This window comes from Comamonas sp. SY3 (genome assembly GCF_041730275.1).
Taxonomy (GTDB): domain Bacteria; phylum Pseudomonadota; class Gammaproteobacteria; order Burkholderiales; family Burkholderiaceae_C; genus Comamonas; species Comamonas sediminis.
In genome coordinates, this window is the sequence record NZ_JBGTYN010000004.1 from 225973 (window position 1) to 280764 (window position 54792).

Sequence of the window (54792 nt, forward strand, 5' to 3'; positions counted from 1 at the left end):
AGAAATATTGCGTCGCAGCATGCGATAAACCCGGATTAAATAGCCAATAAGTTAGTTTTCGTATACAAAAAAGAAAATCCTCTGAAGGAATTCGAGGTGATGGCTTTGGAGGGACAAGGTTCACAGCGCTGGGGGAATGCTGTTTTTGCCTGTATTTGCAAGCCGTATCAAAGGCTTGGATAGCGCATGGTTATGAACCCAGATCAAGGACATGGATTTGTACACTGGATACACTAGGGTAATTACTAGGTCATCCAGGAGCTATCCGATGAAGAACACTGCTTCCCAAGCCATTGCTGCCCAGCAAGCCGATCTGCTGAACCTGCGCGAGCCCCGCCAGGCCTTGTTGCCCGCGTCACTGGGCTGGCTCTCGGCCATCGAAAATGCCTTTGTGTGCTGGCAGGCCAAGCGCCTCGCTGAGCTGGAGCCAGGCCGTCTCTGGGCGCAGGCGATGCAGGACACGCGCTCGCTGGCGGAGATCCGCCGCGCGCAGCGCTGAACGCCGATTTCTGTATACAAGGCACGGCGAAGGCGCTGCAAACCCTTGCCGGGCATGTAAACTGGGTGCGACCCTGGGGGAGCATGGCAGCCGATGCCGCAACCCGGGGCTTGCAACGTACCGAACGGACCGACTTTCATGCCCATTGCCAACGGAGACAAAAAACCTGCACTGAACCACTCGCCGCTGACCCAGCAGCTGGTGGAGGCCTTGCGCGAGAAGATCATGTCTGGCGAACTCGCCTCGGGGGAGCGGCTGGTGGAGGAGCGTCTGTCCGAGGAGTTTTCGGTCTCGCGCATGCCTGTGCGCGAGGCACTGCGCCAGCTGGCTGCCAGTGGCCTGGTGATCATCGAGCCCCGGCGTGGTGCCTCGGTGGCCAAGTTCCATGGCGACCTGCTGCGCGAGCTGGTCGAGGTGCGCGCCACCTTGGAGGCGCTCAATGCGCGCCTGGCCGCCAAGCGCCATGACCCCGAGCAGATTGCCGCGCTGGAGGCCTTGCTGGCCGAGGGCACCAAGAACGCCCATTCGGGCGATGCCGATGTGCTGGCCGTGCTGAACCAGAAGTTCCACCTGGCGCTGGGCAAGATCGCCGCCAACTCGGTGCTGCAAGAGGTGATGCTGTCCCTGCGTGACCGCACCGAAGTGCTGTTTGCGCCCCGCAGCCAGGCGCGTGCGCCCCAGAACTGGGAAGAGCATGCGGCCATTCTGCGCGCGGTGATCAAAGGCGATCCGGAGCTGGCCGGCCTGCTGGCCGCGCGCCATATCTACAACGCGGCCGGCATCGAGCCCTGAGTTCCGCGTTTACGATTGGCTGGCCAGGTAGTTCTGGTAAGCCACACCCGCCAGCGCAATATCTTCCAAACCCACGCCCACGGCCTTGTACAGCCGGATGCCCGGCTGCGCGCTGACGGCATAGCGGCCGCTGACGATATCGCCCAGCTCCACCAGCTTGCCCGCCAGCGACAAGCCCGGGTCCGCCAGCACCAGGTCGCCCGCTTCGCTGGTCGCCTGTTTTTTCCATTCCACGGCAATCAGCTGCGCACGCGCCAGCAAGGCATCGTCGAGCTCGCGGGTGTGGGGCAGGCTGGAGCCAATCGCAGCGACCAGTGCATGGGGGGCGACATGTTCCCCGTTGAACAGCGGCTCCTTGGCGCGCGAGGCGGTGACGATGATGTCGGCCTCGCCGACGCCCTGGGTGTGCGCCACGCGGCGGATCTGCGTCTCGGGCAGACCGGTCAGCTGCGCCAAACGTGCCTCCAGGCCGCTGGGCGCATAGGGGTCGAACACATCGATGCGCTGCAGCCCGAAGTGCTGCACCATCTGCTGCGCATGGGCCAGGCCTTGCACGCCGGCGCCGCACAGGAACAGATGGCGCGCATTGGCAGGCGCCAGATGCTGGGCCACCAGCACCGTGGTGGCGGCGGTGCGCAGCCGCGTGATGGCATTGGCATCGAGGGTGGCCAGCGGCGCGCCGGTCTCGGTCGAGAACAGCAGGATGACAAAGTTGAACTGGCCGGCAATGGTGGTGTAGACCTTGGCGCCAGTCACCCCTTGTGCGGGGATGACGGCCCCCAGCGTGGAGAGCTTGACGCCCCCGGCATCGGTGCGCTCGCGCGCCTGCATCGCTGCCTCGCCCGCGCCAAAGGCGGCAAAGGCGCGGTGCATGGCCTGCAGGGCTTGGTCGGTGGACACCAGGGTGTCCACCATGGCATCGGTGATGTGCAGCATGGTGTGTGGGGTGGGTGAGGGTGGAAATCAGAGCCAGACGCGCAGCAGGATGATGCAGGCGCTGACGGCGGCGGTGCCCAGCAGCCAGCGGCGGATGGTGGCCTTGGAGACATGGCGGGCCAGGCGGTTGGAGGCCAGAAAGCCGCCCAGCATCCAGGGCAGCAGCACCAGGCTGAGCAGCCATTGGCCGCTGCCCATGCGGCCCACCCAGGCAAGCGCTGTGAGCGAGACGATGGTGCCGGCAAAAAAGACCACGCCCAGGGTAGAGCGCATTGTTGCCGGCGCCAGGTGCTGCATCGCAATCGCAAACGGCGGTCCGCCCGCGGCGGTGATGGTGCCCATGATGCCGCTGGCCACACCGGCAATCGACAGGTTGGTGGTGCTGGGCTGCACGCGCCAGCCCAGGGTGCTGAGGCTGACGGCGGCCAGAATCAGCACCGCAAACAGAACCGACAGCGCATGGGCACTGAACAGCACCAGCAGCCCGGCGGCCGCAAAGGTGCCGATGACCCGGCCCACCAAGGTGGCGGCAGCGACCTGGCGGTTGAGGGCATCGCGCTCACGCAGGTAAGCCAGCAAGGCCAGCGGCGCGCCCACGGCCAGCAGCGGGCCGGGCACCAGCTCGGGGAAGAAGATCGCCGCCAGCGGCGCGCAGAACATCGCATAGCCCAGGCCGCCGACGCCCTGCATGGCGGCACCGGCGAGCACCATCAGCCCCATGGCCAGGTAGCGGCCCCAGGAGAGCTGCTCGGCCATCGCCGTCCATGCGCTCATGGGCGGGGCCCCCAGCTGACCTTGATGTCGCCGTTGACAAAGGTCTGGCAGGCCAGGCGGTGCCCCTGCGCAAACTCTTCATCGCTGAAATGCTTGCGTTCCTTGGCCTTGATCGCATCGGTGTGGGCCAGGCCTTCGTCAATGCGGCATTTGCAGGTGCCGCACAGGCCACCGCCGCATTTGAAGGGGATGCCGCCTTTCTCGCGCAGCGACACGCGCAGCAGGTTGCTGTTTTCCGGGGCTTCGACGGTCTTGTTGTCGTTGCTGACAAAGGTGATGGTGGGCATACGGGGCAATCAGGCGGCGGGCGCAGAGGTGAGGGGGGCTGCGGTCAGCGTGGCATCGAGCGCGCCGAACTGGCACAGGTGCTGCAGCTCCTGGCGGGCTTGCTCCAGCGAGTCAAAGCGCTCCAGAAACTTGGAAGGAACCAGGTTGGTGGTGCCGCCGGGGCCATCCTCGATCACCTGCACCTTGGTTTCGCGCAGCAACTCGCCCACCGCAAAGCGGGCCAGCAGGCGGCCGCAGAAGTGGTAATCCCAGGCTTCGCACAGCGCAATGTCGGCATTGGCTTGTGTGCGGTACTGGCCGGGCTTGCTGGTCAAGATCACAAACATGGGCATTCCTCAGGCAGCAGGGGTGGCGGGCGCTGTGCCTGCGGGATGGGTGTTGCTGGCAGGGGCGGCCGGCAGCGGTACTTGCGCCAGCTCCAAGTCGTGCTCCGGCCAGAGCTGGCAGACCAGGCGAAAGCCTTCGTCCAGGTGGGCGCCCAGCTGCTTCTTTTCCTTCCAGTTCGGTGCCGGCAGGTGCTCGGCCCCGGCCAGCACCTTGCAGGCGCAGGTGGCGCACTTGCCCATGCCGCATTGGTAGGCCAGGTGGGGGAAGGGGAACTGCTTGATCCCCGCGCGTACGACCAGGTTGGCGCCGCTCTTGACCTCGCCGTGGAAGGTCTGGCCGTTCTTGTGAAAGGTGATCTGGGGCATGGCATCCTCCGCATTGCAATTACGTATACTGTATACAAACGAATGTTGTGGATGTATTAGGGATAACGTGATGCAGGGGGAATTTTGGCTTGGCTCTGGCACTTGCGGATGAATGAATATCAATGGCTTGTGACTGTTAGGTGGCGATCAAAGACTTTGAAATTCACCAGCGATAGGGGTAAGCACTAGGGGCGAGTTGGGTGCGAAAACATTGACCATGTTTTCTGTATACAGTATTCTAACTCCGTCGCTTGGATCGGTTTGACTTGGCGACACCCCAACATTTCAGAGGAACCCGCCATGACCCAAACACTGATGAACCGCGACGAATTCCGCGCTGCGCTTGAGAATGCGATCAAGGGCAAAAGCGCCAACAAGGCCCCTTTCAGCGTGGCCTGGGCAACCGGCCGCCTGAGCCGTGAGCACCTGGCGCGCTGGGCCGAGAACCACTACCACTATGTGGGCCCGTTTGCCGACTACCTGGCCTATCTGTATGCCCGCACGCCGGACCATATGACGGAGGCCAAGGACTTCCTGCTGGCCAATATGTATGAGGAAGAGATTGGTGGCGACCGCCATACCGATCTGCTGATCCGCTTTGCCGAGGCCTGCGGCACGACGCGTGAGCGCGTGGTGGACCCCAACAACATGTCGCCCACCACGCGTGGCCTGCAGGCCTGGTGCTATTCGATTGCGATGCGCGAAGACCCGGTGGTCGCGGTGGCCGGTCTGGTCGTGGGCCTGGAGTCGCAGGTGCCATCGATCTACCGCAAGCAGACGCCCACCCTGCGTGACAAGTACGGCTTTACCGATGAAGAGGTCGAGTTCTTTGACCTGCACATCGTCTCTGACGAAATCCATGGCGAGCGCGGCTACCAGATTGTGCTGGAGCATGCCAACACGCCCGAGCTGCAAGCCAAGTGCCTGCGCATCTGCGAGATCGGTGCCCAGATGCGCCTGCTCTACACGACGGCGCTCTACCACGACTACGTCGCCAAGGACCTGCAGATCTCGCAGGAAGAGCTGCTGGCTGCCTGAGCGTTGCCGACCCCCACTTGCCCCGCGCAGCGGCGGGCCGCTGGCGGCCGCCGCTGTGACTGACCTCCACCTCTCCAAGACCCTCTCCACCATGGCTGACACCGTGCAAACGTTTCTGAACTATATCGACGGCGCCTGGGTGCCTTGTCTGCTCGGCAGCACCTTTGACAACCTCAACCCCGCCGATACCCGTGATGTGGTGGGGCGTTTTCAGGCGTCAGGCCCGGCCGATGCCGAGGCGGCCGTGCAGGCGGCGCAAAAAGCCTTTGATGGCTGGCGCAAGCTGCCCATTGGCAAGCGCGCCAAGATCCTCAACGACGCGGCCAGTTATCTGGAGCAGAACGTGGAGCAGTTTGCGCAGGAGCTGACCCGCGAGGAGGGCAAGCAGCTGAGCCAGGCGCGCGACGAGTTTCTGCGCAGCGCGCAGACCTTTCGTTTCTATGCCACCGAAGGCCAGACCCTGGGCGGCGAGACCTACCCGCAGGACGATGCCAATATGCATGTGTTCAGCCACCGCGAGCCGCTGGGCGTGGTGACGGTGATCTCGCCCTGGAACTTTCCCGCCTCCATCCCGGCGCGCAAGCTGGCGCCTGCGCTGATCACCGGCAACACGGTGGTGTTCAAGCCCTCGTCGGATGCGCCGCTGTCGGGGCTGCGCCTGGTCGAGGCGCTGGAGAAGGCGGGCGTGCCCGCAGGCGTGGTCAACTGCGTCACCGGCCGCGCGGGCGAGGTGGGGCCGGTGATCACCAATTCGCAGGCCATCCGCGCGATTTCGTTCACCGGCTCGACGACGGCCGGCACCCAGATCCACCGCACCGTGCACCTCTCGACCCGGCTGCAGATGGAGCTGGGCGGCAAGAACCCGCTGATCGTGATGGAGGACGCCGACCTCAACCTGGCGGTGGACCTGGCGATCAAGGGCGGTTTCTCGCTGACCGGCCAGGCCTGCACCGGCACCAGCCGCATCCTGGTGGTGCCCAGCGTGAAGGCGGCCTTTACCGACAAGCTGCTGACGCGCGTGGCCCAGCTCAAGATCGGCAACGGCATGGCTCCGGGCATGGACCTGGGCCCGCTGGCCACCGAAAAGCAGCTGCAGACCGTGCAGCGCTACATCGACATCGGCAAGAGCGAGGCGCGCTGGCTGTGCGGCGGCGAGCGGCTGACCGGTGGCGAGTTCGACCATGGCTACTACCTGTCGCCAGCGGTGTTCACCGATGTGAAAAACAGCATGCGCATTGCGCAGGAAGAGATCTTCGGACCGGTGCTGGCGATCATCGAAGTGGCCGATTTTGACGACGCGCTGCGCCAGGCCAACGACTCCCAATACGGGCTGTCGGCCAGCATCGTCACGATGAACCCGCGCTACATGCATGTGTTCACCAACGAGATCCAGGCGGGCACCGTCAAGATCAACCGCACGACCACTGGCAACCTGGTCAACGCCCCCTTTGGCGGGCTGAAGAACTCCAGCACCTCCACCTTCCGCGAATCGGGCCGCGCCGGCCTGGAATTCTTTACCCAGATCAAGACCGTCTACCGCGGTATCTGATACCTGACAGCAAGAGGAAACACGATGAAAAGCGCACTGAAACTGGAACTGGCGGAAGCCCGTGTGATGTCCCTGGCCGCGCTGGCCAAAGCCAAGGAAATCGGCGTGACCGAGACGGTCTGCATCACCGACGAGGGCGGCTTTCCGCTGGTGCTCGAACGCATGGATGGTGCCCGTGTCACCGGCCCGCAGATCGCCTGGAACAAGGCCTTCACCGCAGCGGGGCACAAGCGCTCCACGCACCTGTTCAATACCTTGCCCAATGGGCCGGCGCTGCCGGGCAACGAGGCCTTTGGCATCCAGTGGAGCTTCGAAGGCAAGTTTGCCGTCTTCGTCGGCGGCTACCCCATCGTCGTCAATGGCGAGGTGATTGGCGGCGTGGGCCTGTCGGGCGGCAATGGCGAGCAGGACACCGCCTGTGGCGTGGCCGCCTTGCAAGCCTTGAAAGACCACCTGGGCGCCGCAGCCGATGTGCTGGTACAGGCCGACATCAAGAAATAAGCGCCAGGGACAACCGAGCTGAGGTCTGCGATGAACTACCGCGTACAGTGGCTGCAGATGCAGCAATCGTTTGACGTGGGTGCCGATGAATCGGTGCTCGATGCCGCCACGCGCCAGGGCGTGGCGCTGCCCCATGAATGTACCTTTGGCGGCTGCGGCACCTGCCGCATGAAGGTGGAAGCGGGCGCGTTTGCCTATGCCGATGGCGAGCTGCCGCTGGCCATGAGCGAGGAGGAACATGCCCAGGGCTATGCGCTGGCCTGCCAGGCGCGGGCGCAGTCCGATCTGGTGATCAGCATCGCGGCGGGGCCGGACAGCTCCGCACCCACCCGGGTGCAGGCTACCGTGGCCGAGCTGCGCATGCACACGCCCGATATCTACCACCTGGCGCTGGACCTGCCCGAGGACCACGGCCTGCGCTATGTGCCGGGCCAGTACCTGAACATCTGCCTGCCCGGCGGCGAGCACCGCAGCTTCTCGATGGCCACGCCGCCGCAGGGCCGGCGCATCAGCCTGCAGATCCGCAAGATTGCCGGCGGGCGCTTTACCGATGGCCTGCTGGCGACGATGGCGGTCGGCGATACGCTGGAGGTGGAACTGCCGCACGGCAGCTTTTACTACCGCGCGCAGGACTACCAGCCGATGGTGTTTGCCGCCACCGGCACCGGCTTTGCGCCGATCAAGGCGATCCTGGAATCGCTGCTGGGCGATGCGGATTGCCCGCCGATCCATTTCTACTGGGGCATGCGCAGCGAGGCGGATCTGTACCTGCTCGATGAGATTGCGGCCTGGGCCGGGCAGTTGTATGAATTCACGTTTGTGCCGGTGCTCTCGCGCCCGTCCGATCGCTGGACCGGCCGGCGCGGCTATGTGCAGCACGCCATTGCCGAGGACTTCGAGGACCTGTCCGAGCATGCGATCTATCTGTGTGGCTCGCCCCATATGATTGCCGATGCCAAGGCGCTGATGGCCCTGTCGGGTGCGGCGCTGGACAAGATCTACAGCGACAGCTTCATCTTCCAGAACGAGGCGGCCGCCGTGGCCGAACTCATTGAGCAACACTAAGCGGAGCTAAGGAACAACACCATGGATCTGGGATTGACGGGCAAGGCCGCGCTGGTCTGGGGCGGCAGCAAGGGCATGGGCTATGCAGCGGCGCGCCAGCTGGCGCTCGAAGGGGTAGAGGTGGTGATTGCCGCGCGCACCGAAAGCAGCTTGCAGGCAGCGGCGCAGGCCTTGTCGGCCGAATGTGGCCGCCCGGTGCGCTATGTGGTGGCCGACATCACGAGGAAGGCCGGACGCGAAGCTGCGCTGGCCGCCTGCCCGCAGCCGGACATTCTGGTCAACAACTCCGACGGCTACCCGCCGGGCGACTTCCGCGACTGGAGCGACGAGACCTGGCACGAGGCGCTGGACATGATGATGGTCGGCCCCATCGACATGATGCGCCGCGTGGTCGATGGCATGCAGCAGCGCGGCTACGGGCGCATCATCAATATCGTCTCGCGCAGCGTCAAGGCCGCGCATGCCGAGCTGGGGCTGTCCAACGGCGCGCGCTCGGGCCTGGTCGGCTTTGTGGCGGGGCTTGCGCGCCAGACGGTGCGCCACAACGTCACCATCAACAATGTGCTGCCCGGCGCGTTCGACACCGATGCACAGGCCCGCCACATCGACAAGCTCGCCCAGCAAAGCGGCCGCTCGCCGGCCCAGGTGCGCCAGAGCCGCGAGGCCGCCAATCCGGCAGGCCGCTTTGGCCGGCCCGAGGAGGTGGGCGCGCTGATCGCCTACCTGGCATCGCGGCACACCGGCTATGTGACCGGGCAGAGCTGGTTGATCGACGGCGGCGAGTACCCGGGGACCTATTGACGATGGGCAGTGCCAGCGGCGATGCCGTTACCGCAGGCCTTGGCGTGGCCGCGCCACGCCGCCCTGCACCCTGGCCGCTCCCGCCGTTAAAGCCCTGCTGCGGTGTGCAGCTGCTTACTTGGTGATGGGCTTGATTCGTTATACTTGCAGCCTTGCCTTGGGTAATCCAGGGCGTTTTGCTTTTTACCGGTGCAGCTGCTCTTGGCGGGTCTGCACTTTTTTCTGTGCCAGCCTCTGTTTATGACCGAACCGACCCTCCCCACCTCTTCTGATGCTTCCGCACCGGCACCAGCTGCGGCAGCGCCCGCAGCGGGCGGTGATACGCGTCGCCAGCCCAAGCAGGAGCGCCGCGAGCGCCCTGCAGGCGCAGCGCCGGTGCTGAACTCGGCGATGGCCGATGCGCTGCGTGCGGCCACCAAGGGCCATGCGCTGGAAGTGGCAGCTGCGCCTGCACCGGTCGAGGCAGATGCCGCACCCGTGCAGCGCCAGGCGCGCAGCGAGCGCCCCGCTCGCAGCGGCCAGGCCCCCCGCCGCAGCAACAAGCCCGGCAATGGCGCACGCCGCGAAGGCCAGGGTGCTGGTGGCCGTGGCCCGCGCCGTGACGGTGGCCAGGCAGCCCCCGCTGCGCCCAAGGCGCCTCCCCGCCCTCGCCACCCGGTGGTGGAAAAGCTCGCAGGTCTGTACCCGGCGCTGTTTGGTGACCAGCCGCTGCCGCTCAAGCGCGGTGTGTTCCAGGACCTGATGGCCGCCCACCCCGACGCGTTCGAGAAGAGCGAGCTGAAGGTGGCCCTGGGCCTGCATACCCGTTCGACCCGCTACCTGAACGCCGTGGCAATGGGCCAGCCCCGCCATGACCTGCAGGGCCAGGTGGTCGAGGCGATGGCGCCTGAGCACGTGTTCCATGCGCTGGTGGAGTCCTTCCGCCGCCGCAAGCCGCGCGACGGCGAAGACCTGCAGCTCAAGCTGCGCCGCCGCATTGGCATGGCCTATATTGCATCGGACCTGAGCCGCGACGACTTCCTGGCCAAGGTCCAGGTCAAGGATGAAGCAACCCAGGCGATGCTCGCTGCTGCCATGCAGGAAGTGGCCGAGTTCGACGCCAAGGCCGAGGCGCTGGCAACCGCCCATGCTGCCAGCGGCAAGAGCGTGGCCGAGTTTGCCGACATGTACGGCATGCACCCGGCTGCGGTCGAGCGCCACCTGCACCGCGCCGCCCAGACCAAGGCGATTGCTGCACGCCCTGCCGCTGCCCCTGCGGCCCCCGAAGCGGCGGACGAGGACGAGGTGGCCGAGCCGGCCGCCGCCAAGGCCGACGACAGCGCTGCTGCTGAATAAACCCGGCCTTCGCCCAGTAAAAAGCTGCCCGCGCTCTAGAAGCGTGGACAGCTTTTTTTATGCCCTGGCTTGATCGCCGATCAGCCGCTGCTTACACTGACCGTCTGAGACCTGGCAAGGAGAACGCCATGAAGCCCGATAGCACCACAAGCACCACCAAGCGCCGCTGGCTGCGCAAGTTCTGGGGTGCGGTCTGTGTGATTGCCGGCCTGGCCAGCATTGCCGCCGGGCTGGAGACGGCGCTGATGGACTGAGCGCCGGCCGGCGTCTAACTAGCAGCCAAGGCCTTAGCGATGGCGGCCTCCAGCTTGGCTGGCTGGGTCATCGGTGCAAAGCGCTGCACCGTGCGGCCATCGCGGCCCACCAGAAACTTGGTGAAGTTCCACAGAATCCGCCCACCCAGGATGCCCGGCGCCTGCGCCTTGAGCCAGGCAAATAAGGGGTCGGTGTGCGGGCCGTTCACTTCCACCTTGGCCAGGCTGGGATAGCTGGTCTGGTAGTTCAGCTCGCAAAACTGCGCAATCTCGGCATTGCTGCCCGATGCCTGCGCACCAAACTGGTTGCACGGCACCCCCAGCACCTGCAGGCCCTGGGCGCCGTACTGCTGCTGCAAGGCCTCCAGCCCCTTGAGCTGCGGCGTGAAACCGCAGGCCGTGGCCGTGTTGACCACCAGCACCACCTGGCCGGCATAGCGCGACAGCGGCAGCGGCTGGGCGCTGGCATCGTGGAGAACAAAGTCCTGGATCGTGTGCGGGGTTGCGGGCATGGTGGCTATCTTAGTCGCTAACCTGCCTTCAGTGAGCCGCCTTCCGTTAGCCGCCTTCAGCGCCACTCAGGGCAGGCGCGACTCCAGCGCCGCGATCAGCGACGCCGACAGCACCAGCGCGCCGCCCAGCAGCAGGCGGCCCGAGAGCACCGTGCCCTCGATCAGCACATTGGACGCGCTGGCAAACACCACCTCGGACAGCATCACCACCGCAGCGGTGGTGGCGGCCAGGCGCGAGGCTCCGTATTGCAAGGTCCAGTTGCTCAGCATGATCAGCACGGCGACGACCAGCACCATCAGCGGCCAGCTCCAGGCGATATCGGGAACAGGCGGCATGCGGCCCAGGGAGATGCCCAGTACCGACATGGCGCCGGCGGCGACCAGGCCGCCAAAGAACATGGCCAGCATGCGCGCCTCCCCCGGCACGCGGTACTGGCTGCGCAACACCACATTGGTGCCGGCAAAGGTGAAGCCGCCGACAATCGCCAGCGCATCGGGCAGCGAGAGGTTGGCCGTCAGGCTCTGCCATGTGGCGCCGGCCGGAATCATCACGATCAGCACGCCGCTGAAGGCCAGCACCAGGCGCAGTATCGAATACTTGTTGGGCTTTTCACCCAGAAAGTACCAGGCCAGCAGCACCGACCAGGCGGGCATCAGATAGAACAGCAGCACCACGCGCACCACATCGCCGGTGGTGGCAGCCCAGTTGAACAGCACATTGGTGCTGCCCGAGGTGAAGGCCAGCAGCAGCAGCAGCGGGTGGCGCCGGGCAATGGCCGCCGCCGCCGGCTTGACTAGCAGCAGCCCGCAAAACAGGATCAGGTAGACCAGGGCGGTGCCCAGCACCGGGTGCACCCCCAGGGCCTGCAGCTGACGGAACGGCCACCAGATCGTGCCCCAGATCAGGGCGTTGGTCATCAGGGCTAAAAAGGGCAGCGCGGTGAGCATGGGGCGAGGGGAAACCGCGCCTGGGGTGCCCAGGCGCTGTCAGCTTTCTAATTTTTGGGTGGTGCAGAAGGGCCGGGTGGCCTGGCGCTGGGCCCACCGCCTTGTGCCGTCAGTGGTGGTGGTCGTGGCGGGCAATGTCCAGCAGCCGTTGGACTTCCTGCGGATGCTGTTTGCAATTATGCCGGTGCCACAGCAGGATGCACCACATGATGCCGGCCACCAGCAGGCCAAAGCAGGTGATGGCGCCGTAGGCCGACATGCCAAAGCGGGTGAACATGCTGTAGACGACACCCAGGCCCAGGATGCAGGCCTGCTCGTTGAAGTTCTGCACGGCAATCGAGCGGCCCGAGCCCATCAGGTTATGGCCCCGGTGCTGCAGCAAGGCATTCATCGGCACCACCAGGAAGCCGCCCAGGCCCCCCAGCACGACCAGGAAAGGCACCGCCAGCCAGATGCTGTGGATAAAGTTCATGCACACCACCAAGAGGCCCATCGCAATGCCCAGCGGGATCACGCGCGTGGCGCCGTCGAGCTTCATGCGCATCGAGGCCAGAATGGCGCCGACTGCCGTGCCAATCGCCACCACGCCGACGAGGGCCGAGGCCTTGGTTGTGCTGTAGCCCAGCGCCACCGCGCTCCAGGCCAGCACGATATAGCGCAGGTTGCCCGATACGCCCCAGAACAAGGTGGTGGTCGACAGCGAGATCTGGCCGAGCTTGTCGCGCCAGAGGCGGCTGTTGCAGCGCCAGAAGTCGGGCAGCAGGTCCATGACGTTGGAGAACATGCTGCGGCTCATGTCCTGGCGCAGCGGCACCAGCTGGGTATTCGTGCGCGGGATGCGCGTGTTGAACCAGGCAGCGCCGGCATACAGCAGCCCGATCACGCAGATCGCCGCCTCGGACGGGGTGTCGATGGGGGTGTCGATCAGCGGCAGATCAAAAGACAGCAGCCAGCCCGAGACCTGGGGGCCCACCAGCTGGCCACCCAGCAGCACACCCAGGATGATCGAGGTAATGGTCAGCCCCTCGATCCAGCCATTGGCCCGCACCAGCTGGCTGGCGGGCAGCAGCTCGGTGAGGATGCCGTATTTGGCCGGGGAGTAGGCTGCTGCGCCCAGGCCGACGACCGCATAGGCGAGCAGCGGGTGGTGGCCAAACAGCATCAGCAGGCAGCCGACGACCTTGATGGCATTGCTGATGAACATCACCTGCCCCTTGGGGTAGGCATCGGCAAAAGCGCCTACAAACGGTGCCAGGATCACGTAGAACAGCGCGAACATGGGCACCAGGGCGGCACGCTGCCACTCGGCGGCCCCTGCGTTGATCAGCAGATCGACGGCAACGACAAACAGGGCGTTGTCGGCCAGCGAGCTGAAAAACTGCGCCGACATGATGGTGTAGAAACCGCGCTTCATTCGTTGGGGATGCTAATAAGGGATGCTAATGGCGCGAGAAATTTGTAAGCTGCGTGTAGGGAGTCGAGGTTATAGCACGCAGGGGCGAAAGCACGGTGCCAGAATACTAGGGGTTTTTCATCATCTTGTTGTGAGTATTCGCCATGCCGCGCCCCATTCTAGCCACCATTCATACCGCTGCCTTGCAACATAACCTGGCACGCGCGCGTCAAGCGGCGCAAGACGCCAAGCTGTGGTGTGTCGTGAAAGCAAACGCTTACGGGCATGGTATCGAGCAGGTGTTTGATGGCATGCGCGCCGCCGATGGCTTTGCGCTGCTGGAGCCGTCCGAGGCGCAGCGCATCCGTGATCTGGGCTGGCGCGGCCCCATCCTGCTGCTCGAAGGCGTCTTTGATGCGCGTGACCTGGAGCTGTGCTCGCGCCTGAACCTCTGGCACACGGTGCACTGCGACCAGCAGATCGACTGGCTGGCGGCGCACAAGACCCAGCAGCCCCACCGCGTGTTCCTGAAGATGAACTCCGGCATGAACCGCCTGGGCTTCACCGCCGAGCGCTACCGCTCGGCCTGGGCGCGCCTCAATGCGCTGCCCCAGGTGGATGAGATCTCCTTCATCACCCATTTCAGCGATGCCGATACCGCCAAGGGCATCGGCGCGGCACTGGCGCTGTTCACCCAGACCACTGTGGACCTGCCCGGCGAGCGCAGCATCTGCAACAGCGCCGCGCTGCTGCGCCATCCCGATATGTCGGCGAGCGAGCGTGGCGACTGGGTGCGCGGCGGCATCCTGCTCTATGGCAGCGCGCCCGATTACCCGCTGCAAACCGCTGACGACTGGGGCCTGCAGCCCACGATGACCTTGTCGGCCAAGGTCATCGGCGTGCAGGAACTGCAGCCCGGCGACACCGTCGGCTATGGCTCGGCCTTTACCGCCGACAAACCCATGCGCATCGGTGTCGTTGCCTGCGGCTATGCCGACGGCTACCCCCGCCACTGCGGCAACGGCACCCCCGTGCTGGTCGACGGCCAGCGCTCGCGCCTGATCGGCCGGGTCAGCATGGACATGGTCACCGTTGATCTCACGGACATCCCCCAAGCCGGCTGGGGCAGCGAGGTCACCCTCTGGGGCCGCGCCGCCAATGGCAGCGTGCTCGCCATCGACGAAGTGGCACACGCCGCCGGCACCGTGGGCTATGAGCTGATGTGCGCGGTGGCGCCCCGGGTTCCGGTGGTGGTGGATGGGCACTGAGCTGCCTTAAATATAGGCAGATCTTCCAAGGGCTGGGCTGGGAGGGCGCTGCGCCATCGCTTCTGAAGGTTTCAGCCAGCCCCGCAGGCTTTATAGAAATGCCTGCCTTTGCAGCCGGAGCGCGTCGCGGTCGATGCTGGCTTCGAGCTGCTCCATGTCCACAGCGCTGACACCCTGCGTCTGGAAATGCGCAGACCATTGGTCAACGGCTGCAGCCACCTGTTGTACCAGCGCAATCGCGCGCGGCCTTTTAAGGCCGTACTCGTTGATCTGGGTGAGGGCATTCTCCAAGGTGGATTCGGCGCCCATGGTTCCCACGCTGAGGGCTTGGTAGCCCAGGTTCTGCAGGCTCGGCACTACGTCGTAGGCGGGGCTGAGGTCGTAATATCCATCCGCCAGATTGAGGCTGAGGCTGTGGTTGCGCTCATGGTCGTCGGTGTTGTCCATGAGGATGTTGAAAACCATGCGCTTGAACAACTCCTCGCGCATGGCGGCTTGTCGCTCGGGATGGCCCAGGCGCAGCAGGATGCTTGCCAAGGCGCTGTAGCCCATCTCCAGCCCCGCAGCGCGCAGGGCGGTATGGGCAGACTGGCAGTGCACCCGGAAGGGGCCGATGCGGTCAAAACGTTCGACGGTGAGTGCGTGCCGTGCTTTGCCATAGCGTGGTGGCAGAGGCAGCACCGCCGTGTTGGCGGTGTACATGCCGGCTTGTGCGGCCAGCCTCATCGTCGCGTGTTCAATCAGCGGGGTATCCACGGCATCATCCAACTCGCTGAACTTGATGATGCAAGGGCCATTGTCGGTCTGCAGCAAGGCCTTGGGCCGGGCGCCACCCAAGATGACGCCGGGCTGGATCAGCCGCTGTATTTCAGGGGTGATCGGGGCCTGGGTCTGCACGTCTTCTACGGCGGCAGCGAGTTGCGCCAAGTCGTTCAACCGCGGATAGGGCCCGATGTAGCGCGGCAGGTAACGCTCGGCCGAGGTGGAGATGCCCAGCGCGCCAAAGCGGTCATCACCGGCAAAGAGCAGCATCTCCAGAATTGACAGGCGTGCAGGCCGGTCGATATGGCGGATGATGCGCTCGCCCCAGCGGTCAGGCCGGGCATCGTCAATGGCGCCGGGCGCTGTGTGCTTTTCATCATTGCTGAAGAGCTGGCCTTGTACCAAGGGCAGGTCCTGGCTGAGTGCAAAGTTCCACCAATCTGGCGCATAGCTGAACGTGGCGCAATCCGCCACCAACTGCGAAAGGCTGACCGTGCCCGCCAAGGTGGGCGCTGCTGGGTTGACCATGGCCCAGACATAGAGCTGGTCTTGCGGCACATAGGTGCGTGCAGAGACGGCGGGAATGGCGGCGGTGGTCATGGCTTTTGGGGAGGCTTCTTGGCCATGAGCGCGGCAAGCCCTGGGGCTGCACTTGTCCATTCCTGGCGTGCTTCGTTCAACAGGCCAGGAATGATGGAGGCAAGGTCGGATTCCTGGCTGGGGTACACGGCACTATCCGCGTTGGCCGTTGGCGGCGTAGCACTGTTTGGCTGGGGCGCTTTGGGTTTGCGCTGAGCTTTTGCCTTTGCGACCTCCCGCTCCAGCGCCGCATGGTCGTTTTGGGGCGCAATCAGCGCGGCCAAATCGCCCCTTGGATTGATCAGCCACATGCACATCACATAGGAGGCCATTGCCACCGACGGATCACCCCGCTCGATCCGCGCCATCGTGGGCTGCGAAATGCCCAGGCGCTTGGCCCATTGCGCCTGCGACTCTCCCCGCCGCTTACGGGCGATCGCAATGTTCTGCGCCAGCTTTTCGATCTGCTGCAGAACGGCTTGCGGGTAGTGAGAGGGCGGTGTGTTTTGACGAGGCATTCATAGATATTAGTCTTTTGCGAGAGAAAAGCAAATCTATGAATTATTTCGACTTCCACGTCGCTGAAATCCGACCAACCTCTGCTTGCTAAAGGTGTTATGCACCATAGATGTCGTGATTCACGCATATTTCATTCATCTATAAATAATTTGAGAAGAATGTGTCATGCCTCACGCTTTTTCTCAAGTGGGCCGCGTGACCTCTGGTGGCTCATCTCGCAGGCTGTTCTCTCGAAAGTCACTAGTAAGTTGCCCAAAAAATAGGCAGCCAATAACCCACGGGTTTACCCTAGCGTCACCAGGGTTTGTGCAGGCCGCGCGCAATTAGCGTACAGTTTTGTACGTTTAATGCTTTTGCCCCACACCATGACCTCCAAAGAACGCCAACCCCGCAGCGATGCGCTGGCCCATCGCAGCCAGTTGCTCGATGCGGCTCTGCATGTGTTTACCGAGCAGGGGGTGACGGTGGCCTTGGATGTGGTGGCCGAGCGGGCGGGGGTGAGCCGCACGACGCTGTACCGCAATTTTGCGGACCGGTCCGAGCTGCTGCGGGCCTTGCTGATCCATATTCTGGATCGGCTGGCCGCCAAGGCCCAGGCCTTGAGCGAGACGGGCGATGCGGATGCGCTGTTCGAGTTTCTGCGCCTTTGGGCGCATGACTCCGTGCTGACCGTGCCGCTGACCGATTACTGGCGTTCGCTGCCGCTCGATGATCCCTTGGTCGTCGATCTGCGTGCGCGCCTGTTGGCGCTGGTGACACCGTTGTTGCTGCAGGCCAAGGCGGCAGGGCGCTGCCGGGAGGATCTGCAAGGCGCCGATTTGCTGCTGATCGTCGGCATGTTCAGTGCGGCGCGGCGGGGCCGCACACCGGCTGAGCGCCTGCAACTGAGCGACCGCGCCTGGCAGCTGATCACCGAGGGCCTGCGCGTGGATGCCAGGGAGGCGGTATGAACGCACCCGCCTTTCGCTATGTCGAGCAACCCCCGGATTGGGAGACGCATGAGCGCCCCGTGCTGCCGGGCTCGCCCGCGCGGCTGCAGCACACGTTGCCCCGGCGCATTGCCTACATCATGGTGGGCCTGTTTGTCGGCCTGGTCGGCGGTCTGGGCAATGGCCTGGTCACCGCCAATCTGACCTCGATCCAGGGCCAGCTGGGCCTGACCGCCGTGGAGGCCGCCTGGCTGCCTGCGGCCTATGTGATGGTCAATGTGACGGCCAACCTGCTGGTCTTCAAAAGCCGCCAGCAGCTGGGCCTGCGGGTGTTTGCCGAATGGGGCCTGGGCATCTATGCGCTGCTGGCGCTGCTGCATGTGTTTGTCGAGGGCTACACCATGTCCATCGTCGTGCGGGCGGTGGCCGGTTTTGCCGGTGCCACCACCACGTCGCTGGCCGTCATGTATGTGATGCAGGGTTTTCCGGCGTCCAAGGTGCCCTCGGCCTTCATCCTGGGCATGAACATGTCCTCGATCGCCGTGCCGCTGGCCTGGGTGCTGTCGCCCTCGCTGGTCAACGTCAATCCCTGGCCCCATCTGTACGCGTTCGAGGCGGGCCTGGCGCTGATGGCCTTTGCCGCCGTGGTGGTGCTCAAGCTGCCACGGGGCTTGCAGATCCATGTGTTCGAGCCGCTGGACTTTGTGACCTTTCTGCTGGTCGCGCCTGCGGTGGGCCTGCTGTGTGCGGTGCTGGCCCAGGGCGTCAATGCCTGGTGGTTCAATGCCCCCTGGCTGGCCTATGCGCTGATCGCCTCGGTGGTGCTGTTTGCGCTCGCCGCGCTGCTGGAATACAGCCGGCGCACGCCGCTGATCCAGCTGCGCTGGCTGATGCACCCCACGACGCTGACCTTCATGGCCGGGGCCATCATGATGCGTTTCATGATCTCCGAGCAGAACTATGGCGTGGTGGGTCTGCTGCGCGCGATGGGCGTGGTGCCCGAGCAGCTGCAGGCGCTGTATGGCGTGATCTTTGTCGGCATGCTGCTGGGCGTGATCGTCGGGGCGGCCACCTTCAGCGCGCAGGCCATCCTGCCGCAGATCCTGACCTCGATCCTGCTGATCGGCGTGGGCGGATGGCTGGACCTGCACTCCACCAGCCTGAGCCGCCCGCATGACTTCTTCTTCAGCCAGTTCCTGATCGCGTTCTCGGCGGCGCTGTTCATGGGGCCGGTGATGATGATCGGCATCCAGCGCGCGCTGGGCAAGGGGCTGGACCACATGGTCACCTTTGTCGTGCTGTTCTCGGTGACCCAAAGCCTGGGCGGCCTGCTCGGCCCGGCGCTGCTGGGCAGTATCCAGCAGCAGCGTGCCCAGCTCTATACCCAGGCGATTGCGGCCGAGATGCCGGTGACCAACCCGCTGGTCGCGCAGCGCCTGGCCCAGCAATCGCAGTCCCTGGGCCGCACGATCACCGACCCGGTGCAGCGCGGCGCCCAAAGCCAGGCCCAGCTGGTGCAGGTGATCCGGCGCGAAGCGGCGGTGCGTGCCTTCAACGATGTGTTCCGCGTGATTGGCGCGATGGCGCTGGCCTTCCTGGCCTGGGCGTTCTACCGCGTGCTTCGCCAGCGCACCCTGGCCTGGCTGGCGCGGCGCCGAGGCGAGCTGCCGGCCCCCGTCTGATCCCACCCCTTTTCGATCCTTATCTACAAAGCAACAACAATGTCTGATACTGAAAAACCCACCCCCAACGCTGCCCCCGCTGCCACAGCGGAGCCGGCAGCCCCCCAAGCCACGCCAGCGCCTGCGGCGCCCGTGCCCGCCGCTGCGCCTGCGGCATCGCCAACGGCCAAGCTGATCCGGCCCAGCCGCCGCGCGGTGCTGACGATGGCCGTCGTCGCCTTGGCCGGCGTGCTGCTGGTGCTCTGGGCCTGGAAGCTGCCGCCCTTTGCCTCCGACATGATGCGCACCGACAACGCCTATGTGCGCGGCCAGATCACCGTGCTGGCGCCCCAGGTCAGCGGTTATGTGACCGAGGTGAATGTGCAGGACTATGCGCACGTCAAGCGCGGCGATGTGCTGCTGCGCATCGACGACCGCATCTATGCCGAAAAAGTGGCCCAGGCCCAGGCGCAGCTCGACAATGCCCGCGCGCAGCTGGCCAACTCGGACCAGACCCAGGCGCAAAACCGCGCCAACCTGGGCGCACGCCAGGCCAGCCTGTCGGCGGTGGATGCCGAAGCCCGCCGTGCGGCGGCCGATCTGCAGCGGGTCGAGGACCTGGCCGCGCGCGGCTCGGTGTCGCTGCGCGAGCGTGACCAGTCGCGCGCCACCAGCCAGCTGGCCAAGGCCAATGTGCAAAAGGCGCAGGCCGATATCCGCATTGGCGAGCAAAGCATCAAATCCACCCAGGTGGCACGGGCCAGCCTGGAAGCCCAGGTGAAGGCCGCCGAAGCCCAGCTGGGCCTGGCCAGGATCGACCTGGACAACACGGTGGTGCGTGCGCCGCGCGATGGCCAGATCAGCGAGGCCTCAGTGCGCCTGGGCCAGTACGTGGCCGCTGGCACGCAGCTGCTGTTCCTGGTGCCCGAGCAGCTCTGGGTGGTAGCCAACTTCAAGGAAACCCAGATTGCCCACATGCAGCAGGGCCAGGCCGCCAGCTTTTACGTCGATGCGCTGGAAGGCGCACGGCTGAGTGGCCATATCGAGCAGATGGCACCGGCGACCGGCTCGGAATTCAGCGTCATCAAGGCTGACAATGCCTCGGGCAACTTCATCAAGATCGTGCAGCGCCTGCCGATCCGCATTGCGATTGACCCGGACCAGCCGCTCGCTGCCCGCCTGCGCCCCGGCATGTCGGTCGAAGTGCAGGTGGACACGCGCGTCGCCAAGGCCGCTGCGCAGGGAGACCGGCCATGACCCGCACTCCGCCAGTGCGCGGTTCGGCCTGGACCACGCTGACCACCCTGGGCCTGGCCCTGCTGCTGGCCGGTTGCGCACCGGCGCTGCGCCAGGCGCCCGCCGATGCCGCCGTGACCGTGCCCGGCGCCTGGGCGCAGACCGAGGCCGCTGCCACCAGCGGGCCTGAGGCAGCCGTGCCCGCCGCCTGGTGGCAGGCCTTTGGCGATGAGCAGCTCAACCACTATGTGCAGGCCGCGCTGGCGCGCAATGCCAACCTGCAGGTGGCAGGCACCCGGGTGGCGGCTGCGCGCGCCCAGCTCGCGGCGGCCGATGCCGCACTGCAACCCAACCTGTCGCTGGGCGCGAATGTGGGTGCCACCCACACATTGACGGCCTCGGGCATCACCACCAGCCGCTCTGTGCAGCCCCAGCTGCAGGCCAGCTGGGAGCCCGATCTGTGGGGCCGCCTGGGCGACCGCAGTGCCGCAGCCGATCTGCAGTACCGCGCCAGCCAGGCCGACCGGGATGCGGTGGCGCTGACGGTGGCGGCCACCACGGCCCAGGCCTATGTCGATCTGCTGGGCCGCGAGGCACAACTGGCCCAGACGCGCCAGACCTTGCAGACCCGCAGCACCGCGCTGCAGCTGGCCCGGGACCAGGAATCGGTGGGCTATATCTCGCGCCTGCAGGTGACGCAGGCCCAGGCCGAGTACGAGGCGGTGCAGGGCCAGATCCCGCCGCTGGAGCTGGCCATTGCGCGCCAGTACAACGCACTGCAGCTGCTGGCCGGCGATGTGCCTGCGGTGCGCGATCCCAAGGCGGCCGACGGCCAGGGCTTTGCCCGCCTGCAGATGCCGGTGGTGCCAGCGGCGCTGCCATCGGCCTTGTTGCGCCGCCGGCCTGACCTGGTGCAGGCCGAGCTGAACCTGGCCGCGAGTGATGCGAGCCTGCGCGCCAGCCGGGCCGCCTACCTGCCCCAGCTCAACCTCAGCGCCAGTGCGGGGCGGCTGTTTGTCAATGCGCTGCAGTACAACCCCATCAATGTCTGGAGCCTGGGCGCCAGCGTGCTGGCCCCGCTGTTGGATGGCGGCCGGCTCGATGCGCAGTACGGCACCGCCACGGCCCAGCGTGACCAGGCCGCCTATGCGTACCGGGCTGCGGTACTGTCGGCGTTGGGCGACGTGGAAAACGCGCTGGTCGGCGTGCAGCGCCTGGCCGAGCAAGAGCAGGCAGCCGAGCGCCGCCGCGCCGTGCTGGCCCAGACCCTGGGCTATGCCAAGGACCGCTACGAAGCGGGCTATGCCTCCTACCTCGAGCAGATCGACGCCCAGCGCAACCTGTTCCAGGCCGAGACCGAACTGGTCAACCTGCGCCAGAGCCGGCTGGACAACCAGATTGCGCTGTACCGCGCGCTGGGCGGGGGCTGGTCGGCCGATGCCGTGTTGCCTGCAGCCGCTGCGCAGCCGGCCGCAGATTAGACGGGCCTTAATCCCGGCACAAAGCGTTGCGCACAGCCGTCAGACCGGGGGTGGCAGGGGGATCCAGCCGCAGCGGGCGCTGGCGCCGCCGCATAATGCGCGAATGCCCCGTTCTGGGGCGTTTTGTGCAGCAAGGCGGTGCATGTACGCCTTCTGCAGCTGCCGGGTATTGCTGCCATGTCTGAGACTGTTGTATTGCGGGGGCCCGAGCGCCCTGATCTGTTGCGCCATGAGGTGCTGGCTGATGTATTTGAGGCCACTGCCTATGCCCACCCGGAGCAGGTCGCACTGATTGCCGGTGCGCGGCAGCTGACCTATGCCCAGCTCGATGCCGATGCCAGCCGCGCGGCGCACCGGCTGATCGAGGCCGGCATTGGCCCGGGTGACATGGTGGGCCTGTGGCTGCCACGTGGCATTGCGCTGCTCAGCCTGCAACTGGCGATTGCCAAAACAGGCGCTGCCTGGCTGCCCTTTGACAGCGAAACACCCCCCGAGCGCATAGCGACCTGCCTGGAAGACGCAGGCGCCAAGGCACTGCTGCTGGCAGCGGCCACGCCCCAGCAGGGCCTGCGCGATGCCCAGGTGCTGTGCCCGCTATGGACCGATGTGGACCTGCTGGCCGATCTGCCCGCTGGCACCACGGCGCGGCGGCGCAGCCATGCCCAGCCCAGCGACCCCGCCTATGTGATCTACACCAGCGGTTCGACCGGCAAGCCCAAGGGCATCGCCATCAACCAGGGCAGCATCTGCCACTTTTTGCGCAGCGAGAATGCACGCCTGGGCGTGCGCCTGGGCGACAAGGTCTACCAGGGCTTCTCGGTAGCCTTTGACATGTCGTTCGAGGAGATCTGGATCAGCTACCTGGTGGGCGCCACCTTGTGGATTGCGCCGCGCGAGATTGCCGGCGACCCCGAGGCGCTGCCCCAGGCCTTGCTGGACCAGCAGGTCACCGTGCTGCATGCCGTGCCCACGTTGCTGGCGCTGTTTGCGCAGGATGTGCCCAGCCTGCGCATCATCAACCTGGGTGGCGAGATGTGCCCGGAGGCGCTGGTCGACCGCTGGGCCCGCTCCAGCACCGGTGCGCCCCGGCAGCTGTTCAACACCTATGGGCCGACCGAGGCCACCGTATCGGCCAGCCTGGCCGAGCTGAAGGCGGGTGAGCCCGTGACCATCGGCACGCCGCTGCCCAACTACAGCATGGTGGTGGTGCAGGTGATCGACGCGGACAGCTTTCCTGCAGGCACGGCGCCCCAGTTGGTGGGCTTGCCGGCCGGAGAGGTGGGCGAGCTGTGCATTACCGGCCCCGGCGTGGCTGCGGGCTACCTGGGCCGGCCGGAGCTGACGGCCGAGAAGTTTTTGGACAATCCCTGGCCGGCGGGGCCGCATGACACGCGCCTCTACCGCACCGGCGACCTGGCGCGCATCGATGAAAAAGGCCAGATGCAGTGCCTGGGCCGGGCCGATGACCAGGTGAAGATCCGTGGCTTCCGCGTGGAGCTGGGCGAGATCGAGGCGGTGCTGGCCCAGCAGCCCGGTGTGGGTACCACAGCGGTGCTGTTGCGCAAGGACGATGGCATCGACCAGCTGGTGGCCTTTTATGTGCCGCTGGACGCGCCTCCCAGCCATGCAGCGCTGCGCAGCGCGCTGGCCGAGCGCCTGCCGCCCTATATGGTGCCGGCCCGTTTTGAAGCGCTGGCGCTGATGCCGCGTCTGACCTCGGGCAAGATCGACCGCAAGGCACTGCGCGCGGCTGCGCTGAGTGCCGCCGTGGACAGCGGCGACTCTGATACCGCCGAGACCCCGGCAGAGGAAGTGCTGTTTGCCGCGCTGGCGAAGCTCTTCCCGGGCCAACCCATTCGCCGCTCGCTGGATTTCTTCAGCGACCTGGGCGGCCACTCGCTGTTTGCCGCGCGACTGACGTCGATGCTGCGCGCCGATGCGCGCTTTGCACAGGCCACCGTCAGCACCATCTACCAGCAGCGCCGCGTGGGCGCGATTGCCGAGGCGCTGCAGGCCGGCATGGTGGCGGACGATGCACCGGCGGCAGCGCCCCGTGCCTTTCGCGAGCATTCGGCGCTGCGCCGTTGGCGCTGTGGCGCTGCGCAGGCGCTGGCCATCCCGTTTCTGGTGCTGGTCAAGATGGCGCAGTGGCTGGCGCCGTTCTTCACCTACCACTTCTTCACCGGGGACGAAAACGACTCGGTGGCTGTGGCCATTGCGGTATCGGTACTGGCCTTTGCGCTGGCCACGGTGCTGGAGTTTGCCGTGGCCTGGGCCGGCAAGTGGCTGATTGCCGGCCGGCTCAAGCCGGGGCGCTACCCGCTGTGGGGGCTGACCTACTTCCGCTGGTGGCTGGCGGACCGCTTGGTCGAGGCCGTGCCGGTGGGCATGATCTCGGGCTCCTCGCTGTTCCCGCTGTGGCTGCGTGCGCTGGGCGCCAAGGTAGGCAAGGATGTGGTGCTGGGCTCGATGACAGTGCGCGCCCCCGATCTGCTGCGCATTGGCGCCGGTGCCAGCGTAGGCAATGTGGTGAGCCTGGAAAACGCCCGGGTCGAAGGCGGCTGGCTGCTGCTGGGCCGCATCGATATCGGCGCCGAGGCCTGCATTGGCTCCTATGTGGTGCTGGAGGGCAATACCCGCCTGGGCGACTGGGCCCATCTGGAAGGGCAGTCCAGCCTCAGCGATGGCCAGGTGCAGCCCGAGCGCAGCGTCTGGACAGGCTCGCCCGCCCAGCCGGTGTCGGACTTCGATACCAGCTGCATGCCTGAGCGCGTGCGCCCCAGCGCCGCCTGGCGCGTCTGGGAAATGCTGGTCTATGCGCTGGGCGGTCTGAGCATCGCCACCCTGTTCTTCATGCCGGTGTTCCCGGCATTCCTGCTGATCGACTGGCTGGATGTGGACGCGATCTCGGTGCGGCCTTTGCTCGAGGACGGTACCGTCGATGCGCTGGGCGCCTTCATCCTGCGCTTCTTCAAGTTCTTTGTGCTGGCGCTGCCTGCCAGCCTGGTGCTGGTGCTTTGCACGATGCTGGTGGCGGCCTTGGTCCGCTACCTGTTCCTGCCCCGGCTGCAGCCGGGCACCTGGTCGGTGCACAGTGGCCGTTATCTGGGCAAGTGGCTCACCAACCAGATCCAGGAAGGCAGCCTGGCCACCTTGCACGGCATCTATGCCACGGTGTTCTCGGCCAGCTGGTACCGCATGCTCGGCGCCAAGGTGGGCAAGCGCACCGAGCTGTCGACCGCGCTGGGCGTGGTGCCCGATATGCTGACCCTGGGCGACGAATGCTTTGTGGCCGATGCGGTGATGCTGGGCGATGAGCGCATCGATGGCGGCTACATGACGGTGCAGCCCACGGTGGTGTCGCGCCGCAGCTTCATCGGCAATGGCGCCTATGTGCCCGATGGCTCGACCATCCCCGAAGGGGTGCTGATCGGCGTGATGTCGGCCGTGCCGCGCAATGCCGACATGCAGGCGGGCCAGACCTGGATCGGCTCGCCTGCCATCAACCTGCCCGCGCGCGAAGTGGTGCAGGGCTACCCCGCCCACCTGACCTTTGCCCCGTCGCGCCGCCGCGTGCTGGGCCGGGGCCTGGTCGAAGCCTTCCGCATTGGCGCGCCCCATGCGCTGGTGATTGCGGCCGGTTATGCGATCGTGCTCGATGCGATGCCGCTGGCAGCAGCGGGCCGCTGGGGTGCGGTGGTGCTGGACCTGGCAGTTGCCGGCATGGTGTTCGGTCTGGTCGCTTTCTGGGCGGTGGCGCTGTTCAAGTGGCTGCTGGTGGGGCGCTACCGCAAAAAGGCCGCGCCGATGTGGACGCCCTTTGTCTGGCTGTCCGAGGCCACCACCAGCATGTACGAAGGCATTGCGGTGCCCAATTTTCTGCGCTACCTGCGCGGCACCCCCTGGCTCAATCTGGCGATGAACCTGCTGGGCAGCAAGATTGCAAGCAGCGCCTACCTGGACACCACCGACATCACCGAACACGACTGCGTGACCATTGGCGCGCACAGCGAGCTCAATGCGCTGTCCTGCCCGCAAACCCATTTGTTCGAAGACCGGGTGATGAAGGTGGACGACGTGGTCATTGGCGAGCGGGTGACGGTGGGCGCACGCTGCACGGTGCTCTACAGCGCCGAGGTGGGCGATGGCGTGCAGCTGGGCCCGATGACCCTGGTGATGAAGGGCGAACGCCTGCCGGCCGGCAGCCGCTGGCAGGGCGCACCGGCCGCGCCATGGCGGGCCTAGCGCTCACGTGGACCCCGCAGCCGCTGGCCTTGCCGCCGGCGCTGCAGGGCCGGGTGCGGGCCCAGGCGGTGAGGATGGCCGCCGCTGCATCGGGTGTGCTGCCGCGCGAGGCGATGCGCGAGGCCGTGTACCGGGCGATTGGCGAGGCCTTGGCGCCGCAGCTGGGCTGTGCACCGGCGCAACTGGCGGTGCAGCGCCGCGCCGGCCAGGCGCCGCAGCTGCTGCGCAACGGGCTGGCGCTGGCGGGGTGGCAGCTGTCCATCAGCTATGCCGATGCGATGGCGGTATGGGCTTGCACGCAATATGGCTGCGTGGGCATTGATGTGCAAGGCCTGCCCGGTAGTGCCTCCACGGATATCGATGCCGCTGGCTGGCCAGCGGTGGCTGCCCTGTACCTGGAGCCGGACGCAGCCGCTGCGCTGACCGGCTTGCAGTGCATGGACTGGCAGCGCGGCTTTGCCCGGCAATGGGCGCGGTTGGAAGCCCAGCTCAAATGCGCCGGGCTGGCATTGACCGAGGCGGAGGACCGGCCGGCGGGATGGCGCACCGGCATGGTGGTGACTGAACTGCAGACGCAAGCAGGGCCCGTGGCCGTGGCCTGGCGTGCGCCGGCCCAGGCCGCATCCGGTGGAGGCGGGGCCGTTACACTGGGCTGCCCGCCCGCCGCTAGCAGAAACTGCACAGCGCCAGGCCCATATCGATACAACGAATAAATCGTTGGCGGGGCCGGGCTGCACTGCGATAGTGCGGCGTTTTGATTTTTTGCATGGAATGAAGGAATCTGTGATGCAACCTACCACTCATCTGCAAGGCCGCAACGGCTGGGCGCGCAGCGTCTGCACCCTGGCCATCGCTGGCGCGGTGGCCAGCATGGCATTTTCTGCCCAGGCTTCGAACTTCCGCTGGACCCGCTCGGCCGATCTGTCGTCCTGGGATATCCATGCGCAGAATGTCGGCGTCAACAACTCGGTGCACCGCGCGGTGTACGAGGCCCTGGTCGAGTACAACAGCCAGACGCAAAAACCCGAACCCTCGCTGGCCACCAAGTGGGAGCGCATCAACCCCAAGCAGCTGCGCATCACTTTGCGCGAAGGCGTGACCTTCAGCGATGGCTCGCCGCTGACGGCCGATGACGTCAAGTTCTCGCTGGAGCGGGCCAAGGCCAAGAGCTCCGGCTTTGTGGTCTACACCCAGGGCATCGACCGCATCGAGGTGGTCAATGCCGGCACCTTGGATATCTTCTCGGAGGTGCCCAACCCGGTGCTGGTCAACCAGCTGACCGAGTTGCGCATCATGAGCAAGGCCTGGGCAGTGCAGCACCAGTCCGAAGTGCCCAAGGACATCAAGGCCAAGGACGAGAACTATGCCCACCGCCATGCGCTGGGCACCGGCCCCTATGTGCTCGACAGCTGGTCGCAGGATTCGCGCCTGGTGCTCAAGCGCAACCCGCAGTGGTGGGGCAAGACCCAGTACCCGAGCAACATCACGCAGGCGGTGTACACGCCGATCAAGTCGGACGCCACGCGCACGGCTGCGCTGCTGTCGGGCGAGGTGGACTTCATCATCGACCCGAGCATGAATGACCTGCAGCGCATCAAGCAGGCGCCCAACCTGCAGGTGCTGGAGTCCGCGGCTGACCGCACCTTGTTCCTGGGGATGGACCAGTTCCGCGACGAACTTCCGCAGTCCAGCGTCAAGGGCAAGAACCCGTTCAAGGATGTGCGCGTGCGCCAGGCGCTGTACCAGTCCATCGACATGGGCACCATCCAGCGCGTGGTGATGCGCGGCCTGGCCCAACCCACCGGCACCTTGATTGCCCACCATGTGAATGGCTGGACCAAGCAGGCCGACCAGCGCCTCGCCTTCGATGCCGAAGGCGCGAAGAAGCTGCTGGCCCAGGCGGGCTACCCGGATGGGTTTGAGTTCGAGTTCTCCTGCCCTGCAGGCCGTTACCCCAGTGATGAGCAGCTCTGCCAGGCCATCAGCGCCCAGTGGGCCAAGGTGGGCATCAAGGCCAAGCTGCGCACCTACCCGTTTGCCACCTACTTCCCGATGATCCAGCGCTACGAAGCCAGCGTGTACCTGCTGGGCTGGTCGGTGCCCACCTTTGATGCCTACTACAGCCTGCAGGCGCTGTTGCGCTCGCCGGGCGGCAGCGGCGATGGCAACTTCAACCTGGGCCGCTTCTCCGACCCGCAGCAGGATGCGATGATCGAGCGCGTCAAGACCGAGACCGACCTGAAGCTGCGCAACCAGCTGATCGAGAAGGTGCTGCTCAACGAGCACAAGGCCATCTCGCATATCCCGCTGTTCAACCTGATCACCCCCTGGGCGGCCAGCAAGAAGGTCAGCATCCCGACCCGCGCGGACAACTACATCGACTGGCGCCTGTTGAATGTGGTGAATTAAGGGGCCGGTGGTGAGGGTTGGCGCGGCTGTCTGATAATGCCGGCATGCGCCTGATGCCTCTTCGCCGCTCCTTCTTGCTCAGCTGTGCCGCTGCGGTGCTGGCGGGCTGTGCCTCCGAGCCGCCGCAGCCGGAGGCCGAACCCAGCCTGGCCCAGGCCAGCCTGCCGGTGCAGCTGCTGATGACCGAAGGCTTTGTACCCGTGCACCGGGCACTGGCCGGCCAGCTGATGATCCCCACGCAGATCCGTGCCGAGCCCGGCTATGGTGCGCCGCATGTGGTGGTGCAGGAGCTGACCCCGTACCTGCAGCAGGCGCGCTGTGTCGATCTGGTGCTGGCGCCGCGCCCTGTGTTGCAGCTGTTGCAGGCGCATGGCCTGGTGCGCCCGGGGCGTCTCTACGATGTGGTGCGCTCGCCGCTGATCGCCATCGTGCAGGCCGGCCGTCCGCTGCCGGTGCTCAAGGACACCGAAGATGCCAAGCAGATGCTGGAGGCGGCCCGCAGCATCGCCTACCCCTCGGCCGATGGCAGCGACTTTATCGAGCAAAAGCTGTTTCGCGAACTGGATCTGAGCGCCAAGGTTCTGCCCAAGAGCATCAAGGTGTTTGGCCCCCAGGTGGCGCAGCTGGTGGCCCGGGGCGATGCGGAGCTGGGCCTGCTGCTGCGCAGCGAGCTGCCCCGCTCCGCCGAGGTGCAGGTGGTTGGCAAGATACCGCACCCGCTCGCCTATGAGGCGGTGTACAGCGCCGGCATTGCCGGCCAGGCCTGCAGCACTGCCGGTGCCCAGTTGCTGGCCCGCTTTTACCAGCGCGAAGCGGCCATGCATGACTGGAATGGCTCAGGCTGGGAGCCGGTGGCGGGCGTGTCGCAGCCGCCACCGCCGCCGGTCGAGCACCTCGATCCGGCCGAATACCAGCCCTAGGATGTGAGCGAGCTTTAGGCCTGCGCCAGCGCCGCCTGCACCGCAGGCCGTGCCGCCACGCGGGCGTAGTGCGCGGCCACGCGCGGGAACTCATTGATATCGACGCTGTCGCTCTTGAGCCAGCCGGCCATCGTGAACAGGTAGCCATCGGCCACCGTGTACTGCTCGCCCATCACCCAGGTCTTGTCACCCAGGTAGTGCCGCTCGATCAGTGCAAAGGCATCGCGCATGTTGTGCGGCACCTTGGCCTGCATGGCCTTTTGTGCGGCTTCGTCATCAGCCCAGCGTGCTGCGCGTGGGCGGTGGGCATGGCTGATGTGCACGGTCGAGGCCAGGTAGCTGTTGAACTCCTGCAGACGGGCGAGTTGGAACGGGTCGCTCAGCGGCGCCAGTTGTTTGTCAGGGTGGGTTTGTGCCACATACAGCAGCAGTGCAGCCGTCTCGGTCAGCACGCCTTGCGGGGTGACCAGCGCGGGAACGCGGCCCTTGGGATTGATGGCCAGGTAGGCGGGCGTGCGCTGCGCGCCTTCGGCCATGTTCAGGCGCTGCGCCTGGAAGGCGGCACCTGCCTCGTGCAAGGCAATCAGCACGGCCTGGGCGCAGGTGCCGGGGGCGTAGTACAGGGTCAGGTCTTGGCTCATGAGTCTCCTTGGGGGCGGTGCCGGGTGTTGGTTGCGGGCTGTCTGCCGTATCGCCTGGGGATGCTAAACGATTTGCCGGCGCCGCGCTGCGCTCGCCGTTACCATGGGTGTCTGTACCGAAACATCCTCGCCATGGCCAAAGAGAAATCCGTTTACATCTGCAGCGAATGCGGCGGCACCAGCCCGCGCTGGTTGGGCAAGTGCCCCTCCTGCAATGCCTGGAACACCTTGGTGGAGAGCGCCACCGAATCGGCGGGGGGCGGCAAGAACCGCCTGAGCCAGACCGGCCGCACCGGCTATGCCGGCCAGGCCCAGGCCGTCACGCCGTTGGCGGCCATCGAAGCCACCGAAGTCGCCCGCACCCCCAGCGGCATTGCCGAGCTCGACCGGGTGCTGGGCGGCGGTATTGTCGAAGGCGGTGTGGTGCTGATCGGTGGCGACCCGGGCATCGGCAAATCGACCTTGCTGCTGCAGGCGGTCGATGCGCTGCAGCGCCAGGGCCTGCCAGCACTCTATGTGACCGGTGAAGAGAGCGGTGCCCAGGTGGCGCTGCGCTCACGCAGACTGGGACTGGACAACAGCCAGGTCGATGTGCTGAGCGAAATCCAGCTGGAGAAGATCCTGGCCACCTGCGAGAGCACGCAGCCGGCCATCGTCATCATCGACTCGATCCAGACCATGTACTCGGACCAGCTCAGCTCGGCCCCCGGCTCGGTGGCCCAGGTGCGCGAATGCGCAGCCCACCTGACCCGCATGGCCAAGAGCACCGGCATTGCCGTGGTGCTGGTGGGCCATGTGACCAAGGAAGGTGCGCTGGCCGGTCCGCGCGTGCTGGAGCACATGGTCGATACCGTGCTGTACTTCGAAGGCGATACGCACAGCAGCTTCCGCCTGGTGCGCGCCATCAAGAACCGCTTTGGTGCCGTCAACGAGATTGGCGTGTTCGCGATGACCGAAAAAGGCCTCAAGGGGGTGAGCAACCCCAGCGCCATCTTTCTGAGCCAGCACAGCGAGCCGGTGCCCGGCAGCTGCGTGCTGGTGACCCTGGAAGGCTCCCGCCCGCTGCTGGTCGAGATCCAGGCGCTGGTCGACAGCGGCGGCCCCAGCCCGCGCCGCCTGTCGGTGGGCCTGGACCGCGACCGCCTGGCCATGCTGCTGGCCGTGCTCAACCGCCATGCCGGCGTGGCCTGCGCGGACCAGGACGTCTTCGTCAACGCCGTCGGCGGCGTGCGCATTGGCGAGCCTGCGGCCGACCTGGCCGTCATGCTGTCCATCACCAGCAGCCTGCGCGGCAAGGCGCTGCCCAAGGGCTTCATCACCTTTGGCGAAGTGGGCCTGGCCGGTGAGGTACGCCCGGCCCCGCGCGGGCAGGAGCGCCTGAAGGAAGCTGCCAAGCTGGGCTTTACCGTCGCCGTCGTCCCCAAGGCCAATGCACCCAAAAAGCCGATCGAGGGCATCACCATCCATGCGGTGGACCGGGTGGATGAGGCGATCTCGCTGGTGCGTGGGTTGGATTGAGCGCATGCTGGCAGATGCCTTTGCGCGTGACGGCTTTGTGCTGGTTCGCGGTGTATTGGCTGCCGATGGCTGCGCATCGGTGCTGGCAGACCTGCAAGGGCACACGGGGCAGGGGCCGGGCGCACGCCATCTGCTGACTTTGCCATGGTGCGAGCGCTTGGCCGGACAGCTGCGTGCAGCCCCTGGCCTGGCCGATCTGATTCCTCCAGGCCATCTGGCGGTGCAATGCAGCTATTTCGAAAAGTCGCGCGACAGCAACTGGCTGGTGGCGCTGCACCAGGATCTGTCAATACCGGTGCAGCGCAAGATGGAACACCCCGCGCTCAAGGGCTGGGCGCTCAAGGAAGCAACCTATTTTGTGCAGGCACCACCACAGGTGCTGGAACAACTGGTGGCGGTGCGTGTGCATCTGGAGGACTGCGGCCCCGATGATGGACCCTTGCGCGTGGTGCCAGGCTCCCACGCCATGGGTGTCATCGATAGCGCAGACGCTGTGCAGTTGCGTGACGAACGGGGAGAGGTCACATGCCCGGCTGCGCAAGGCGAGGCTCTGGTGATGCGGCCCCTGCTGCTGCACGCCTCGTCCAAAGCGAGTGGCAGCAGCCGCCGGCGCGTACTGCATTTTCTATTTGGCCCTGCGCAGCTGCCCTATGGGCTGGCTTGGGCTGCCGCCGTGTAGCCGCCTTTAAACCAGCCGTCCCTGCGGCCACAGATGCGCCGGATCGTTGTACCCGGGCGTTGATGGATGGCCGGGGCTGACCAGGCCGTTGACCAGGCGCTCGTCTTCCACGGTGATCTGGTAGTTCAGCGCGGGCTGGTAGTCCTGCCACTGCTTCAAGGTGCGCGGGCCCGCGATGACCGCGCTGATGGCGTTGTGGGCCAGCACCCAGGCGGTGGCAAACTGCGCGGCGCTGATGCCTTGACGCTCGGCGTGCTGCTGCACCTGCTGGGCGATCACGAGGGATTCAGGGCGGAACTCGGTCTGCAGAATGCGGGCATCCTGGCGGCCGGCGCGGCTGTCCTTGGGCGGCTCCATGCCGGGCTGGTACTTGCCGCTGAGCACGCCCCGCGCAATCGGGCTGAAGGGCACGACGCCGATGCCGAACTGCGCGCAGGCGGGCAGGATGTCGGTCTCGGGCATGCGGTTGAGCAGGTTGTAATAGGGCTGGCAGACGACAGGCGGCGGCAGGCCGATCTCGCGGGCCGTGTAGACGGCCTCGACAATGCGCCAGCCGCGAAAATTGGACAGGCCCCAGTACAGAATCTTGCCGCTGTCGATCAGGTGCTTGAGCGCATACAGCGGCTCGTGCAGCTGCAGGCCGGCGCGGTCGCGGTGCAGGTAGAGAATGTCGATGCGGTCGGTCTGCAGGCGGCGCAGGCTGGCCTCGACCTCGCGCAGCATCCAGGCGCGTGAGTAGTAGCCTTGGTTGGGCTGGCTGCCCATGGGGTTGCCGAGCTTGGTGGCCAGCACCCAGTCATCGCGCTGGCCCTGCAGCAGCTGGCCCACCATGCGCTCGGACTCGCCCTTGCTGTAGATGTCGGCGGTGTCGATGAAGTTGACGCCCTGGTCGCGCGCATCGGCGACGATGGCAGCCGCCTCCTGGAGGTCGGTCTGGTCGGCGAACATCATCGTGCCCAGGCAGAGGGCGGAGACTTGGAGGGGGCTGGCGCCCAGCTGGCGGTACTGCATCTTGGTCCTTCGGGAATCAGGTCGAGTCCCTCGATGCTAGCGGGCCGCCGCCGGTTTGTCAGTCATGGGGCAGCGGCTTGCCCCACGCATCGCGGCTCAATCGAGACCGCTGTCGTCGCCTTCCTCGTCGTCGTCCTTTTCCAGCTGGCTGCGGTTTTGCAGCTGCTCGCGCATGCTGTCGGTGCCCTGCATGAACTGGTCCACCGAGGTGGTAGGGGCCCAGCGCCATTCAGGCGGCAGCATGGTGGACATGTAGAGGTTGTCACCCAGGCGCTTTTGCGTCTGCCACTGCAGGCCCAGCTTGGCGCCGATGCCCAGCACCAGCAAGCCGCCAACAGCCAGCGCCAAGGTACGGGCCGACACCAAGGTGGCTGCACGCAGGTGGAACCAGATGACCACGGCCATCAACGTGAAGGACGCGAGGCTGGCAAAGCGGCTGAGCAGCGGCCAGGACATGGCAAAGCCCGTCACCGACAGCAGCACATCGAGCAAGGCCATGGCAACCATGCCGACCGAGGCAATGCAGACATGGCGCCAGAAACCGGTCACCCCGGTGAACAGCTTGCCCATCATCGACCAGCCCAGGGTCCAGACCAGCAGGCCGCCCAGCATCCACAGCAGGATGGCGGGCAGCTGGCGGGCCAGCGCACCGGTTTCGGTGGCGCCCAGCCAGGTGGTCCAGGCCGACAGCAGCACGAGCAGCACCAGGGCCATGGCCGTCAGCAGGCCCTGGGCGCGCGAGAACGGGCGCCAGCGCTGGGTGGCGGGCAAGGGCTGGGCGGTGCTGCGCAGGTTCAGCTGCACGCCCCGGCCCAGGGTGAGCCGCTGGCCGGGCTGCCAGACAAAGCGCTCGCCAGCGCCGTAGTGGCGCCTGCCATGCCAGACGCCGTTGGTGCTGTCGAGCACCTCGACTTCGTATTGGCCCGCATCAGGGGGGCCCGCATCAGGGTGGCCCGCATCAGGGTGACCCGCACTAGCCTGGCCTGCATCCAGGCGGTGCAGGCGCACATGGCTGGGGCCGATACTGGGGTCGGTCAGCACCAGGTCATTGGTGGCGGCGCGGCCGATGGTGCAGGGCCAGGCAAACACCGGCAAGGCCATCGCCAGGCGGTGGCCGCGTTCGACCAGCTCCAGTACCGCGCCTTCAGGCGCTTGCGCAGCGGCAGGCGCCTGGGTGCTGGTGTCTTCGTGTTCGGGAGCGATATCGGTCAATTCAGGATAATCGTGCTGGCTCATTGGGCGGCCTCGCTGGAGAAGCCTTGCAGGTACTGGCGGGCCAGGCGCTGGGCATTGTCAAAACTCACGGCACTGACGTTGAGGCGGCCAAGCACGCCTTGGCGCGGCTGGTCCACCGAGACGGCCAGCACGGTCAGGTCATACAGGCCACTGAACTTGCGGTAGGCGGCCATGCAGACGACGGCGCGCAGCGGCAGCTTGGCGTCACCCGCGACAAAATCCTCGCGGCATTCATAGCCGGTGCGCACACGGTTGCCGCGCTTGCGCATCGGTTCATTGGCAAAGCTGCTGCCATAGGTATGGGCAAACTGCCAGGGGCTCAGGCGCGGGGCGTCGTAGGCCTCGTAGCGCATGCCCAGGCCGCCGACATCGCCATCACCGGTGAAGACTTCGCTGTCGATGCGGCATTGGCTGCGCTCGAAATCGAACAAGGATTCGCTGCGCCGCTCACGGCCATCGCCCCAGCAGCGGGCCAGGGTTTCGGACGGCACGGGCACGCGGTAGGGGCCATAGCGCTCGCTGCGGCTGCTGCCGCTCAGCACCCGGTCGACCAGGTCCTTCTGGTGGGCCATCAGCTGGCGCGTGACTTCGGCATGCATGGCGCCCTTGACCGGGGCAGCCTCGCGGCCCTGCGCGAGCAGTTGCTCGACAAACTCCACCGGCACCAGAAAGCTCAGTTGCTCTGCGCCCAGCTGCTTGGCCACGTTGACGCCGACCACGCGGCCCTGGGTGTCGATGGCCGGGCCACCGCTCATGCCCGGGTTCAGGGTGCCGCCAAAGAAGATGCGCGGGTAGAAGCTGCGCTGCACCAGGCCGTTGTAGGTGCCCTCGGTGATCGCAAAGCCCACGTCCAGCGGGTTGCCCAGCGAGAAGATACGCTCGCCGCCGCTCAGCGGCCGGCTGCTGGGGCGCAGTGGCAGCGCACTGTAGCGGGGCGCTGGGGCCGCTTCGCTGGCTGGCTTGCTGTCTGTCGGGGGGGTGACGCGCAGCAAGGCCAGGTCATGCAGCACATCGATCGCGAGCAGCTGCACCGGCGCCTCCTGGCCGCTGACCGAGACCAGCACCGCGCGGTGGCGTTCGGGCTCCAGCGCGAGCTGGCTGACCACGTGGTAGTTGGTGATCAGCAACCCATCCTCGGAGACAAAAAAGCCCGAACCGGTGCTGCTTTGCGTATTGGTCTGGCGGCGCAGGGTTCGGATCTGCACCAGCTTGTCGCGTGCAGCCATATAGGCCTGCTGCGCGTCGGGGGAGGGGGGCGGGGCCTCGGCCGCCGCTGCGGGTTGGCTGGCAGCAGCAGGCGTTCCCGGTGTTGCTGGCGCTGAGGGTGACAGGGGTGGCGCCGTGGGCGCCGGCACGGCAGCCTCCGCCGCGAGCGGGTTGGCCGTCTGTACCAGCGGCGCCTGGGCCATGGCGGGCGCTGCCAGCAAGGCAGCCAGCGCAAGCGCCAGGCCGTTGCGCCACAAAGGGGAAGATGTGCAATGGGTCATGGTGTTGGGGTTCGCGCCCTGCAGGCCGGCGGGCTCGCTCGCAGGCATGGCAGGGCGTTGGACTCAGGGGCTGACGGCCAGGGCTGGATACCGGGCAAGCTCAAATGCTATCAAAATTAAAGCGCTGTTGTGTGAAGGGATACGGTATCTGTGCAAGTGTTCGTAGGTCTCAGGCAACGCCACGGCGCAGCACATCGGTGAGCAGGTTGCGCAGCCCGCCCCAGGCCACCTGGATGCCCAGGCACATGAGGATGAAAGCCGAGAAGTTCAGGAAGACCATGACGCCGCTCTTGCCCAGCGGTTTGAGTATCCGGTCTGCATAGCGGTAGCAGATGAGTACCGTGCTGCCTGCAACCAGGCATCCGGCGACGGCACCGAGCAGGTTGGCAGCGACGACGGCGTTGGACTCGCTGTCCAGAACTGCCACGCTGACCGTGATGGTCGCTGCCAGCGTGCCCGGACCAAATGACAGCGGGAAGGTCAGTGGGTAGAAGGTGAGCAGACGGGCGGATTCCGGCGACAAGGACTGGGTGGGCTTTTCTTGCAACTCCTCATTGGGCTTGGCGTTGATCATGTTCCAGCCGATCACCGCCAGCAACAGGCCGCCGCCCAGCCGCACCACGTCGATGGACAGGGAAAACAGGTTCAGGATGATGGCGCCAAAGAGCATGAAAAAGACCATCAGCACGCTGGTCTGCAGGGCGATGCGGGTGGCCATGCTTTGCCGCAATTCCTTGCTGGCGCCTTCGGTCAAGGCCAGAAAGAAGACCGAAATGCCGATCGGGCTCAGCGCAGGCACGACGGTAACCACCAGCAGCCAGAAGCTCTGGTGGGACGCGCTCAGATAAGTGTCAAAATTCATCGTTAAATGCCTTTTGATAGTTAATCCATAGCCCGATGGTGCCACTCTAAGCGAAGTCCAACCAGTGGGCAACCGGCCAATATCGTTACAGCGTATGTGCGCAACGCAGGGCGGGGGACGGCCCAATTGGCCCCTGGCGACAACGGCAACTCCGGAGGCAGTGGACAATAGCGCGATGAACTGGAGAAACATACTGATCCCCATCGGCTTGCTGGTGCTGCTGGGGGCTGCTTACCAAAATTACAAATGGATGGGCGTGCTGGCCGTCAGCGGCGGCATCGTGCTGTGGCTGATGCTGCACTTCACCCGTCTGATGACCATCATGAAGCGGGCCTCCGAGCGGCCTTTGGGCTATGTCGCCAGTGCGGTGATGCTCAATGCCAAGCTCAAACCCAATGTGCCGCTGGTCCATGTGGTGGCCATGACGCGCTCTTTGGGCCTGCGCCAGTCCAAGGACCTGGAGCAGCCCGAGGTGTTTGTGTGGCGCGACAACACGGACTCATCGGTGACCTGCGAGTTTGTGCACGGGCGCCTGCAGAAATGGACCCTGCAGCGCCCGGCTGATGCAGCCGAAGCCGCTGCTGCACCCGCCCATCCGCAGCCTTGAGCCGGCCCTACTTGTAACAACGGCGACCTGCCGCCCGTCTGCGGCACCCTTTTAGGCGGGTTTGGCGGTCAAATCTGAGGTGCGCCATGTGCATCTTCTGCCAAGTCGGGCGCCGTCCACGTAAAATCACTGCCCAGCACGGGAGCCCGTTGGGGCTGGTCCCCACCATTGCCCGTGCCTACAGAATCATCGAAAGCCGGTCCGCGACAGGGGTGCGGGGCCGGCGCAGGAAAGTTGAAAACCATGACGCAGGCAGTTGTTGAGTTGCTGGCCAAAGACCTGAACGCCCAAGGTGGCGTGTTTTGCCCCAATCCCAAGGCAGACATGAAATTGTGGAGCGGCCATCCCCGCGTTTTTCTGGATGTCGGCCACAGCGGTGAGGCCAAATGCCCGTACTGCGGTACCGTGTACCGGCTCAAGGCGGGCGAAACCTTCCACGGTGGCCATTGAGTGACTGATTCCCCATTGGGCGGCGCTGCAGCTTCGCGCAGGCTGACGCTGACCATTGGCATCCTCACGCTCAACGAAGAAGACAATATCGAGGCCTGCTTGCGCAGTGCCTCGTTTGCCGACCAGGTTGTGGTGGTGGACAGTGGCAGTGTGGACCGTACCACCGCCATTGCCTGTAGCCTTGGTGCCCAGGTGTTTCGCTACGAAGACTGGCAGGGCTTTGCGTTGCAGCGCAACCGGCTGCTCGCCCACGCCAAGGGGGACTATGTGTTCTTCCTCGATGCCGATGAGACCATCTCTCCCGCGTTCCGCGAGGAGCTGGAGGCCATCGTCCAGTCGGGAGAGGAAGCCATCTGGATGGTGCGCTGGCGCATGGTCGCTTTCGGCAAGGAACTGAAATACCTGCGCTCCACCGCCAAGGTCGAGCGCCTGTTCTGGCGTGGCCTGCTGCGCGAGTACACCGGCGTGGTGCATGAAGAGGCGCAACTGAGCCGCGCCAATGTGACGCGCCACCTGATGCGCACACCGCTGCTGCACCATTCGCGCAGCACCGTGCATTCCAGCCTGGAAAAGCTCACCCAGTACGCGATGCTGGGGGCCGCCAAGCGGGCCGAAGAAGGCGTGCGTGGCGGCATTCTGCGCGGTATGGCCTCGTCGGTGGCGATGTTTGTGCGTCTTTACTTCTTCCATTTCGGCTTTCTGTGCGGGGGCGCGGGCTTCCTGTATTGCGTGTTCGTCGCACTGGAGAGCTTCTTCCGCTATGTGGCACTGGCCTATGACCGCCCTTACCTGAGCGGAGACGTGCGCCGATGAGCCCTGCTGCGGCGCCGTCCGCTGCACCCTCGGCCGCAGCACGCGCCAGCCAGCTGGCGGCGTTTCTGGTGCCCGGTGTGGCACTGACCTTGCCCTCTGGCTACTCCTTTGGCGCTGCAGTGCTGGCGCTGGCCAGCCTGGTTTTTGTGCGCCAATGGTGGGGCCGCAGCTGGGACCGCCGCGCGTTGGCCTGGGCGCTGATGCTCGCCGTCATGGCCGTCATGTGGACCATGAGCTTCGATGACTGGCATGTGCGCTCGCGCAGCGACCAGTTCGTCAAATACGCACTGGCCATCACCGGCCTGGGTTTTTTGCAGACCTTTGCGCCCCGGGTGCGCCCGCTGGGCTGGGGCATGCTGGCGGGTGCCCTGGGTGCGGGCCTGGTCGCCGTCTACCAGACGGGCTGGACCGATGCCCACCGTGCCAACGGCTTTACCAATGCGATCCAGTTCAGCGGCATTGCGCTGGTGCTGGCGCTGGCCTGCTGCTTTGGGGTGCTGCTGCTATGGCGCTCATTGGCGGCCTGGCAGCGCGCGCTGGGTCTGGTCTGCAGCCTGTTCGGCCTGCTGGCCGTCATCCTGTCGGATACGCGCGGCAGCTGGATCGTGCTGCCCTTTGTTCTGCTGATAGGCGCGGCGCTGCTGTGGCGCTGCGGCCTGCGCAAACCGGTGGGGCTGGGCCTGCTGGCGGCCGTGCTGGGCATTGGCGGGCTGGTCTTGCTCAAGGGCGATGAAATGGCCCAGCGCTACCACACCGCCGTGCATGAGGTGCAGAGCTACGAGGTGCAGGACCGCCATGCGGCTGAAACCTCGGTCGGCCAGCGGCTGGCCCACTGGCACCTGGCCTGGCACATGGGGCTGGACAGGCCGCTGACCGGCTGGGGCCTCCAAGGCTATATCGCAGAGAAAGCCCGCCGCGTGGAAGCGGGCGAGGCCAGCGCCTCGGTGCTGCCGTATGACCATGCGCACAACGAGCTGCTCGACATGTTTGCCAAGCGCGGCCTGGTGGGAGTGGCCTTGCTGCTGGCCTTTTATGCCGTGCCGCTGCTGATCTTCTGGCCCACCCGCAAGCGCATGGCGCAATGCCCGGGCATGCCCATGGACCGCCAGATCCTCTACCTGCGCATGCTCGGCATTCTGGTTCCGATGTGCTACATCGGCTTTGGCCTGACCCAGGTCTTTTTTGCCCACAACAGCGGGCATCTGTTCTACGTCTATCTGCTGGTGCTGCTGCTGGGTGCGCTGATCGGACGTGAGCGCGCACTGCTGGCTTTGCACCCCCAACGCTGAGCCCGGCGCTCTGCCAGGCCGGCCCAGCGTCAGACCTGGCGGCTGTGCCACTCGCGGGCCAGCAGCGCATAGATGTACTCATCGCCCCACTGGCCGTTGAACTGGTCGTTCTCGATCAGGTGCGCCTCACGCCGCAAGCCCAGGCGCTCGACAACGCCCACCGAGCCCTGGTTGGCGGCATCCAGCCGCGCAAAGATGCGGTGAAAGCCCAGCATGCCAAACCCCTGTGCCAACGTGAGTGCCACCGCCTCGGTGGCATAGCCTTTGCCGGCATGGGCGGGGTCAAAGATATAGCCCACTTCGGCCTGGCGCGCAGCGGCGCTGGCCAGCTTGAGCAAAGTCTCTCCCAGCAGGCAGCCATCGCTGCGGCGCACGACGGCAAAGCGCCGCGTGTCGCCATCGTCCGCCAGGCGCTGGGGCAGCGCGTCGCGCTCAAACTGGGCTTGGAGTACCGCAGTGTCCTGCGGTGCATCGGCATACAGGTAACGGTAGACGGCAGGTTGCCGGTGGTAGTGGGCGTAAGCCTCGAAATCGCTGGGCACAAAGGCGCGCAGCTGAAGGCGGGGAGCGGAGGAGGGCTGCGACATGCGGTGCCTGGCTCCGCTCAGGCCACTTGCTGTGCTGCAAAGCGCGCTGCCGGCTCGATCAGCTGGGCCTGCGCTGCCACCAGCGGCAGATCACGGGAGCCCGCCTGCGTGCCCTGGACCAGCGAATACAAGGTAGCCGTGGCCAGCTCCAGCGCCTCTGGCAATGCGCGGCCATCCACCAGCCGGCCCAGCAAGGTGGCGGCAAACACATCGCCCATGCCATTGGGCAAGGGGTGCAGGTCGATACGCGGCGTGGTCACCAGCCAGGCGCCTTGCCCATTGACGGCCAGGGTGCCCAGCTGGCCGGCAGCGATGTCGGGCGTGGCCAGGCTGGTGATGACGATGGTGTCCGGCCCGCGCCCACGCATCTGGCGCGCGACAGCTACAGCCTCTTCGGTGCTGGCCAGCTTGGTGCCGCTCAGCAGCTCGAACTCGAACTGGTTGGGCGTGATGATGTTGGCGAACGGGATGGCCTGGTCGCGCAGAAAATCGGGGATCGCCGGGTTGACGAAGAGCCCCCGGCCCACATCGCCCATCACCGGGTCGCAGAGGTAGCGCAGCTGCGGGTTGGCCTGGCGGATGTCATTGACGGCATCGAGAATGGCGGCGCCGGTATCGGCATTGCCCAGGTAGCCCGAAAGCACGGCGCCCACTTTCTGCAGCGCGCCGCGCTCGCGCAGGCCCGCGAGGATGTCGCGGATATGTTCGGCGCTCAGGATCTGGCCCCGGAACTGCCCGTAGCCCGTGTGGTTGCTGAACAGCACCGTATGCACCTGCAGCACATCAAAGCCCAGGCGCTGCAGCGCAAACACCGCCGCCGAGTTGCCGACATAGCCCCAGGCCACATGCGATTGGATGGATAGGATGACGGGGCGGGAGGCTTGCGCAGGGGCAGAGGGTGCAACAGTGTTCACGGCAGGCAGTCTTTGCTGGCCCGGACCAGGCTGCCGGGCATTGGCTGCTATTGTGCGCCCGCTGCCTGCCACTCTTGCTTGAGCTGGTGCAATAGTTGGGCGGCGGGCAGGGCTCTGGCCTGGGCCACGCCCTGGCCGGCCCACAGCGACAGGTACTGCGCATCGCCCGCAGCGCCGGCGAGCTTGCGCAGTGCGCCGGTCAGCGCGTTTTGCACCGGGTAGGGCGGAATGGCGGCCTCATCGGCTTCGAGCGCATCGATCATCGCATTGCGGATGCCGCGCGCAGGGCGGCCCGAGATCGTGCGGGTGGTGACGGTGTCGGTGGCCTGGGCAGCGGCCAGTGCAGCGCGGTAGGCCGCGTTGATGGCCGATTCGGGGCAGACCAGAAAGGCTGTGCCCATCTGCGCCGCCTGCGCCCCCAATGCCTGTGCGGCGGCGATGCCGGCGCCATCCATGATGCCGCCGGCCGCAATCACCGGTACCTGCAGCTGCCGCACGCAGTCGCGCACCAGCGGCAAGGTGGCGACCATCGACGAGGCATAGTCCGCCAGGAAGGTGCCCCGGTGGCCACCGGCCTCGCTCCCGCTGGCGATGACCGCATCGGCCCCCACCGCCTGCCAGGCCAACGCCTCGGCCACCGTGGTGGCCGTGCCCCAGACCTGGCTGCCGGCCGCCTGCAGACGCTTCACCTGGGCGGCGTTGAGGATGCCGAAGGTAAAGCTGGCCACTGCCGGGCGGCAGGCGGCCAGTGCATCGAGCTGCTGCGCAAAATCTTCGCACCACTGGCTGGGTACGGCTGGCTCCGCGCCAAAACGGGCGTACAGCGGGGCCAGGCGCTGCAGGGCCTGCTGCACGGTGGCGGCATCGGGTGCGGGGGTGGCCTGCACAAACAGGTTCATCGCAAAGGGCCGGTCGGTCTGCGCGCGCACTGCGGCAGCGGCCTCAGCCATCGCCTGGGGCGAGCGCATGCCACAGCCCAGCGAGCCCAGGCCGCCGCCCGCACTGACGGCAGCGGCCAGCGCTGCGCTGTCCGCGCCTGTCATCGGGCCTTGCACCACAGGCAGCTGCAGGCCCAGTTCTTGCATCACATCGCGGGTCATACGGTCTCCATCGCTGCTGTTAAAGGGGTGGGTGCGGCCGTCTGCAGGACCGCCAGCAATTGCTGCACCGCCGGCGTGGCATAGCCCTGGCGGGTGACAAACATCGTGGTGCAGCTGCCCAGCGGCTGGCTGTGCACAGGCAGCGGGTTGCGCTGCAGGTCGAGCACGGTCTGTGGCACGACGGCCACCGCACTGCCTGCGGCCACGGCCGCAATGATCGCGTGGTAGGACGACAACTGCAACACCCGCGTGGGAACCGGGCCGTGGGCCTGAGACATCCATTGCTCGCCAATGCGGCGGTAGGTGCAGCCATCGCTGAAACCGGCCAGGGTGCGGGGCAGCTCTCCCTCCAGGGTCTGGGCGGGGCGCAGCAGCTGCAGCGATTCTTCGTACAGCGGCACCAGGTCCAGCGGCAGCGGCGCATCCACATCCGGCGGCGGCCAGGCTACCAGCGCGGCATCGAGCTGGTGGTCCAGCACCTGCTCCATCAGCTGCAGCGACGCGGCCGTGGTCAGCTCCAGCTGCACCTGCGGATGCGTGCGGTGGAACGTGGCCAGTGGCAGCGGCAGGCGCGCGGCGGCCGTGCTCTCCATCGAGCCCAGGCGCAGCCGGCCGCTGGGGTGCTGGCCGCGCAGGCTTTGCGTGGCCTCTTCGGCCAGGGTCAGCAGCTGGTCGGCATAGCGCTGCAGCTGCTGTCCCTCGGGTGTCAGCACCATGCGCCGGGCTTCGCGTACAAAAAGCGCAACGCCCAGCGACTCCTCCAGCTGCTGGATGCGGGTGGTGATATTGGACTGGGCGCGGCCCAGCTGCTGCGCAGCACGGGTGATGCTGCCGCTGGCAATGACCTGCTGAAAGATGGCAAGGGTGGCGAGATCCAACACGTTTGTATCTATCTTTTTTGAAGATGTTAATTTAACATAGCATCTCTAAAAAAGATACATAAACGACAGGTCCGCACCATGCCACCCTCGGTCAGCTCTTCGGTTTCCCCTTCCTCGTCCAGCGCTGCGCTGCCCTGGAACCAGCGCCCCTGGCTGGTGGCCGTGGCCGGCATGGTGGCGCTGGCTTCGGCCATGGGCGTGGGGCGCTTCGCGTTCACCCCGTTGATGCCGATGATGCTGCATGACGGCAGCATTGACCTGGCGCAGGGCAGCTGGCTGGCGATGAGCAACTACCTGGGCTACTTTGTCGGCTCGCTGCTGTGCATGGTGCTGCCCTGGGTGGCCCAGGGCCTGATGCAGCGGCTGCACCCCTCGCGCATGGTGCACTGGTGGCTGTTCATCACCGCCGTGCTGACGGCGGCGATGGCACTGAACTGGCCCGGCGCCTGGGCCAGCCTGCGCTTTGTCTCGGGCGTGGCCAGCGCCGTGGTGTTCCTCAATATCACCCTGTGGTGCATGTCGCAGCTGGCGCATCTGGGGCGGCCGCAGATGGGCGGCCTGTTGTTTTGCGGCCCGGGCATCGGCATTGCGCTGACCGGCCTGGCCACCAGCGCCATGGTGGCAGCCGGCTGGCATGCCGTCAGCGCCTGGCTGGCGTTTGCGCTGCTGGCGCTGGTCTTCTGGCTGATGGTGATGACGGTGGTGCGCGGCCCGCTGGCGCCACCGCCTGCCCATACGCAGACCGGCGCCGCTGTGGCAGCCGCACCCGAGGGCCCGGTGGACCGGCTGCTGCTGACCCTGGCCTACAGCCTGGCCGGCCTGGGCTATATCGTCACCGCCACCTACCTGCCGGTGATTGCGCGCGGCGCGCTGCCCGCCGATTCGGTCTGGCCCGACCTGTTCTGGCCCATGTTCGGTGGCGGCGTGGCACTGGGCGCCTATCTCTCGACCCATTTGCCTACCCGCTGGGACCGGCGCCGTCTGCTGATGGCCGGCTACGGCATCCAGGCGGTGTCCATTGCCATCAGTGCGCTGTGGCCGACGCCGCTGGGCTTTTCGCTGGGCAGCCTGCTGCTGGGCCTGCCGTTTACGGCACTGACCTTTTTTGCGCTGCAAGAGGCGCGCCGCATCTGGCCGAGCGCGCTCAGCAGCTTTCCGGGTCTGCTGACGGCGGCCTACGGCTTGGGCCAGATCGTAGGCCCGCCGATGGTCGCCTGGATGCTGGCCCACAGCGCCAGCACCCAGCAGGGCTTTGCCTATGGCCTGGCGGCCGCAGGCGCTGCACTGGTGTTGGGGATCGTGATTCTGGCGGCCATGGTCTGGCGCCATCCGCACCAGGGCTGAGCCGCTGAAAGGCCGCCTGCAGGCAGCCGTAGCGGGTTGCCCAAGCGGGTGCCGCCGAAGCATTTGCCCGGCATGACCCACTCGTGAAATCTTGTTTGACCTTCGGGTAAACTCCGGGGCGCAAACGTTTGCGCCCATGCAAACATGCGGCATCTCGCGGCTACTGCTGTGGATGGCACCGCGCGATGCACAACAATCCTTCGGAGACTTATCTCATGCGCTTTACCCGCCGTACCCTGACTGCTGCGCTGGCTTTGGCCACCGTGGCTGGTTTTTCCCACCAAGCCGTTGCGGCTGACAAGCCCAAGGTGGCGCTGGTGATGAAATCGCTGGCCAACGAGTTCTTCCGCACGATGGAAGACGGCGCCAAGGCGCACCAGAAGGCCAATGCCGCCCAGTACACCTTGGTGGCCAATGGCATCAAGGACGAGACCGACACGGCCGCGCAGATCAAGATGGTCGAGCAGATGGTGGCCCAGCGCGTGCAGGCCATCGTGATCGCCCCGGCGGACTCCAAGGCCCTGGTGTCGGTGCTGAAAAATGCGGCAGACAAGGGCGTGCTGATCGTCAACATCGACAACAAGCTCGATGCCGACGCGCTCAAGAGCAAGGACCTGAACGTGCCTTTCGTGGGTCCGGACAACCGTGCCGGCGCCAAGCTGGTGGGCGATTTCCTGGGCAAGCAGCTGCAGGCCGGTGACAAGGTGGGCATCGTCGAAGGCGTCTCGACCACCTTCAACGCCCAACAGCGCACCCTGGGCTTCCAAGATGCGATGAAGGCCGCTGGCGCCAATGTGGTCAGCCTGCAGTCGGGCCAGTGGGAAATCGACAAGGGCAACACGGTGGCCGCCGGCATGCTGCGCGAGCACCCTGATCTGAAGGCGATCATGGCAGGCAACGACAGCATGGCGCTGGGCGTGGTCGCAGCGGTGAAGGCCGCCGGCCGCACCGGCAAGGTGCAGGTCGTGGGCTATGACAATATCGCCGCCATCAAGCCCATGCTGAAGGACGGCCGCGTGCTGGCCACCGCCGACCAGTACGCTGCCAAGCAGGCTGTGTTCGGCATCGAGATCGCCCTCAAGGCGCTGGCCGAGAAGAAAAAGCAGAACGAGCTGCCCGCTGAAGTCAAGACCGATGTGGCCTTGGTGACCAAGGACAGCAAGTAATCACGGCGCACCCCATGGCTACGACTGAGGCGCAAGGCGCCGGCACGCCACGCGTGCGTTTGCAGCAGATCGGCAAGGCCTACTCCGGCACCCTGGTGCTGGAGGGCGTGAGCCTGGATCTGCAGGCGGGCGAAGTGATGGCGCTGACCGGTGAAAACGGCGCGGGCAAGAGCACCTTGTCCAAGATTCTGTGCGGGTTGGTGGATCCATCGCAGGGGCAGATGCAGCTCGATGGCAAGCCCTTTGCCCCCGCGTCGCGGCGCGAAGCCGAGCGCCTGGGCGTGCGCATGGTGATGCAGGAGCTGGGCCTGGTGGCTACCTTGACGGTGGCCGAGAACCTGCTGCTCGGCCAGCTCCCCCACAGGCTCGGCTGGCTGGACCATGCGGCGATGCGGGCGCTGGCCCGCACCCAGCTGGCCAAGATCGGCATGGAGCATATCGATCCGGACACCCCTGTCTCGCAGCTGGGCATTGGCCAGCAGCAGATGGTGGAGATCGCCCGCAACCTGCAGGAGGGCACGCGGGTGCTGGTGCTCGATGAGCCCACCGCAATGCTCACGCTCAAGGAAACCGAGCACCTGTTCACACAGATTGCACTGCTCAAGGAGCGCGGTGTGGCGCTGGTCTATGTGTCGCACCGCCTGGAAGAGCTGCAGCGCATCGCCGACAAGGTGGCCGTGCTGCGCGATGGCCGCCTGGTCGATGTGCGGCCCATGCAGGGCGTGCAGGAGCATGAGCTGGTCGAGCGCATGGTGGGCCATGCGGTGCAGGACAACGAAGGCCGGCCGCGCCGCGCGCGTGGTGCGCTGCGCCTGTCTGCCAAAAATCTGCAACGCGGCGCGCAGGTGCGCGGCGTCAGTCTGTCGCTCTATGCGGGCGAGATCATGGGCCTGGCGGGCCTGGTCGGCTCGGGCCGTACCGAGCTGGTGCGCCTGCTGTTTGGCGCAGACCGCGCTGAGCAGGGCGAAATCAGCCTGCATGCCGCTGGCAGCCCCGCGCCCACGCAGACGGTGGCGCCCAACTGGAACAGCCCCGTGCAGGCGATCCGGGCCGGTATCGGCCTGGTGACCGAAGACCGCAAGTCGCAAGGCCTGCTGCTGTCCCAGTCGATCCGCGCCAACACCACCTTGGCGGGCATGCACAAGATTGCACGCGGCGGCTGGCTGCAGCGCGCGCAGGAGAGCGAAGTGGCCCGCCATTTTGTCGAGCGTCTGCGCATCCGCTCGCGCAGCGCCGAGCAGGCCGTCTCCACGCTGAGCGGTGGCAACCAGCAAAAGGTGGTGTTTGCCCGCTGGCTGCACCAGCCCTGTGATGTGCTGCTGCTCGATGAGCCCACACGTGGCGTCGATGTGGGCGCGCGCGCCGACATCTACCACGAGATCGACCGCATGTGCGATGACGGCAAGGCCGTGCTGATGGTCTCCAGCGACCTGCGGGAGCTGATGGCCATGTGTGACCGCATTGGCGTGATGCACGATGGCGAGCTGGTGGCCGTGTTCGAGCGCGGCCAGTGGAGCGACCAGCAGTTGCTGGCCGCCGCTTTTGGCAATGTGGATGAAGCCCCATCGGCCCACGCCGCAGCACAGGCTGCAACCCCCGAATAAAAGAGCAGGCAAGAGGACCAAGCCATGACAACCCCCCTTTCCGCGCGCGCCAGCGCGCCTACGCCGTCGGCTGCAGCGGCTGCCAGCGCCGCCTCGCAGGCGTCTTCGGGCCGCATGCAGGCCTGGGGCACCTATGTGGGCCTGTTTCTGGTGCTCGCCGCGATGGTCGCGCTGTTCAGTTTCCTCAGCGAGTATTTCTGGAGCACCGAGACCTTTGTCACCATCGCCAACGAGATCCCCGCGCTGGCGGTGATGGCCGTGGGCATGACCTTTGTGCTGATCCTGGCGGGCATTGACCTGTCGGTGGGTTCGGTGCTGGCGCTGTCGGCGGCGGTGGCGGCCCAGGCGATTCTGGTCTGGGGCCTCAACCCCTGGGCTGCGGGTGCGCTGGGCCTGCTCTGCGGCCTGCTGTGCGGCGCGGTGCTGGGCTCCATCTCGGTGGTCTGGCGCCTGCCCACCTTCATTGTGTCGCTGGGCATGCTCGAAGCGCTGCGTGGCGCGGCCTACCTGGTTACCGACTCGCGCACCCAGTATGTGGGCGATGCGATCTCGGGCCTGGCGGCGCCCATTGCCGCTGGCGTCTCGGCGGCTTTTGTCATCGCCATCGTGGTGGTGGCACTGGGCCAGATTGTGCTGACCCGCACCGTGTTCGGCCGCTATGTGGTCGGCATCGGCACCAATGAAGAGGCTATGCGCCTGGCCGGTATCGATCCGCGCCCCATCCGCATCTTGGTGTTTGCACTGACCGGCCTGCTCGCCGGCCTGGCAGGCCTGATGCAATCGGCCCGCCTGGAGGCCGCTGACCCCAATGCCGGCAGCGGCATGGAGCTGCAAGTGATTGCCGCCGTCGTGATCGGCGGCACCAGCCTGATGGGCGGGCGCGGCTCGGTGATCGCCACCTTCTTTGGTGTGCTGATCATCGCGGTGCTGGAAGCGGGCCTGGCCCAGATCGGCGCCAGCGAGCCGGCCAAGCGCATCATCACCGGCGCGGTGATCGTCGTGGCCGTGATCATCGACACGGTGCGCCAGCGCCGTGCCGCACGCCGGGCCTGACGGTGGTGATGAGCAGCATCAAGGACGTGGCGCGCCTGGCGGGCGTGTCCGTCACCACGGTCTCGCATGTGCTGAACAAGACGCGTTCGGTGCTGCCGGCCACGCAGGAGCGTGTGCTGGAAGCCGTGCAGACCCTGGGCTATGTGCCCAGCGCCGTGGCGCGCAGCCTCAAGACCCAGGCCACGCACACCATCGGCATGCTGGTGCCGGACAACTCCAATCCCTATTTTGCCGAGCTGGTACGCGCGGTCGAAGACGCCTGCTTTGCAGCCGGCTATGCGCTGCTGCTGTGCAATACCGACAACGATGCCGGGCGCCAGCAGGTCTACCTGGATGTGCTGTCGCAAAAGCGGGTTGATGGCCTGATCGTGGCCTCCACCAGCGATGACGCGCTGATGTCCCAGCACCTGGTGCAGACGGCGCTGCCGATGGTGCTGATCGACCGGGCCATTGCCGGCCTGGAGCGCCCCTGCGTGCAGACCGACCATGTGCAGGGCGGCATGCTGGCCACCCAGCACCTGATGGCCCTGGGCCGCAAGCGCATTGCCTGCGTCGCTGGCCCGCAGGATCTGCAGTCCAGCGAACAGCGCGTACAGGGCTGGCGCCAGGCACTGCAGCTGGTGGGCCTGCCCAGCGATCTGCTGGTGCATGGTGATTTCACCGTCAACGGTGGCTATGTGGCCATGCAGCGCCTGCTGCACGACGGCGGCGCCAACCGGCCCACGGCCGTGTTTGCCTGCAACGACCTGATGGCGATGGGCGCGCTGCGCGCCGTGCATGAGGCGGGCCTGCAGGTGCCGCGCGATGTGGCCGTGGTGGGCTATGACGATATCGAGCTGGCCAGCTATACCCAGCCAGCGCTGACCACGGTGGCCCAGCCGACCCGGGCCATGGCCCAGCAGGCGTTGGCCTGGTTGCTGGAGCGCATCCAGGCCGGCCGCAGCGCCGGCCCGGCCGCCGCTGCCACGCAGATGCTGGTGCCGGCGCTGGTCACCCGCGAGAGCAGCCGGGCGCTGGCCCGGGCTGCCGTGCCGATTGTGAGTGGAGAAACAGTGTGAATGTGCCTATCTTGAGCCAGGCGCCGCGTATCGTGGTGCTGGGCAGTTTGAACATGGACCTGGTGCTGCGCGTGCCGCATATGCCGCGCGCTGGCGAGACCATGCTGGGCCAGTCGCTCAGCCAGGTGCCCGGCGGCAAGGGTGGCAACCAGGCCGTCAGCTGTGCGCGGCAGGGGGCGGCCGTCAGCCTGCTGTCCTGCGTGGGCGAGGACGCCTATGCCGACCAATTGCTCGCTGGTCTGGTGGCCGACCATATCGATGTGCAGCATGTGCAGCGCAGTGCGCGCGATGCCACCGGCGTGGCCGTCATCAGCGTCGATGACAGCGCCCAGAACCAGATCGTGGTGGTGCCCGGTGCCAACCTGCGGCTGCAAGTGACCGAGCCGGTGCTGCGCCCGCTGCTGCAGGATGCCGACTATGTGGTGCTGCAGTTCGAGACTCCTTTGCAAGAGGTGGACCAGGCCTTGCGCAGCGCGCGCGCCGTGGGCTGCAAGACTGTGCTCAACCCGTCACCGGTGCAGCCGCTGCCCGATGCCTGGTGGCCCATGGTGGATGTGCTGGTGGTCAACGAAGGCGAAGCCGCCCAGCTCAGCGGCAGCCCGGTGGACAGCCCCGAAAGCGCCGCCCGTGCCGCGCGCTGGCTGCAGGCCAAGGGCGTGGGCCAGGTGGTGGTGACCTTGGGCAGCCAGGGCGCCGTTTGCTGCGGCCAGCCGGCCGAGGGTTGCGCAGAGGCCGCCGCCCATTGGCACCGCGCCCCCCAGGTGCAGGCGGTGGACACCACGGCCGCTGGCGATACCTTCCTGGGCGCACTCACCGTGCAACTGGCGGCCGGCGCCAGCCTGGACGACGCCACGCAGTGGGCCATCCGTGCGGCGGGCATCTGCGTGACCCGCGCAGGCGCACAGCCTTCCATTCCTTTCCATGCCGAGGTCGCCACCCGCACCGAAGCCAGCCTCTGGAGCCCCGTATGAAGCGTGCCGCGCTGTTGAATATCGAGTTGTCGCAGATCATCGCCGCGATGGGCCATGGCGATCTGTTGGTCATTGGCGATGCCGGCCTGCCGGTGCCCCCTGGCGTGCGCCGGGTGGACCTGGCCGTGGCGCGCGGGGTGCCCAGCCTGGACCAGGTGCTGCAGGCCATCCTGAGCGAACTGCAGGTGGAAGCCGCCGTCGTCGCCAATGAGTGCCTGGACGGGCCGCAACTGCCGGCCTGGTACCAGCAGCGCCAGGCCGATGGCCTGCCCAGCGCGCCACAATGCGTGCCGCATGAAGCGTTCAAGGCGCTGAGCCGCCAGGCCGTGGCCGTGGTGCGCACTGGCGAATGCACGCCTTATGCCAATATTGCGCTGCGCTCCGGCGTCGCTTTTTAAGAGCCGCTAACACGGCCCTTGATACGTCGTTGCCAAGCCTTGTCGTACGTCTGTACTGCCTGCGGCTTGACGCCTAGTCTCCACCGCAAACCTTCGGTTTGCTGGGCTGTGTTAACGGCTCTACGCGCTGACATCCACCGTGCCATCAACAAGGGCCTCTGCTGCAAAGCAAGAGGCCCTTTTTCAATGCGTTCGCCGCTGGCTTAGACGCTGGCCGGAGGCAGGGTTTGCGCAGGCGTGCTGCGTGCCAGCGGTGCCAACGGCAGGCGCAGCACAAAGACGGCGCCACCGCCCTCACGCCCCTCGCAATGCACACTGCCTTCATGGCGCTCGGCAATCGAGCGCACGAGGGCCAGGCCCAGGCCCACACCGCCATGGCGCTCGCTGGCGCCGGGCATGCGGTAGAAGGATTCAAAAATGCGCTCCCGCTGGTCGGGCGGCACGCCGGGCCCCCGGTCGGCGACGCGGATTTCCGCATACGCGCCCTGTTTGTCCAGGAACAAGGTGATCGGGCCCTGGGAGTAGCGGCGGGCGTTTTCCAGCAGGTTGCGCACCGCGCGGCGCAGCAGCTTGGCAATGCCACGCACCTCGATCGCATCGCCATGCATGTCGGCCACTTCCAGGTCGGCCTCCACCCGTGCGCACTCTTCGGCGCACAGACCGATGATGTCGATCATCTCGGCGGTGCCCACATCGGCCTCGCGCGCACCGAGACGGCTGGCCAGCAAAATTTCGTCAACCAGCTGGTCCAGCTCGGCGATATTGCGCTGGATCTCCTGCTTGAACGTGGGCGAGGGCTTCTCGCCCATCAGCTCCACGCCCATGCGGATGCGGGTCAGCGGGCTGCGCAGCTCATGCGAGGAGTTGGCCAGCAGCGATTTGTGCGATTGCACCAGCGCCTCGATGCGGGCGGCTGCGGCATTGAACTGCTCGGCCAGGTCGCTGACCTCGTCATTGCCGCGCACATCGACGCGCACCGACAGGTCGCCATCGCCAAACTGCTTGACGCCTTTGCGCAGTGCCTCGAGCCGGCCCATCAGGCGCCGGATGATGGGGAACACGCCCACGACGACGACGACGCCGATGAGGCCCAGCATCCAGAAAAAGCCAAACGGCGGCTTGACCCAGAACCACCAGGGACCCAGATTGGGCGGCGGCGGGCGGTGGCCTTCGCCCCGGCCGGAGCGGCGCTGCAGCTCCATCTCGTAGGTGCGGCCCTGGTCGTCCTCGATCAGGTACAGCACCAGTTCGCTGGGGTCGCCGGGCTGGCGCACCGCCTCGCCATGCAGCAGCAACGAGCCATCGGCACTGCGGATCAGCAGCTCGCGCGCCGGGGGCTGCAGTGGCGTGGCGTTCTTTTCCGCCGCCGCCTGCCAGGCCCAGCCAATCACCAGGATCAGCACGGCCACGCCGCCCACCACGGTGAGCCAGATACGCAGATAAAGCCGTTCGGCGAAGTATTTGTACAGATGCATGCGGGCGGCGGGGCGCTGGAGCCAGTCCTCAGTCCTGCTGTTTGGCGAACACGTAGCCGACGCCGCGCACGGTCAGAATGCGGCGCGGGTTCTTGGCATCGGCCTCGATGGCGGCGCGGATGCGGCCCATGTGCACGTCGATGGAGCGGTCAAAGGCTTCGAGCTCGCGGCCCCGCACGGCTTCCATGATCTGGTCGCGGCTGAGCACGCGGCCGGCGCGTTCGGCCAGGGTGACCAGCAGGTCAAACTGGTAGCTGGTCAGGTCGGCGGGCTTGCCGCTGATCGTGACGGAACGGGCGTCGCGGTCGATCTCCAGGCTGCCAAAGCGCAGCACCTGGCTGGCGGGGGCCGCCGCGCTGCCGCCATCGACCCGGCGGCGCAGAATGGCGCGGATGCGGGCGAGCAGCTCGCGCGGCTCGAACGGCTTGGGCAGGTAGTCGTCGGCGCCCACTTCCAGGCCGATGACGCGGTCCATCGGGTCGCCCTTGGCGGTCAGCATCAGGATGGGCACCTGGGCGGCGGGGCCGTTCAAGGTGCGAATGCGGCGGCAGACCTCCAGGCCGTCGAGATCGGGCAGCATCAGATCGAGGATGACCAGGTCGGGCGACTGGCCGCTGGCCGGCTCCTGCAGCGCTGCGAGGCCGCTGGCGCCATCGGCCATGTGGCTGACCTGCAGCCCCGACTGGGCCAGATACTCGCTCACCATATTGGCCAGACGCTCGTCATCTTCGATCATCAACAGTTGGTGGGTATGCATGGCAGTCATGGTTATGGGCGGGAGGACCCGCAGATTTTGCTATAGGGGCGATCGTGGCACGCCGGGGTCGCGCCGGATTGTCCCTGCCGTAAAGTTTGGTAAACCGCGCATCGGCCGTGCCAAGCGGGTCAGGGCCTGCCGGGCACGGGCCTGATGCGCGACGCCAGCCAGACCAGCACCAGCACCGGCAACCCCAGCAGCGCCGTCGACACAAAGAACTGCGCATAGCCGAAATGGTCCACATAGACGCCCGAGAAGCCGGCAATCCACTTGGGCAGCAGCATCATCATCGAACTGAACAGCGCATATTGGGTGGCCGAGTAGTTGACGTTCGTGAGACTCGACAGATAGGCGATGAAGGCCGCCGACGCAATACCGCCGGCCAGGTTGTCGGCGGAGACCACCGCAATCAGGCCCACCAGGTCATGGCCACGGGTGGCCAGCCAGGCAAACAGCAGGTTGCTGCCGGCCGACAGCACCGCGCCCAGCATCAGCACCCGCATCACGCCGATGCGCATCGAGATCACGCCGCCAATGAAGGCGCCGACCAGGGTCATGATGACGCCGAAGATCTTGCTGACCGAGGCGACCTCGGCCTCGGTGTAACCCATGTCGACATAAAAGGGGTTGGCCATGATGCCCATCACCACATCGGAGATGCGGTAGATCGCGATCAAGGCCAGGATCAGCGCCGCATGCCAACCGTAGCGGCCCAGAAAGTCGGCAAACGGGGCGACCAGCGCCTCCCGCAGCCACTGGGCGGCATTGCGGGCAGGGGTCAGCGCCTTGGCCACGGGCTCGGGCGACAGCAGCACGGTGACCACGCCCACCAGCATCGACGCGGCCATCACCAGGTAGGCAAAGCTCCAGGCCTGGCGCTGGTAGTCGCCCGCGCCTTCTTGCAGCCCCAGCGCCACCAGCCACAGCACGCCAGCGCCGGCCCAGATCATCGCGATGCGGTAGCCCGTCTGGTAGGTGGCGGCCAGTGCCGCCTGGCGCTCGGCGTCGGCCGATTCGATGCGGTAGGCATCGAGCGCAATATCCTGCGTGGCCGAGCCAAAGGCCACGGCCAGCGCGCACCAGACCACGTGGTTGAGGTGCAGTTGCGGATCGGCCCAGGCCATGCCCAGCAGGCCGGCGATCACCAGGCCCTGGGCCAGCAGCAGCCAGCTGCGCCGGCGCCCCAGCAGGCGTGTGAGGCCTGGCAGCGGCAGCCGGTCGACCAGTGGCGACCAGACCCATTTGAACGCATAGGCCAGGCCCACCCAGCTGAGGTAGCCGATGGTGCTGCGGTCAATCCCCGCCTTGCGCAGCCAGAACGACAAGGTGCCCAGCACCAGCAGCAGCGGAAGGCCGGCAGAAAAGCCCAGCGCCAGCATGCGCAGGCTGGCCGGCTCGGTGTAGACGCGGAACGTGTCCGCCCAGGAGCGGCGGGCGGCAGGCGCGGGAGCGGAAGAAGAGAGGGGCGAAGAGGTGTCGGCCATGCAGACGGAAAGCTGTGCAGT

53 protein-coding genes are annotated in these 54792 nt (G+C 66.3%); 31 read left to right on the top strand and 22 right to left on the bottom strand.

What is annotated here, in order from left to right; all coding sequences use genetic code 11:
* Positions 1-268: 268 nt before the first annotated feature.
* On the top strand, positions 269-499 hold the full coding sequence (locus ACCQ08_RS07610) for a hypothetical protein (RefSeq protein ID WP_373449375.1): 231 nt from the start codon (positions 269-271) through the stop codon (positions 497-499).
* A 138-nt stretch (positions 500-637) separates the two neighbouring features.
* Positions 638-1291 carry a GntR family transcriptional regulator gene (locus ACCQ08_RS07615; RefSeq protein ID WP_239810207.1) on the top strand — a complete coding sequence of 218 codons (654 nt, stop codon included), beginning with the start codon at positions 638-640 and terminating at the stop codon, positions 1289-1291.
* A gap of 9 nt (positions 1292-1300) precedes the next feature.
* On the opposite strand, the gene ACCQ08_RS07620 is transcribed toward ACCQ08_RS07615, so the two are convergent.
* From ACCQ08_RS07620 to ACCQ08_RS07640, 5 genes are read right to left on the bottom strand one after another with little or no spacing between them, the layout of a single operon-like run.
* Entirely contained in the window at positions 1301-2227 is a 927-nt protein-coding gene (locus tag ACCQ08_RS07620; RefSeq protein WP_373449376.1) for an ornithine cyclodeaminase family protein, read from the bottom strand.
* Between the two features lie 27 nt (positions 2228-2254).
* Positions 2255-3001: a sulfite exporter TauE/SafE family protein gene (locus ACCQ08_RS07625; RefSeq protein WP_312414032.1), complete on the bottom strand. Its 747-nt coding sequence runs from the start codon at positions 2999-3001 to the stop codon at positions 2255-2257.
* The gene (locus ACCQ08_RS07630; protein WP_313335872.1) at positions 2998-3288 is read right to left on the bottom strand and encodes a 2Fe-2S iron-sulfur cluster binding domain-containing protein; all 291 of its coding nucleotides are present in this window, start codon (positions 3286-3288) and stop codon (positions 2998-3000) included. Before ACCQ08_RS07630 ends, ACCQ08_RS07625 begins: the two co-directional genes overlap by 4 nt.
* 9 nt (positions 3289-3297) lie before the next feature.
* Positions 3298-3615 carry a ferredoxin gene (locus tag ACCQ08_RS07635; RefSeq protein ID WP_373449377.1) on the bottom strand — a complete coding sequence of 106 codons (318 nt, stop codon included), beginning with the start codon at positions 3613-3615 and terminating at the stop codon, positions 3298-3300.
* 9 nt (positions 3616-3624) lie between these two features.
* Positions 3625-3981 (bottom strand): 2Fe-2S iron-sulfur cluster-binding protein, encoded by a 357-nt coding sequence (locus ACCQ08_RS07640; protein ID WP_239810211.1) that lies wholly within the window; start codon positions 3979-3981, stop codon positions 3625-3627.
* A gap of 300 nt (positions 3982-4281) precedes the next feature.
* Here ACCQ08_RS07640 and ACCQ08_RS07645 point away from each other — a divergent pair, with 300 nt between their 5' ends.
* The 7 genes from ACCQ08_RS07645 (at position 4282) to ACCQ08_RS07675 (ending at position 10524) form a co-directional block, all read left to right on the top strand.
* Positions 4282-5019, top strand: a complete 738-nt coding sequence (locus ACCQ08_RS07645; RefSeq protein WP_230773500.1) for a TenA family transcriptional regulator — start codon at positions 4282-4284, stop codon at positions 5017-5019.
* Positions 5020-5110: 91 nt separating this feature from the next.
* Positions 5111-6568 (top strand): aldehyde dehydrogenase family protein, encoded by a 1458-nt coding sequence (locus tag ACCQ08_RS07650; RefSeq protein ID WP_312414013.1) that lies wholly within the window; start codon positions 5111-5113, stop codon positions 6566-6568.
* A gap of 24 nt (positions 6569-6592) precedes the next feature.
* Positions 6593-7069, top strand: a complete 477-nt coding sequence (locus tag ACCQ08_RS07655) for a heme-binding protein (protein ID WP_133857535.1) — start codon at positions 6593-6595, stop codon at positions 7067-7069.
* 30 nt (positions 7070-7099) lie between these two features.
* Positions 7100-8134 carry a 2Fe-2S iron-sulfur cluster-binding protein gene (locus ACCQ08_RS07660; RefSeq protein WP_373449378.1) on the top strand — a complete coding sequence of 345 codons (1035 nt, stop codon included), beginning with the start codon at positions 7100-7102 and terminating at the stop codon, positions 8132-8134.
* 21 nt (positions 8135-8155) lie between these two features.
* Positions 8156-8935: an SDR family oxidoreductase gene (locus tag ACCQ08_RS07665; RefSeq protein WP_373449379.1), complete on the top strand. Its 780-nt coding sequence runs from the start codon at positions 8156-8158 to the stop codon at positions 8933-8935.
* A gap of 240 nt (positions 8936-9175) precedes the next feature.
* Positions 9176-10270 (top strand): ProQ/FINO family protein, encoded by a 1095-nt coding sequence (locus ACCQ08_RS07670; protein WP_312526003.1) that lies wholly within the window; start codon positions 9176-9178, stop codon positions 10268-10270.
* 128 nt (positions 10271-10398) lie between these two features.
* Complete coding sequence (locus ACCQ08_RS07675) at positions 10399-10524, top strand: hypothetical protein (protein ID WP_373449380.1); 126 nt, start codon at positions 10399-10401, stop codon at positions 10522-10524.
* 14 nt (positions 10525-10538) lie between these two features.
* Here the strand turns inward: ACCQ08_RS07675 and ACCQ08_RS07680 are convergent, their stop codons facing one another.
* The 3 genes from ACCQ08_RS07680 to lplT form a co-directional block, all read right to left on the bottom strand.
* Positions 10539-11036 carry a glutathione peroxidase gene (locus ACCQ08_RS07680; protein ID WP_373449381.1) on the bottom strand — a complete coding sequence of 166 codons (498 nt, stop codon included), beginning with the start codon at positions 11034-11036 and terminating at the stop codon, positions 10539-10541.
* A 66-nt stretch (positions 11037-11102) separates the two neighbouring features.
* A complete protein-coding gene (locus tag ACCQ08_RS07685; RefSeq protein ID WP_373449382.1) occupies positions 11103-11954 on the bottom strand; it encodes a DMT family transporter in 852 nt (283 codons plus the stop codon).
* Between the two features lie 139 nt (positions 11955-12093).
* Entirely contained in the window at positions 12094-13398 is a 1305-nt protein-coding gene (gene lplT / locus ACCQ08_RS07690) for a lysophospholipid transporter LplT (protein WP_239810215.1), read from the bottom strand.
* A gap of 143 nt (positions 13399-13541) precedes the next feature.
* Between lplT and alr the strand changes: the two genes are divergently transcribed.
* Positions 13542-14645 carry an alanine racemase gene (gene alr, locus ACCQ08_RS07695; protein ID WP_373449383.1) on the top strand — a complete coding sequence of 368 codons (1104 nt, stop codon included), beginning with the start codon at positions 13542-13544 and terminating at the stop codon, positions 14643-14645.
* 90 nt (positions 14646-14735) lie between these two features.
* Here the strand turns inward: alr and ACCQ08_RS07700 are convergent, their stop codons facing one another.
* Both ACCQ08_RS07700 and ACCQ08_RS07705 read right to left on the bottom strand, forming a co-directional pair.
* Entirely contained in the window at positions 14736-16007 is a 1272-nt protein-coding gene (locus ACCQ08_RS07700; RefSeq protein WP_373449384.1) for a type II toxin-antitoxin system HipA family toxin, read from the bottom strand.
* The gene (locus ACCQ08_RS07705) at positions 16004-16504 is read right to left on the bottom strand and encodes a helix-turn-helix transcriptional regulator (RefSeq protein WP_373449385.1); all 501 of its coding nucleotides are present in this window, start codon (positions 16502-16504) and stop codon (positions 16004-16006) included. Before ACCQ08_RS07705 ends, ACCQ08_RS07700 begins: the two co-directional genes overlap by 4 nt.
* 366 nt (positions 16505-16870) lie before the next feature.
* Here ACCQ08_RS07705 and ACCQ08_RS07710 point away from each other — a divergent pair, with 366 nt between their 5' ends.
* The 8 genes from ACCQ08_RS07710 to ACCQ08_RS07745 all read left to right on the top strand — a co-directional run bounded on the left by ACCQ08_RS07710 (position 16871) and on the right by ACCQ08_RS07745 (position 29386).
* Positions 16871-17455, top strand: coding sequence for a TetR/AcrR family transcriptional regulator (locus ACCQ08_RS07710; protein ID WP_373449386.1), 585 nt, complete (start codon positions 16871-16873; stop codon positions 17453-17455).
* Positions 17452-19116 (top strand): MFS transporter, encoded by a 1665-nt coding sequence (locus ACCQ08_RS07715; protein WP_239810220.1) that lies wholly within the window; start codon positions 17452-17454, stop codon positions 19114-19116. The genes ACCQ08_RS07710 and ACCQ08_RS07715 overlap by 4 nt, the downstream gene beginning before the upstream one ends.
* A 39-nt stretch (positions 19117-19155) precedes the next feature.
* Positions 19156-20352 (top strand): HlyD family secretion protein, encoded by a 1197-nt coding sequence (locus tag ACCQ08_RS07720; protein WP_373449387.1) that lies wholly within the window; start codon positions 19156-19158, stop codon positions 20350-20352.
* The gene (locus ACCQ08_RS07725; protein WP_373449388.1) at positions 20349-21812 is read left to right on the top strand and encodes an efflux transporter outer membrane subunit; all 1464 of its coding nucleotides are present in this window, start codon (positions 20349-20351) and stop codon (positions 21810-21812) included. The genes ACCQ08_RS07720 and ACCQ08_RS07725 overlap by 4 nt, the downstream gene beginning before the upstream one ends.
* A 177-nt stretch (positions 21813-21989) precedes the next feature.
* Entirely contained in the window at positions 21990-26057 is a 4068-nt protein-coding gene (locus ACCQ08_RS07730) for a Pls/PosA family non-ribosomal peptide synthetase (RefSeq protein ID WP_373449389.1), read from the top strand.
* On the top strand, positions 26045-26770 hold the full coding sequence (locus ACCQ08_RS07735; protein WP_373449390.1) for a 4'-phosphopantetheinyl transferase superfamily protein: 726 nt from the start codon (positions 26045-26047) through the stop codon (positions 26768-26770). The genes ACCQ08_RS07730 and ACCQ08_RS07735 overlap by 13 nt, the downstream gene beginning before the upstream one ends.
* 73 nt (positions 26771-26843) lie before the next feature.
* Positions 26844-28466: an ABC transporter substrate-binding protein gene (locus tag ACCQ08_RS07740; protein WP_373449391.1), complete on the top strand. Its 1623-nt coding sequence runs from the start codon at positions 26844-26846 to the stop codon at positions 28464-28466.
* 53 nt (positions 28467-28519) lie between these two features.
* On the top strand, positions 28520-29386 hold the full coding sequence (locus ACCQ08_RS07745; protein WP_313336366.1) for a substrate-binding domain-containing protein: 867 nt from the start codon (positions 28520-28522) through the stop codon (positions 29384-29386).
* Positions 29387-29400: 14 nt separating this feature from the next.
* Here the strand turns inward: ACCQ08_RS07745 and ACCQ08_RS07750 are convergent, their stop codons facing one another.
* Entirely contained in the window at positions 29401-30027 is a 627-nt protein-coding gene (locus ACCQ08_RS07750) for a glutathione S-transferase family protein (RefSeq protein WP_239810226.1), read from the bottom strand.
* 132 nt (positions 30028-30159) lie between these two features.
* On the opposite strand from ACCQ08_RS07750, the gene radA reads away from it, so the two are divergent.
* A complete protein-coding gene (gene radA / locus ACCQ08_RS07755; protein ID WP_230773463.1) occupies positions 30160-31545 on the top strand; it encodes a DNA repair protein RadA in 1386 nt (461 codons plus the stop codon).
* A 4-nt stretch (positions 31546-31549) separates the two neighbouring features.
* On the top strand, positions 31550-32224 hold the full coding sequence (locus ACCQ08_RS07760; RefSeq protein WP_373449392.1) for a phytanoyl-CoA dioxygenase family protein: 675 nt from the start codon (positions 31550-31552) through the stop codon (positions 32222-32224).
* A gap of 6 nt (positions 32225-32230) precedes the next feature.
* On the opposite strand, the gene ACCQ08_RS07765 is transcribed toward ACCQ08_RS07760, so the two are convergent.
* From ACCQ08_RS07765 to ACCQ08_RS07780, 4 genes are all read right to left on the bottom strand, one after another.
* Positions 32231-33235, bottom strand: a complete 1005-nt coding sequence (locus ACCQ08_RS07765) for an aldo/keto reductase (protein WP_312413962.1) — start codon at positions 33233-33235, stop codon at positions 32231-32233.
* A 96-nt stretch (positions 33236-33331) separates the two neighbouring features.
* On the bottom strand, positions 33332-34471 hold the full coding sequence (locus ACCQ08_RS07770) for an FHA domain-containing protein (RefSeq protein WP_373449393.1): 1140 nt from the start codon (positions 34469-34471) through the stop codon (positions 33332-33334).
* Positions 34468-36006, bottom strand: a complete 1539-nt coding sequence (locus ACCQ08_RS07775) for a S1C family serine protease (RefSeq protein WP_373449394.1) — start codon at positions 36004-36006, stop codon at positions 34468-34470. Before ACCQ08_RS07775 ends, ACCQ08_RS07770 begins: the two co-directional genes overlap by 4 nt.
* 121 nt (positions 36007-36127) lie before the next feature.
* Positions 36128-36820 carry a MarC family protein gene (locus ACCQ08_RS07780; protein WP_373449395.1) on the bottom strand — a complete coding sequence of 231 codons (693 nt, stop codon included), beginning with the start codon at positions 36818-36820 and terminating at the stop codon, positions 36128-36130.
* A gap of 175 nt (positions 36821-36995) precedes the next feature.
* Between ACCQ08_RS07780 and ACCQ08_RS07785 the strand changes: the two genes are divergently transcribed.
* From ACCQ08_RS07785 to ACCQ08_RS07800, 4 genes are all read left to right on the top strand, one after another.
* Positions 36996-37427: a glycerate kinase gene (locus ACCQ08_RS07785; RefSeq protein ID WP_239810231.1), complete on the top strand. Its 432-nt coding sequence runs from the start codon at positions 36996-36998 to the stop codon at positions 37425-37427.
* Between the two features lie 243 nt (positions 37428-37670).
* Positions 37671-37877 carry a zinc-finger domain-containing protein gene (locus ACCQ08_RS07790; protein ID WP_021028650.1) on the top strand — a complete coding sequence of 69 codons (207 nt, stop codon included), beginning with the start codon at positions 37671-37673 and terminating at the stop codon, positions 37875-37877.
* Positions 37878-38690: a glycosyltransferase family 2 protein gene (locus tag ACCQ08_RS07795; protein WP_239810232.1), complete on the top strand. Its 813-nt coding sequence runs from the start codon at positions 37878-37880 to the stop codon at positions 38688-38690.
* Entirely contained in the window at positions 38687-39979 is a 1293-nt protein-coding gene (locus ACCQ08_RS07800) for an O-antigen ligase family protein (RefSeq protein WP_373449396.1), read from the top strand. The genes ACCQ08_RS07795 and ACCQ08_RS07800 overlap by 4 nt, the downstream gene beginning before the upstream one ends.
* A gap of 29 nt (positions 39980-40008) precedes the next feature.
* Here ACCQ08_RS07800 and ACCQ08_RS07805 read toward each other — a convergent pair whose 3' ends face one another.
* From ACCQ08_RS07805 to ACCQ08_RS07820, 4 genes are read right to left on the bottom strand one after another with little or no spacing between them, the layout of a single operon-like run.
* Positions 40009-40566, bottom strand: a complete 558-nt coding sequence (locus ACCQ08_RS07805) for a GNAT family N-acetyltransferase (RefSeq protein WP_373449397.1) — start codon at positions 40564-40566, stop codon at positions 40009-40011.
* A gap of 17 nt (positions 40567-40583) precedes the next feature.
* A complete protein-coding gene (gene pdxY / locus ACCQ08_RS07810) occupies positions 40584-41480 on the bottom strand; it encodes a pyridoxal kinase PdxY (protein ID WP_373449398.1) in 897 nt (298 codons plus the stop codon).
* A gap of 47 nt (positions 41481-41527) precedes the next feature.
* Entirely contained in the window at positions 41528-42580 is a 1053-nt protein-coding gene (locus ACCQ08_RS07815; protein WP_373449399.1) for an NAD(P)H-dependent flavin oxidoreductase, read from the bottom strand.
* Positions 42577-43461, bottom strand: a complete 885-nt coding sequence (locus ACCQ08_RS07820) for a LysR substrate-binding domain-containing protein (protein WP_312462538.1) — start codon at positions 43459-43461, stop codon at positions 42577-42579. Before ACCQ08_RS07820 ends, ACCQ08_RS07815 begins: the two co-directional genes overlap by 4 nt.
* A 78-nt stretch (positions 43462-43539) precedes the next feature.
* On the opposite strand from ACCQ08_RS07820, the gene ACCQ08_RS07825 reads away from it, so the two are divergent.
* The 7 genes from ACCQ08_RS07825 to rbsD all read left to right on the top strand — a co-directional run bounded on the left by ACCQ08_RS07825 (position 43540) and on the right by rbsD (position 51055).
* Positions 43540-44805 carry a YbfB/YjiJ family MFS transporter gene (locus ACCQ08_RS07825; RefSeq protein ID WP_239810235.1) on the top strand — a complete coding sequence of 422 codons (1266 nt, stop codon included), beginning with the start codon at positions 43540-43542 and terminating at the stop codon, positions 44803-44805.
* Positions 44806-45020: 215 nt separating this feature from the next.
* Positions 45021-45971, top strand: a complete 951-nt coding sequence (locus ACCQ08_RS07830; protein WP_239810236.1) for a sugar ABC transporter substrate-binding protein — start codon at positions 45021-45023, stop codon at positions 45969-45971.
* A gap of 14 nt (positions 45972-45985) precedes the next feature.
* Positions 45986-47575 (top strand): sugar ABC transporter ATP-binding protein, encoded by a 1590-nt coding sequence (locus ACCQ08_RS07835; RefSeq protein ID WP_373449400.1) that lies wholly within the window; start codon positions 45986-45988, stop codon positions 47573-47575.
* Between the two features lie 24 nt (positions 47576-47599).
* Positions 47600-48628: an ABC transporter permease gene (locus ACCQ08_RS07840; RefSeq protein ID WP_373449401.1), complete on the top strand. Its 1029-nt coding sequence runs from the start codon at positions 47600-47602 to the stop codon at positions 48626-48628.
* Positions 48629-48636: 8 nt separating this feature from the next.
* Entirely contained in the window at positions 48637-49686 is a 1050-nt protein-coding gene (locus ACCQ08_RS07845) for a LacI family DNA-binding transcriptional regulator (protein ID WP_239810238.1), read from the top strand.
* Positions 49683-50657 carry a ribokinase gene (gene rbsK, locus ACCQ08_RS07850; protein WP_373449402.1) on the top strand — a complete coding sequence of 325 codons (975 nt, stop codon included), beginning with the start codon at positions 49683-49685 and terminating at the stop codon, positions 50655-50657. Before ACCQ08_RS07845 ends, rbsK begins: the two co-directional genes overlap by 4 nt.
* The gene (rbsD, locus tag ACCQ08_RS07855) at positions 50654-51055 is read left to right on the top strand and encodes a D-ribose pyranase (protein ID WP_239810239.1); all 402 of its coding nucleotides are present in this window, start codon (positions 50654-50656) and stop codon (positions 51053-51055) included. The genes rbsK and rbsD overlap by 4 nt, the downstream gene beginning before the upstream one ends.
* A gap of 203 nt (positions 51056-51258) precedes the next feature.
* Here rbsD and ACCQ08_RS07860 read toward each other — a convergent pair whose 3' ends face one another.
* The 3 genes from ACCQ08_RS07860 to ACCQ08_RS07870 form a co-directional block, all read right to left on the bottom strand.
* Positions 51259-52530, bottom strand: coding sequence for a HAMP domain-containing sensor histidine kinase (locus ACCQ08_RS07860; RefSeq protein WP_312413917.1), 1272 nt, complete (start codon positions 52528-52530; stop codon positions 51259-51261).
* A 28-nt stretch (positions 52531-52558) separates the two neighbouring features.
* On the bottom strand, positions 52559-53287 hold the full coding sequence (locus ACCQ08_RS07865) for a response regulator transcription factor (RefSeq protein ID WP_239810241.1): 729 nt from the start codon (positions 53285-53287) through the stop codon (positions 52559-52561).
* 128 nt (positions 53288-53415) lie between these two features.
* A complete protein-coding gene (locus tag ACCQ08_RS07870) occupies positions 53416-54771 on the bottom strand; it encodes an MFS transporter (RefSeq protein ID WP_239810242.1) in 1356 nt (451 codons plus the stop codon).
* Between the last annotated feature and the right edge of the window lie 21 nt (positions 54772-54792).

Excerpts from the sequence above, each read along its gene's own strand:
- ACCQ08_RS07610 (WP_373449375.1), top strand. The coding sequence starts at position 269 with ATGAAGAACACTGCTTCCCAAGCCATTGCTGCCCAGCAAGCCGATCTG.
- ACCQ08_RS07615 (WP_239810207.1), top strand. The coding sequence starts at position 638 with ATGCCCATTGCCAACGGAGACAAAAAACCTGCACTGAACCACTCGCCG.
- ACCQ08_RS07620 (WP_373449376.1), bottom strand. The coding sequence starts at position 2,227 with ATGCTGCACATCACCGATGCCATGGTGGACACCCTGGTGTCCACCGAC.
- ACCQ08_RS07625 (WP_312414032.1), bottom strand. The coding sequence starts at position 3,001 with ATGAGCGCATGGACGGCGATGGCCGAGCAGCTCTCCTGGGGCCGCTAC.
- ACCQ08_RS07630 (WP_313335872.1), bottom strand. The coding sequence starts at position 3,288 with ATGCCCACCATCACCTTTGTCAGCAACGACAACAAGACCGTCGAAGCC.
- ACCQ08_RS07635 (WP_373449377.1), bottom strand. The coding sequence starts at position 3,615 with ATGTTTGTGATCTTGACCAGCAAGCCCGGCCAGTACCGCACACAAGCC.
- ACCQ08_RS07640 (WP_239810211.1), bottom strand. The coding sequence starts at position 3,981 with ATGCCCCAGATCACCTTTCACAAGAACGGCCAGACCTTCCACGGCGAG.
- ACCQ08_RS07645 (WP_230773500.1), top strand. The coding sequence starts at position 4,282 with ATGACCCAAACACTGATGAACCGCGACGAATTCCGCGCTGCGCTTGAG.
- ACCQ08_RS07650 (WP_312414013.1), top strand. The coding sequence starts at position 5,111 with ATGGCTGACACCGTGCAAACGTTTCTGAACTATATCGACGGCGCCTGG.
- ACCQ08_RS07655 (WP_133857535.1), top strand. The coding sequence starts at position 6,593 with ATGAAAAGCGCACTGAAACTGGAACTGGCGGAAGCCCGTGTGATGTCC.
- ACCQ08_RS07660 (WP_373449378.1), top strand. The coding sequence starts at position 7,100 with ATGAACTACCGCGTACAGTGGCTGCAGATGCAGCAATCGTTTGACGTG.
- ACCQ08_RS07665 (WP_373449379.1), top strand. The coding sequence starts at position 8,156 with ATGGATCTGGGATTGACGGGCAAGGCCGCGCTGGTCTGGGGCGGCAGC.
- ACCQ08_RS07670 (WP_312526003.1), top strand. The coding sequence starts at position 9,176 with ATGACCGAACCGACCCTCCCCACCTCTTCTGATGCTTCCGCACCGGCA.
- ACCQ08_RS07675 (WP_373449380.1), top strand. The coding sequence starts at position 10,399 with ATGAAGCCCGATAGCACCACAAGCACCACCAAGCGCCGCTGGCTGCGC.
- ACCQ08_RS07680 (WP_373449381.1), bottom strand. The coding sequence starts at position 11,036 with ATGCCCGCAACCCCGCACACGATCCAGGACTTTGTTCTCCACGATGCC.
- ACCQ08_RS07685 (WP_373449382.1), bottom strand. The coding sequence starts at position 11,954 with ATGACCAACGCCCTGATCTGGGGCACGATCTGGTGGCCGTTCCGTCAG.
- lplT (WP_239810215.1), bottom strand. The coding sequence starts at position 13,398 with ATGAAGCGCGGTTTCTACACCATCATGTCGGCGCAGTTTTTCAGCTCG.
- alr (WP_373449383.1), top strand. The coding sequence starts at position 13,542 with ATGCCGCGCCCCATTCTAGCCACCATTCATACCGCTGCCTTGCAACAT.
- ACCQ08_RS07700 (WP_373449384.1), bottom strand. The coding sequence starts at position 16,007 with ATGACCACCGCCGCCATTCCCGCCGTCTCTGCACGCACCTATGTGCCG.
- ACCQ08_RS07705 (WP_373449385.1), bottom strand. The coding sequence starts at position 16,504 with ATGCCTCGTCAAAACACACCGCCCTCTCACTACCCGCAAGCCGTTCTG.
- ACCQ08_RS07710 (WP_373449386.1), top strand. The coding sequence starts at position 16,871 with ATGACCTCCAAAGAACGCCAACCCCGCAGCGATGCGCTGGCCCATCGC.
- ACCQ08_RS07715 (WP_239810220.1), top strand. The coding sequence starts at position 17,452 with ATGAACGCACCCGCCTTTCGCTATGTCGAGCAACCCCCGGATTGGGAG.
- ACCQ08_RS07720 (WP_373449387.1), top strand. The coding sequence starts at position 19,156 with ATGTCTGATACTGAAAAACCCACCCCCAACGCTGCCCCCGCTGCCACA.
- ACCQ08_RS07725 (WP_373449388.1), top strand. The coding sequence starts at position 20,349 with ATGACCCGCACTCCGCCAGTGCGCGGTTCGGCCTGGACCACGCTGACC.
- ACCQ08_RS07730 (WP_373449389.1), top strand. The coding sequence starts at position 21,990 with ATGTCTGAGACTGTTGTATTGCGGGGGCCCGAGCGCCCTGATCTGTTG.
- ACCQ08_RS07735 (WP_373449390.1), top strand. The coding sequence starts at position 26,045 with ATGGCGGGCCTAGCGCTCACGTGGACCCCGCAGCCGCTGGCCTTGCCG.
- ACCQ08_RS07740 (WP_373449391.1), top strand. The coding sequence starts at position 26,844 with ATGCAACCTACCACTCATCTGCAAGGCCGCAACGGCTGGGCGCGCAGC.
- ACCQ08_RS07745 (WP_313336366.1), top strand. The coding sequence starts at position 28,520 with ATGCCTCTTCGCCGCTCCTTCTTGCTCAGCTGTGCCGCTGCGGTGCTG.
- ACCQ08_RS07750 (WP_239810226.1), bottom strand. The coding sequence starts at position 30,027 with ATGAGCCAAGACCTGACCCTGTACTACGCCCCCGGCACCTGCGCCCAG.
- radA (WP_230773463.1), top strand. The coding sequence starts at position 30,160 with ATGGCCAAAGAGAAATCCGTTTACATCTGCAGCGAATGCGGCGGCACC.
- ACCQ08_RS07760 (WP_373449392.1), top strand. The coding sequence starts at position 31,550 with ATGCTGGCAGATGCCTTTGCGCGTGACGGCTTTGTGCTGGTTCGCGGT.
- ACCQ08_RS07765 (WP_312413962.1), bottom strand. The coding sequence starts at position 33,235 with ATGCAGTACCGCCAGCTGGGCGCCAGCCCCCTCCAAGTCTCCGCCCTC.
- ACCQ08_RS07770 (WP_373449393.1), bottom strand. The coding sequence starts at position 34,471 with ATGAGCCAGCACGATTATCCTGAATTGACCGATATCGCTCCCGAACAC.
- ACCQ08_RS07775 (WP_373449394.1), bottom strand. The coding sequence starts at position 36,006 with ATGCCTGCGAGCGAGCCCGCCGGCCTGCAGGGCGCGAACCCCAACACC.
- ACCQ08_RS07780 (WP_373449395.1), bottom strand. The coding sequence starts at position 36,820 with ATGAATTTTGACACTTATCTGAGCGCGTCCCACCAGAGCTTCTGGCTG.
- ACCQ08_RS07785 (WP_239810231.1), top strand. The coding sequence starts at position 36,996 with ATGAACTGGAGAAACATACTGATCCCCATCGGCTTGCTGGTGCTGCTG.
- ACCQ08_RS07790 (WP_021028650.1), top strand. The coding sequence starts at position 37,671 with ATGACGCAGGCAGTTGTTGAGTTGCTGGCCAAAGACCTGAACGCCCAA.
- ACCQ08_RS07800 (WP_373449396.1), top strand. The coding sequence starts at position 38,687 with ATGAGCCCTGCTGCGGCGCCGTCCGCTGCACCCTCGGCCGCAGCACGC.
- ACCQ08_RS07805 (WP_373449397.1), bottom strand. The coding sequence starts at position 40,566 with ATGTCGCAGCCCTCCTCCGCTCCCCGCCTTCAGCTGCGCGCCTTTGTG.
- ACCQ08_RS07815 (WP_373449399.1), bottom strand. The coding sequence starts at position 42,580 with ATGACCCGCGATGTGATGCAAGAACTGGGCCTGCAGCTGCCTGTGGTG.
- ACCQ08_RS07825 (WP_239810235.1), top strand. The coding sequence starts at position 43,540 with ATGCCACCCTCGGTCAGCTCTTCGGTTTCCCCTTCCTCGTCCAGCGCT.
- ACCQ08_RS07830 (WP_239810236.1), top strand. The coding sequence starts at position 45,021 with ATGCGCTTTACCCGCCGTACCCTGACTGCTGCGCTGGCTTTGGCCACC.
- ACCQ08_RS07835 (WP_373449400.1), top strand. The coding sequence starts at position 45,986 with ATGGCTACGACTGAGGCGCAAGGCGCCGGCACGCCACGCGTGCGTTTG.
- ACCQ08_RS07840 (WP_373449401.1), top strand. The coding sequence starts at position 47,600 with ATGACAACCCCCCTTTCCGCGCGCGCCAGCGCGCCTACGCCGTCGGCT.
- ACCQ08_RS07845 (WP_239810238.1), top strand. The coding sequence starts at position 48,637 with ATGAGCAGCATCAAGGACGTGGCGCGCCTGGCGGGCGTGTCCGTCACC.
- rbsD (WP_239810239.1), top strand. The coding sequence starts at position 50,654 with ATGAAGCGTGCCGCGCTGTTGAATATCGAGTTGTCGCAGATCATCGCC.
- ACCQ08_RS07860 (WP_312413917.1), bottom strand. The coding sequence starts at position 52,530 with ATGCATCTGTACAAATACTTCGCCGAACGGCTTTATCTGCGTATCTGG.
- ACCQ08_RS07865 (WP_239810241.1), bottom strand. The coding sequence starts at position 53,287 with ATGCATACCCACCAACTGTTGATGATCGAAGATGACGAGCGTCTGGCC.
- ACCQ08_RS07870 (WP_239810242.1), bottom strand. The coding sequence starts at position 54,771 with ATGGCCGACACCTCTTCGCCCCTCTCTTCTTCCGCTCCCGCGCCTGCC.